This window comes from Pseudonocardia adelaidensis (assembly GCF_039543345.1).
GTDB lineage: Bacteria > Actinomycetota > Actinomycetes > Mycobacteriales > Pseudonocardiaceae > Pseudonocardia > Pseudonocardia adelaidensis.
In genome coordinates this window covers 1-55,197 of sequence record NZ_BAABJO010000021.1, presented here as the reverse complement: position 1 = coordinate 55,197, position 55,197 = coordinate 1, and the positions used below count along the sequence as shown (strand labels likewise).

General features: G+C 70.6%; 61 protein-coding genes and 1 pseudogene (1 of these 62 only partly in view). 51 read left to right on the top strand and 11 right to left on the bottom strand.

Features of this window, described 5'->3' with window-relative positions; genetic code table 11:
- A protein-coding gene (locus ABEA81_RS25420; RefSeq protein ID WP_345607840.1) for a long-chain-fatty-acid--CoA ligase crosses the window boundary here: on the bottom strand, window positions 1-1,487 show its 5' portion. Its footprint begins 181 nt before the window's first position; the window shows 1,487 of its 1,668 coding nt (coding positions 1-1,487); it begins with the start codon at window positions 1,485-1,487; its stop codon lies beyond the left edge, outside the window.
- A gap of 625 nt (window positions 1,488-2,112) precedes the next feature.
- Between ABEA81_RS25420 and rpoB the strand changes: the two genes are divergently transcribed.
- Together rpoB and ABEA81_RS25410 are read left to right on the top strand one after the other, a co-directional pair.
- Entirely contained in the window at window positions 2,113-5,622 is a 3,510-nt protein-coding gene (gene rpoB, locus ABEA81_RS25415) for a DNA-directed RNA polymerase subunit beta (RefSeq protein ID WP_345607839.1), read from the top strand.
- A gap of 36 nt (window positions 5,623-5,658) precedes the next feature.
- Window positions 5,659-9,582 (top strand): DNA-directed RNA polymerase subunit beta', encoded by a 3,924-nt coding sequence (locus ABEA81_RS25410; RefSeq protein WP_345607838.1) that lies wholly within the window; start codon window positions 5,659-5,661, stop codon window positions 9,580-9,582.
- 170 nt (window positions 9,583-9,752) lie between these two features.
- Here the strand turns inward: ABEA81_RS25410 and ABEA81_RS25405 are convergent, their stop codons facing one another.
- Window positions 9,753-10,934 carry an FAD-dependent monooxygenase gene (locus ABEA81_RS25405; protein WP_345607837.1) on the bottom strand — a complete coding sequence of 394 codons (1,182 nt, stop codon included), beginning with the start codon at window positions 10,932-10,934 and terminating at the stop codon, window positions 9,753-9,755.
- A gap of 110 nt (window positions 10,935-11,044) precedes the next feature.
- On the opposite strand from ABEA81_RS25405, the gene ABEA81_RS25400 reads away from it, so the two are divergent.
- Window positions 11,045-11,668, top strand: coding sequence for a TetR/AcrR family transcriptional regulator (locus ABEA81_RS25400; protein ID WP_345607836.1), 624 nt, complete (start codon window positions 11,045-11,047; stop codon window positions 11,666-11,668).
- Window positions 11,669-11,715: 47 nt separating this feature from the next.
- On the opposite strand, the gene ABEA81_RS25395 is transcribed toward ABEA81_RS25400, so the two are convergent.
- The 3 genes and pseudogenes from ABEA81_RS25395 to ABEA81_RS25385 all read right to left on the bottom strand — a co-directional run.
- Window positions 11,716-12,129: an NAD(P)/FAD-dependent oxidoreductase gene (locus tag ABEA81_RS25395; RefSeq protein ID WP_345607835.1), complete on the bottom strand. Its 414-nt coding sequence runs from the start codon at window positions 12,127-12,129 to the stop codon at window positions 11,716-11,718.
- On the bottom strand, window positions 12,126-13,094 hold the full coding sequence (locus ABEA81_RS25390) for a flavin-containing monooxygenase (protein WP_345607971.1): 969 nt from the start codon (window positions 13,092-13,094) through the stop codon (window positions 12,126-12,128). Before ABEA81_RS25390 ends, ABEA81_RS25395 begins: the two co-directional genes overlap by 4 nt.
- Before the next feature lie 198 nt (window positions 13,095-13,292).
- Window positions 13,293-13,834, bottom strand: a pseudogene (locus ABEA81_RS25385) (alpha/beta hydrolase fold domain-containing protein); the annotation flags it as partial.
- Between the two features lie 644 nt (window positions 13,835-14,478).
- Between ABEA81_RS25385 and rpsL the strand changes: the two are divergent.
- From rpsL to ABEA81_RS25230, 31 genes are all read left to right on the top strand, one after another.
- Window positions 14,479-14,853, top strand: coding sequence for a 30S ribosomal protein S12 (rpsL, locus tag ABEA81_RS25380; RefSeq protein ID WP_142051261.1), 375 nt, complete (start codon window positions 14,479-14,481; stop codon window positions 14,851-14,853).
- Entirely contained in the window at window positions 14,853-15,323 is a 471-nt protein-coding gene (gene rpsG / locus ABEA81_RS25375; protein ID WP_345607833.1) for a 30S ribosomal protein S7, read from the top strand. The genes rpsL and rpsG overlap by 1 nt, the downstream gene beginning before the upstream one ends.
- A gap of 39 nt (window positions 15,324-15,362) precedes the next feature.
- Window positions 15,363-17,462 (top strand): elongation factor G, encoded by a 2,100-nt coding sequence (fusA, locus tag ABEA81_RS25370; protein WP_345607831.1) that lies wholly within the window; start codon window positions 15,363-15,365, stop codon window positions 17,460-17,462.
- Between the two features lie 109 nt (window positions 17,463-17,571).
- Complete coding sequence (gene tuf, locus ABEA81_RS25365; protein ID WP_345607830.1) at window positions 17,572-18,765, top strand: elongation factor Tu; 1,194 nt, start codon at window positions 17,572-17,574, stop codon at window positions 18,763-18,765.
- A 295-nt stretch (window positions 18,766-19,060) separates the two neighbouring features.
- Window positions 19,061-19,366 carry a 30S ribosomal protein S10 gene (gene rpsJ / locus ABEA81_RS25360; RefSeq protein ID WP_040804197.1) on the top strand — a complete coding sequence of 102 codons (306 nt, stop codon included), beginning with the start codon at window positions 19,061-19,063 and terminating at the stop codon, window positions 19,364-19,366.
- 11 nt (window positions 19,367-19,377) lie between these two features.
- On the top strand, window positions 19,378-20,031 hold the full coding sequence (gene rplC, locus ABEA81_RS25355; RefSeq protein WP_345607829.1) for a 50S ribosomal protein L3: 654 nt from the start codon (window positions 19,378-19,380) through the stop codon (window positions 20,029-20,031).
- Entirely contained in the window at window positions 20,028-20,951 is a 924-nt protein-coding gene (rplD, locus tag ABEA81_RS25350) for a 50S ribosomal protein L4, sunset domain variant (protein WP_459077160.1), read from the top strand. The genes rplC and rplD overlap by 4 nt, the downstream gene beginning before the upstream one ends.
- On the top strand, window positions 20,948-21,247 hold the full coding sequence (rplW, locus tag ABEA81_RS25345) for a 50S ribosomal protein L23 (RefSeq protein ID WP_345607828.1): 300 nt from the start codon (window positions 20,948-20,950) through the stop codon (window positions 21,245-21,247). The genes rplD and rplW overlap by 4 nt, the downstream gene beginning before the upstream one ends.
- Before the next feature lie 16 nt (window positions 21,248-21,263).
- Entirely contained in the window at window positions 21,264-22,097 is an 834-nt protein-coding gene (rplB, locus tag ABEA81_RS25340; RefSeq protein ID WP_345607827.1) for a 50S ribosomal protein L2, read from the top strand.
- Between the two features lie 15 nt (window positions 22,098-22,112).
- The gene (gene rpsS, locus ABEA81_RS25335) at window positions 22,113-22,394 is read left to right on the top strand and encodes a 30S ribosomal protein S19 (RefSeq protein ID WP_020622935.1); all 282 of its coding nucleotides are present in this window, start codon (window positions 22,113-22,115) and stop codon (window positions 22,392-22,394) included.
- Between the two features lie 103 nt (window positions 22,395-22,497).
- A complete protein-coding gene (gene rplV / locus ABEA81_RS25330) occupies window positions 22,498-22,914 on the top strand; it encodes a 50S ribosomal protein L22 (protein ID WP_345607826.1) in 417 nt (138 codons plus the stop codon).
- The gene (gene rpsC, locus ABEA81_RS25325; RefSeq protein WP_345607824.1) at window positions 22,914-23,738 is read left to right on the top strand and encodes a 30S ribosomal protein S3; all 825 of its coding nucleotides are present in this window, start codon (window positions 22,914-22,916) and stop codon (window positions 23,736-23,738) included. The genes rplV and rpsC overlap by 1 nt, the downstream gene beginning before the upstream one ends.
- 3 nt (window positions 23,739-23,741) lie before the next feature.
- Window positions 23,742-24,161, top strand: coding sequence for a 50S ribosomal protein L16 (gene rplP / locus ABEA81_RS25320; RefSeq protein ID WP_345607823.1), 420 nt, complete (start codon window positions 23,742-23,744; stop codon window positions 24,159-24,161).
- Entirely contained in the window at window positions 24,161-24,406 is a 246-nt protein-coding gene (rpmC, locus tag ABEA81_RS25315; protein ID WP_345607822.1) for a 50S ribosomal protein L29, read from the top strand. Before rplP ends, rpmC begins: the two co-directional genes overlap by 1 nt.
- Window positions 24,403-24,690: a 30S ribosomal protein S17 gene (rpsQ, locus tag ABEA81_RS25310; RefSeq protein WP_345607821.1), complete on the top strand. Its 288-nt coding sequence runs from the start codon at window positions 24,403-24,405 to the stop codon at window positions 24,688-24,690. The genes rpmC and rpsQ overlap by 4 nt, the downstream gene beginning before the upstream one ends.
- Entirely contained in the window at window positions 24,687-25,055 is a 369-nt protein-coding gene (rplN, locus tag ABEA81_RS25305) for a 50S ribosomal protein L14 (protein ID WP_075952026.1), read from the top strand. The genes rpsQ and rplN overlap by 4 nt, the downstream gene beginning before the upstream one ends.
- 1 nt (window position 25,056) lies before the next feature.
- On the top strand, window positions 25,057-25,371 hold the full coding sequence (gene rplX / locus ABEA81_RS25300) for a 50S ribosomal protein L24 (RefSeq protein WP_345607820.1): 315 nt from the start codon (window positions 25,057-25,059) through the stop codon (window positions 25,369-25,371).
- Between the two features lies 1 nt (window position 25,372).
- A complete protein-coding gene (gene rplE / locus ABEA81_RS25295; protein ID WP_345607819.1) occupies window positions 25,373-25,936 on the top strand; it encodes a 50S ribosomal protein L5 in 564 nt (187 codons plus the stop codon).
- 53 nt (window positions 25,937-25,989) lie between these two features.
- Window positions 25,990-26,175 carry a type Z 30S ribosomal protein S14 gene (locus tag ABEA81_RS25290; protein ID WP_147257363.1) on the top strand — a complete coding sequence of 62 codons (186 nt, stop codon included), beginning with the start codon at window positions 25,990-25,992 and terminating at the stop codon, window positions 26,173-26,175.
- 58 nt (window positions 26,176-26,233) lie between these two features.
- Window positions 26,234-26,632 carry a 30S ribosomal protein S8 gene (gene rpsH / locus ABEA81_RS25285; protein WP_345607818.1) on the top strand — a complete coding sequence of 133 codons (399 nt, stop codon included), beginning with the start codon at window positions 26,234-26,236 and terminating at the stop codon, window positions 26,630-26,632.
- A gap of 13 nt (window positions 26,633-26,645) precedes the next feature.
- Complete coding sequence (gene rplF, locus ABEA81_RS25280; protein WP_345607817.1) at window positions 26,646-27,185, top strand: 50S ribosomal protein L6; 540 nt, start codon at window positions 26,646-26,648, stop codon at window positions 27,183-27,185.
- Window positions 27,185-27,604 carry a 50S ribosomal protein L18 gene (gene rplR, locus ABEA81_RS25275; RefSeq protein ID WP_345607816.1) on the top strand — a complete coding sequence of 140 codons (420 nt, stop codon included), beginning with the start codon at window positions 27,185-27,187 and terminating at the stop codon, window positions 27,602-27,604. Before rplF ends, rplR begins: the two co-directional genes overlap by 1 nt.
- Window positions 27,605-27,635: 31 nt before the next feature.
- The gene (rpsE, locus tag ABEA81_RS25270) at window positions 27,636-28,265 is read left to right on the top strand and encodes a 30S ribosomal protein S5 (RefSeq protein ID WP_147257367.1); all 630 of its coding nucleotides are present in this window, start codon (window positions 27,636-27,638) and stop codon (window positions 28,263-28,265) included.
- Window positions 28,265-28,453: a 50S ribosomal protein L30 gene (gene rpmD / locus ABEA81_RS25265; protein ID WP_345607968.1), complete on the top strand. Its 189-nt coding sequence runs from the start codon at window positions 28,265-28,267 to the stop codon at window positions 28,451-28,453. The genes rpsE and rpmD overlap by 1 nt, the downstream gene beginning before the upstream one ends.
- Complete coding sequence (rplO, locus tag ABEA81_RS25260) at window positions 28,453-28,899, top strand: 50S ribosomal protein L15 (RefSeq protein ID WP_345607815.1); 447 nt, start codon at window positions 28,453-28,455, stop codon at window positions 28,897-28,899. Before rpmD ends, rplO begins: the two co-directional genes overlap by 1 nt.
- Window positions 28,900-29,091: 192 nt before the next feature.
- Window positions 29,092-30,399 carry a preprotein translocase subunit SecY gene (gene secY, locus ABEA81_RS25255; RefSeq protein WP_345607814.1) on the top strand — a complete coding sequence of 436 codons (1,308 nt, stop codon included), beginning with the start codon at window positions 29,092-29,094 and terminating at the stop codon, window positions 30,397-30,399.
- A gap of 55 nt (window positions 30,400-30,454) precedes the next feature.
- Window positions 30,455-31,024 carry an adenylate kinase gene (locus ABEA81_RS25250; protein WP_345607813.1) on the top strand — a complete coding sequence of 190 codons (570 nt, stop codon included), beginning with the start codon at window positions 30,455-30,457 and terminating at the stop codon, window positions 31,022-31,024.
- Window positions 31,021-31,842 (top strand): type I methionyl aminopeptidase, encoded by an 822-nt coding sequence (gene map / locus ABEA81_RS25245; protein WP_345607812.1) that lies wholly within the window; start codon window positions 31,021-31,023, stop codon window positions 31,840-31,842. Before ABEA81_RS25250 ends, map begins: the two co-directional genes overlap by 4 nt.
- A 173-nt stretch (window positions 31,843-32,015) precedes the next feature.
- Window positions 32,016-33,080, top strand: a complete 1,065-nt coding sequence (locus ABEA81_RS25240; RefSeq protein WP_345607811.1) for an NAD(P) transhydrogenase subunit alpha — start codon at window positions 32,016-32,018, stop codon at window positions 33,078-33,080.
- Window positions 33,080-33,418: an NAD(P) transhydrogenase subunit alpha part 2 gene (locus ABEA81_RS25235; RefSeq protein ID WP_345607810.1), complete on the top strand. Its 339-nt coding sequence runs from the start codon at window positions 33,080-33,082 to the stop codon at window positions 33,416-33,418. The genes ABEA81_RS25240 and ABEA81_RS25235 overlap by 1 nt, the downstream gene beginning before the upstream one ends.
- Window positions 33,418-34,800 carry an NAD(P)(+) transhydrogenase (Re/Si-specific) subunit beta gene (locus ABEA81_RS25230; RefSeq protein ID WP_345607809.1) on the top strand — a complete coding sequence of 461 codons (1,383 nt, stop codon included), beginning with the start codon at window positions 33,418-33,420 and terminating at the stop codon, window positions 34,798-34,800. Before ABEA81_RS25235 ends, ABEA81_RS25230 begins: the two co-directional genes overlap by 1 nt.
- An 83-nt stretch (window positions 34,801-34,883) precedes the next feature.
- Here the strand turns inward: ABEA81_RS25230 and ABEA81_RS25225 are convergent, their stop codons facing one another.
- Both ABEA81_RS25225 and ABEA81_RS25220 read right to left on the bottom strand, forming a co-directional pair.
- The gene (locus ABEA81_RS25225; protein ID WP_345607808.1) at window positions 34,884-35,075 is read right to left on the bottom strand and encodes a YbdD/YjiX family protein; all 192 of its coding nucleotides are present in this window, start codon (window positions 35,073-35,075) and stop codon (window positions 34,884-34,886) included.
- On the bottom strand, window positions 35,072-37,222 hold the full coding sequence (locus tag ABEA81_RS25220; RefSeq protein WP_345607807.1) for a carbon starvation CstA family protein: 2,151 nt from the start codon (window positions 37,220-37,222) through the stop codon (window positions 35,072-35,074). The genes ABEA81_RS25225 and ABEA81_RS25220 overlap by 4 nt, the downstream gene beginning before the upstream one ends.
- 196 nt (window positions 37,223-37,418) lie before the next feature.
- Here ABEA81_RS25220 and ABEA81_RS25215 point away from each other — a divergent pair, with 196 nt between their 5' ends.
- The 3 genes from ABEA81_RS25215 to ABEA81_RS25205 are packed head-to-tail and all read left to right on the top strand — an operon-like array spanning window position 37,419 to window position 39,729.
- Complete coding sequence (locus tag ABEA81_RS25215) at window positions 37,419-38,900, top strand: sodium:solute symporter family protein (RefSeq protein WP_345607806.1); 1,482 nt, start codon at window positions 37,419-37,421, stop codon at window positions 38,898-38,900.
- Window positions 38,897-39,445 (top strand): RNA polymerase sigma factor, encoded by a 549-nt coding sequence (locus ABEA81_RS25210; protein ID WP_345607805.1) that lies wholly within the window; start codon window positions 38,897-38,899, stop codon window positions 39,443-39,445. Before ABEA81_RS25215 ends, ABEA81_RS25210 begins: the two co-directional genes overlap by 4 nt.
- A complete protein-coding gene (locus ABEA81_RS25205) occupies window positions 39,442-39,729 on the top strand; it encodes a hypothetical protein (RefSeq protein WP_345607803.1) in 288 nt (95 codons plus the stop codon). Before ABEA81_RS25210 ends, ABEA81_RS25205 begins: the two co-directional genes overlap by 4 nt.
- Window positions 39,730-39,987: 258 nt before the next feature.
- Here ABEA81_RS25205 and ABEA81_RS25200 read toward each other — a convergent pair whose 3' ends face one another.
- Window positions 39,988-41,307 carry an MFS transporter gene (locus ABEA81_RS25200; protein WP_345607802.1) on the bottom strand — a complete coding sequence of 440 codons (1,320 nt, stop codon included), beginning with the start codon at window positions 41,305-41,307 and terminating at the stop codon, window positions 39,988-39,990.
- Window positions 41,308-41,449: 142 nt separating this feature from the next.
- Here ABEA81_RS25200 and ABEA81_RS25195 point away from each other — a divergent pair, with 142 nt between their 5' ends.
- On the top strand, window positions 41,450-42,607 hold the full coding sequence (locus ABEA81_RS25195; RefSeq protein WP_345607801.1) for a PucR family transcriptional regulator: 1,158 nt from the start codon (window positions 41,450-41,452) through the stop codon (window positions 42,605-42,607).
- Between the two features lie 77 nt (window positions 42,608-42,684).
- On the opposite strand, the gene ABEA81_RS25190 is transcribed toward ABEA81_RS25195, so the two are convergent.
- Window positions 42,685-43,617, bottom strand: a complete 933-nt coding sequence (locus ABEA81_RS25190; protein WP_345607799.1) for an RNA polymerase sigma-70 factor — start codon at window positions 43,615-43,617, stop codon at window positions 42,685-42,687.
- Complete coding sequence (locus ABEA81_RS25185) at window positions 43,614-44,570, bottom strand: NAD-dependent epimerase/dehydratase family protein (protein ID WP_345607798.1); 957 nt, start codon at window positions 44,568-44,570, stop codon at window positions 43,614-43,616. The genes ABEA81_RS25190 and ABEA81_RS25185 overlap by 4 nt, the downstream gene beginning before the upstream one ends.
- A gap of 183 nt (window positions 44,571-44,753) precedes the next feature.
- Here ABEA81_RS25185 and ABEA81_RS25180 point away from each other — a divergent pair, with 183 nt between their 5' ends.
- Entirely contained in the window at window positions 44,754-45,050 is a 297-nt protein-coding gene (locus ABEA81_RS25180) for a putative quinol monooxygenase (RefSeq protein WP_345607797.1), read from the top strand.
- Between the two features lie 436 nt (window positions 45,051-45,486).
- Here the strand turns inward: ABEA81_RS25180 and ABEA81_RS25175 are convergent, their stop codons facing one another.
- Window positions 45,487-46,782 (bottom strand): MFS transporter, encoded by a 1,296-nt coding sequence (locus tag ABEA81_RS25175; protein WP_345607796.1) that lies wholly within the window; start codon window positions 46,780-46,782, stop codon window positions 45,487-45,489.
- Between the two features lie 264 nt (window positions 46,783-47,046).
- On the opposite strand from ABEA81_RS25175, the gene infA reads away from it, so the two are divergent.
- From infA to ABEA81_RS25115, 12 genes are all read left to right on the top strand, one after another.
- Complete coding sequence (gene infA, locus ABEA81_RS25170) at window positions 47,047-47,268, top strand: translation initiation factor IF-1 (protein ID WP_028929190.1); 222 nt, start codon at window positions 47,047-47,049, stop codon at window positions 47,266-47,268.
- A gap of 28 nt (window positions 47,269-47,296) precedes the next feature.
- Window positions 47,297-47,410, top strand: a complete 114-nt coding sequence (rpmJ, locus tag ABEA81_RS25165) for a 50S ribosomal protein L36 (RefSeq protein ID WP_010148647.1) — start codon at window positions 47,297-47,299, stop codon at window positions 47,408-47,410.
- A gap of 184 nt (window positions 47,411-47,594) precedes the next feature.
- A complete protein-coding gene (gene rpsM / locus ABEA81_RS25160) occupies window positions 47,595-47,975 on the top strand; it encodes a 30S ribosomal protein S13 (protein WP_345607795.1) in 381 nt (126 codons plus the stop codon).
- Entirely contained in the window at window positions 47,975-48,382 is a 408-nt protein-coding gene (gene rpsK, locus ABEA81_RS25155) for a 30S ribosomal protein S11 (protein WP_343941341.1), read from the top strand. The genes rpsM and rpsK overlap by 1 nt, the downstream gene beginning before the upstream one ends.
- Window positions 48,383-48,399: 17 nt before the next feature.
- A complete protein-coding gene (rpsD, locus tag ABEA81_RS25150) occupies window positions 48,400-49,005 on the top strand; it encodes a 30S ribosomal protein S4 (RefSeq protein WP_345607793.1) in 606 nt (201 codons plus the stop codon).
- Window positions 49,006-49,099: 94 nt separating this feature from the next.
- On the top strand, window positions 49,100-50,143 hold the full coding sequence (locus tag ABEA81_RS25145; protein WP_345607791.1) for a DNA-directed RNA polymerase subunit alpha: 1,044 nt from the start codon (window positions 49,100-49,102) through the stop codon (window positions 50,141-50,143).
- Window positions 50,144-50,145: 2 nt separating this feature from the next.
- Entirely contained in the window at window positions 50,146-50,880 is a 735-nt protein-coding gene (rplQ, locus tag ABEA81_RS25140) for a 50S ribosomal protein L17, sunset domain variant (RefSeq protein ID WP_459077159.1), read from the top strand.
- Window positions 50,881-50,914: 34 nt separating this feature from the next.
- Window positions 50,915-51,766 (top strand): tRNA pseudouridine(38-40) synthase TruA, encoded by an 852-nt coding sequence (gene truA / locus ABEA81_RS25135; RefSeq protein ID WP_345607966.1) that lies wholly within the window; start codon window positions 50,915-50,917, stop codon window positions 51,764-51,766.
- A gap of 166 nt (window positions 51,767-51,932) precedes the next feature.
- A complete protein-coding gene (locus ABEA81_RS25130) occupies window positions 51,933-52,175 on the top strand; it encodes a hypothetical protein (RefSeq protein ID WP_345607789.1) in 243 nt (80 codons plus the stop codon).
- A 51-nt stretch (window positions 52,176-52,226) separates the two neighbouring features.
- Window positions 52,227-53,645, top strand: a complete 1,419-nt coding sequence (locus ABEA81_RS25125; RefSeq protein WP_345607787.1) for a purine-cytosine permease family protein — start codon at window positions 52,227-52,229, stop codon at window positions 53,643-53,645.
- A gap of 5 nt (window positions 53,646-53,650) precedes the next feature.
- Window positions 53,651-54,103 carry a nucleoside deaminase gene (locus tag ABEA81_RS25120; RefSeq protein ID WP_345607785.1) on the top strand — a complete coding sequence of 151 codons (453 nt, stop codon included), beginning with the start codon at window positions 53,651-53,653 and terminating at the stop codon, window positions 54,101-54,103.
- A complete protein-coding gene (locus ABEA81_RS25115) occupies window positions 54,100-55,044 on the top strand; it encodes an isopenicillin N synthase family dioxygenase (protein WP_345607784.1) in 945 nt (314 codons plus the stop codon). Before ABEA81_RS25120 ends, ABEA81_RS25115 begins: the two co-directional genes overlap by 4 nt.
- Window positions 55,045-55,197: the final 153 nt, after the last annotated feature.

Here is a 55,197-nt window from a genome sequence, read left to right as displayed (position 1 = left end):
TCGCCGCGGTACTCGTCGGGCACGCCCACCACCGCGGCCTCGCGCACGGCCTCGTGCTCGTAGAGCACGTCCTCCACCTCGCGCGGCCACACCTTGTAGCCACCGGCGTTGATCTGGTCCTTCTTCCGGTCGACGATGTAGAACCAGCCCTCGGCGTCCATGTAGCCCACGTCGCCGGTGTGCAGCGCCCCGCCCGGGATGGCCCGCTCGGTCTCCTCGGGCTTGTTCCAGTAGCCGGACACGACCTGGGGGCCGCTCGTCACGATCTCGCCGATCTCGCCGGGCGGGAGCTCCTCGCCCTCGTCGCCGAGGATGCGCACGACGGTGTTGTAGATCGGCACGCCGACCGACAACGCCCCCGACGCGTCGTCGACCGGCGCCTCGGCCCCGGCGGGCACGCCGTGCGACGGCGACGTGGTCTCGGTGAGCCCGTAGATGTTGTGGATGTACTGCCCGAACGCCGCGGAGAACGCCTTCACCGTCGACGGCGGGATCGGCGCCCCGCCCGACCAGATCTTCTCCAGGGACGCCAGTGCGTCGCGCTCGGCGTTCGGCGCGTTCATCAGCGCGATGAACACCGTGATGGACCCGACGGTGAAGGTGGGGCGCTCCTCGCGGATCACGTCGATCGCGAGCGAGGGCTCGAACCGGTGGAACAGCACGAGCGGCGCCCCCAGCAGCAGCGCGGTGGTGACGCCCGCGATGAGCCCCGTGATGTGGAAGAGCGGCGCCACCCCGAGCACGACGTCGTCGCCGCCGAGGCTGCACCACTCGCGGTAGGCCTGGCTGTTGAACACCACGTTCCCGTGGGTGTTCATGGCGCCCTTGGGCGGGCCGGTGGTACCCGACGTGTAGGTGAGGCACGCGGTGTCGTCCGGGGTGAACGACACCGGGGGAGGGACCTGGCCGCGGAACCGGGCCGTCAGCTCGACCATGTCGACCGTGCCGGGGACGTCGATGCGTGCCGACCCGCCGAACGCACGCGGGTCGTCCAGGCTCTGGTGGTCCAGCTCGGACGTCGTGACCACCGTCCGCACCCCGGTGCGCCCCACCACCTCGGCCGCGACGTCGCGGTAGAGGCTCTGCAGGCACACCAGCACCCGCGCGTCCGAGTCGGTGAGCAGGAGCTCGAGCTCGCGCTGCCGGTTCATCGGGTTGATCGGCACCGCGATGCCGCCCGCCTTCCACGTGCCGAGGAGCCCGATGACGAACTGCGGCACGTTCTGCAGGTACAGCGCCACCCGGTCGCCCGCCGCGAGGCCGGAGTCGAGGAGGCCGACGGCGAACGCGTCGGACAGCTCGTCCAGCTCGCGCAGCGTGATCCGGCCGTCGAAGTACCGCACGGCGTCGCCGTCCGGGTTGCGCCTCACCGCGGCGCGGAACATCGCCAGCGCGTCGCTGTGCTCCAGCTCGATGTCGTGCGGTTGCCCCGCGTCGTAGCGCGCCAGCCACGGCCGCTCGTCGTACGTCTTCGCTGCGGACACCATCGTCCCTCCCAGCCTCGGCCCGGTGCACGATCGTCAGCCGCCCCGTGAGACGGTGTCAAGGAGCGTCGTGGGCACCGTCCCCGGGGCGAGCCCGCGAACGGAGGTGACGGTGGCGACACGGTCCGGCGACAGGCGGATGACGGGAACGCGCGGCCGCACCCGGCGGATCCGCCCGTTCGGCGGTCCCCTGAACGGGCCGAAGCCGGTCGACGAAAGGCCCCTCAGGCCCAGGAGCTGCGGCTCCCTGCCGCTCGTCCCGCGAAAAGGACCACTTACCGGCGCGTAGAGTCTTGACGGGATGCGCCCGTCAGGTCACTCTTAGGTCTCGATGGTTGTCTCGGCGACCTGTCTCGACAGCGGCTGCATTTGCAGCTAGACTGCCTCTTTGCGCTGCCCTCGTCCAGCTGCGCGCGCGCTCAGAGGAGTCCTCCCGCTCCAGGGTGTCCCTTCCGGGCTCACGTGCGTGCCGGCGATGGCTGCGCCATGACAACAGACGGCGTGCGTCGGATCCCACCATCCGCGAGCCCGCTCGGCCCGGACCTCCCGCCCGGGGCGGACGAGCAGACGGTATCGCGTGGAGCCGGTGCCCGCCAGAACGAGAGCGCAGTTCTCGGAAGGACGCATCTTGGCTTCGTCCCGCGCCACCAGCCCCCTCGCGACCCCCGCGCCCGCTGCCGTCTCGGCCAACCCGAATTTCCCCGGTGCACCCACCCGGGTCACCTTCGCGAAGATCCGTGAGCCGCTCGAGGTGCCCGACCTCCTCGACCTGCAGATCCAGTCCTTCCAGTGGCTGGTCGGCGACGAGGCCTGGTTCCAGCGCCGGATCGACGCCGGGGACGACAACCCGGTCGGAGGGCTCGAGGAGATCCTGCAGGAGATCTCCCCGATCGAGGACTTCTCCGGCTCGATGTCCCTGTCGTTCTCCGACCCTCGCTTCGACGAGGTCAAGGCCTCCGTCGAGGAGTGCCGCGACAAGGACATGACCTACGCCGCCCCGCTGTTCGTCACGGCGGAGTTCACCAACAACACCACCGGCGAGATCAAGAGCCAGACGGTGTTCATGGGTGACTTCCCGGTGATGACGGACAAGGGCACCTTCATCATCAACGGCACCGAGCGCGTCGTCGTCTCGCAGCTCGTGCGGTCGCCCGGCGTCTACTTCGACCACACGATCGACAAGACCACCGAGAAGGACGTCTACTCGGTCAAGATCATCCCGAGCCGGGGTGCGTGGCTGGAGTTCGACGTCGACAAGCGCGACACCGTCGGCGTCCGCATCGACCGCAAGCGCCGCCAGCCCGTCACCGTGCTGCTCAAGGCGCTGGGCTGGACCAGCGAGCAGATCCGGGAGCGTTTCGGGTTCTCCGAGACGATCCTCGCCACGCTCGAGAAGGACCACACCGCGGGCCAGGACGAGGCGCTGCTCGACATCTACCGCAAGCTGCGCCCGGGCGAGCCGCCCACGCGTGAGAGCGCCCAGACGCTGCTCGAGAACCTGTTCTTCAAGGACAAGCGCTACGACCTGGCCAAGGTCGGCCGGTACAAGGCCAACAAGAAGCTCGGCCTGGACATCGACATGCCGGTGGGCACGCTCACCGAAGAGGACATCGCCACCACCATCGAGTACCTCGTCCGGCTGCACGCGGGCGAGACCACGATGACCAGCAGCGCGGGTGTCGAGATCCCGGTCGAGGTCGACGACATCGACCACTTCGGCAACCGGCGCATCCGCACGGTCGGCGAGCTGATCCAGAACCAGGTCCGCGTCGGCCTGTCGCGCATGGAGCGCGTCGTCCGCGAGCGCATGACCACGCAGGACGTCGAGGCCATCACGCCGCAGACCCTGATCAACATCCGCCCGGTCGTGGCGGCGATCAAGGAGTTCTTCGGCACCTCGCAGCTGTCGCAGTTCATGGACCAGCACAACCCCCTCGCCGGGCTGACGCACAAGCGCCGGCTCAACGCGCTGGGCCCGGGCGGGCTGTCCCGGGAGCGGGCCGGCATGGAGGTGCGCGACGTGCACCCCAGCCACTACGGCCGCATGTGCCCGATCGAGACCCCTGAGGGCCCGAACATCGGCCTGATCGGGTCGCTGTCCACGTACGCGCAGGTCAACCCGTTCGGCTTCATCCAGACGCCGTACCGCAAGGTGGAGAACGGCCGGGTCACCGACCAGATCGACTACCTCACCGCCGACGAGGAGGACCGCTTCGTCGTCGCGCAGGCCAACGCCCCGCTCGACGACGACGGCAACTTCCAGGAGGACCGGGTCCTCGTCCGCCGCAAGGGCGGCGAGCTCGACTACATCTCCCCGGACGGCGTCGACTACATCGACGTCTCGCCGCGGCAGATGGTGTCGGTGGCCACCGCGCTGATCCCGTTCCTCGAGCACGACGACGCCAACCGCGCGCTGATGGGCGCCAACATGCAGCGCCAGGCGGTGCCGCTGCTGCGCAGCGAGGCCCCGCTCGTCGGCACGGGCATGGAGCTGCGCGCCGCGGTCGACGCGGGCGACGTGCTGGTGGCCGACAAGGCCGGTGTGGTCGAGGAGCTCTGCGCCGACTACATCACGGTGATGGCCGACGACGGCACGCGCACCACGTACCGGCTCAACAAGTTCCGCCGGTCCAACCAGGGCACGTGCAACAACCAGAAGCCGATCGTCGACGAGGGCGACCGCGTCGAGGCCGGCCAGGTCATCGCCGACGGGCCGTGCACCGAGGACGGCGAGATGGCCCTCGGCAAGAACCTGCTCGTGGCGATCATGCCGTGGGAGGGCCACAACTACGAGGACGCGATCATCCTCTCGCAGCGTCTCGTGCAGGACGACGTGCTCACGTCGATCCACATCGAGGAGCACGAGATCGACGCCCGCGACACCAAGCTGGGCGCCGAGGAGATCACCCGGGACATCCCGAACGTCTCCGAGGAGGTCCTGGCCGACCTCGACGAGCGCGGCATCATCCGCATCGGTGCCGAGGTGCAGCCGGGCGACATCCTGGTCGGCAAGGTCACGCCGAAGGGCGAGACCGAGCTCACCCCGGAGGAGCGCCTGCTGCGCGCGATCTTCGGTGAGAAGGCCCGCGAGGTGCGCGACACCTCGCTCAAGGTGCCGCACGGCGAGAACGGCAAGGTCATCGGCATCCGCGTCTTCTCCCGCGACGACGAGGACGAGCTGGCGCCCGGCGTCAACGAGCTGGTCCGCGTGTACGTGGCGCAGAAGCGCAAGATCCAGGACGGCGACAAGCTCGCCGGCCGCCACGGCAACAAGGGCGTGATCGGCAAGATCCTGCCCGCCGAGGACATGCCGTTCCTCCCGGACGGCACCCCGGTCGACATCATCCTCAACACCCACGGCGTGCCGCGCCGCATGAACATCGGCCAGATCCTGGAGACCCACCTCGGGTGGATCGCCAAGTCGGGCTGGGAGGTCGAGGGCGAGCCGGAGTGGGCGTCGAAGATGCCCGAGGAGCTCTACTCGGTGCCGCCGGGCACGAGGACCGCCACCCCGGTCTTCGACGGCGCGCGCGAGCACGAGATCACCGGGCTGCTCGGCTCCACCCGGCCCAACCGCGACGGGGAGCGCATGGTCGGCCCCGACGGGAAGGCCACGCTGCTCGACGGGCGTTCCGGCGAGCCGTTCCCGTTCCCGGTGGCCGTCGGCTACATGTACATCCTGAAGCTGGCCCACCTGGTGGACGACAAGATCCACGCACGGTCCACCGGCCCGTACTCGATGATCACGCAGCAGCCGCTGGGCGGTAAGGCCCAGTTCGGCGGCCAGCGGTTCGGCGAGATGGAGTGCTGGGCCATGCAGGCGTACGGCGCCGCATACACCCTGCAGGAGCTGCTCACCATCAAGTCCGACGACGTGGTGGGCCGCGTGAAGGTGTACGAGGCCATCGTCAAGGGCGAGAACATCCCCGAGCCGGGCATCCCGGAGTCGTTCAAGGTGCTCCTCAAGGAGCTCCAGTCGCTGTGCCTGAACGTCGAGGTGCTCTCCAGCGACGGTGCGGCGATCGAGATGCGCGACACCGACGACGAGGACCTCGAGCGGGCCGCGGCGAACCTGGGCATCAACCTGTCCAGCCGTCCCGGCTCCGACTCGATGACCGTCGACGACGTCGTCAACTGACCGCCCAGAGCCGAGATACGAACGAAGGACACGATTTTGCTCGACGTCAACTTCTTCGACGAGCTGCGCATCGGCCTGGCCACCGCCGAGGACATCCGCCAGTGGTCGCACGGCGAGGTCAAGAAGCCGGAGACCATCAACTACCGCACCCTCAAGCCGGAGAAGGACGGGCTCTTCTGCGAGAAGATCTTCGGTCCCACCCGCGACTGGGAGTGCTACTGCGGCAAGTACAAGCGCGTCCGGTTCAAGGGCATCATCTGTGAGCGCTGCGGCGTGGAGGTCACCCGCGCCAAGGTGCGCCGCGAGCGGATGGGCCACATCGAGCTGGCCGCCCCGGTCACGCACATCTGGTACTTCAAGGGCGTCCCGAGCCGGCTGGGCTACCTGCTCGACCTGGCTCCCAAGGACCTCGAGAAGATCATTTACTTCGCCGCGTACGTGATCACCTCGGTGAACACGGAGCTGCGCCACCAGGACCTCTCCACGCTCGAGAACGAGATGAACGTGGAGCGCAAGCGGGTGGAGCAGCGCCGCGACTCCGACCTGGAGGCCCGGGCCCAGAAGCTCGAGACCGACCTGGCCGAGCTGGAGGCGGAGGGCGCCAAGAGCGACGTCCGCCGCAAGGTCAAGGAGGGTGGCGAGCGCGAGATGCGCCAGCTCCGCGACCGCGCCCAGCGCGAGCTGGACCGGCTCGACGAGATCTGGACCACCTTCACCAAGCTCGACGTCCAGCAGCTGATCGCCGACGAGGGGCTCTACCGCGAGCTCTACGACCGCTACGGCGACTACTTCACGGGGGCGATGGGCGCCGAGGCGATCCAGACCCTGCTGCAGAACTTCGACATCGAGGCCGAGGCCGAGAACCTGCGGGAGACCATCCGCAGCGGCAAGGGGCAGAAGAAGCTCCGCGCGCTGAAGCGGCTCAAGGTCGTCGCGGCGTTCCAGTCCACGGGCAACAGCCCGATGGGCATGGTGCTCGACTGCGTCCCGGTCATCCCGCCGGACCTGCGCCCCATGGTGCAGCTCGACGGTGGCCGGTTCGCCACCTCGGACCTCAACGACCTGTACCGCCGGGTCATCAACCGCAACAACCGCCTCAAGAGGCTGATCGACCTCGGCGCGCCCGAGATCATCGTCAACAACGAGAAGCGGATGCTGCAGGAGGCCGTCGACGCGCTGTTCGACAACGGCCGCCGCGGCCGGCCGGTCACGGGTCCGGGCAACCGCCCGCTCAAGTCGCTGTCCGACCTGCTCAAGGGCAAGCAGGGCCGGTTCCGCCAGAACCTGCTCGGCAAGCGCGTCGACTACTCGGGCCGTTCGGTCATCGTGGTCGGCCCGCAGCTCAAGCTGCACCAGTGCGGGCTGCCCAAGGGCATGGCGCTGGAGCTGTTCAAGCCGTTCGTGATGAAGCGGCTGGTCGACCTCAACCACGCGCAGAACATCAAGTCCGCGAAGCGCATGGTGGAGCGCGGCCGCTCGCAGGTGTGGGACGTGCTCGAGGAGGTCATCTCCGAGCACCCGGTGCTGCTCAACCGCGCACCCACGCTGCACCGCCTCGGCATCCAGGCCTTCGAGCCGCAGCTGGTGGAGGGCAAGGCCATCCAGCTGCACCCGCTGGTCTGCGAGGCGTTCAACGCCGACTTCGACGGCGACCAGATGGCGGTGCACCTGCCGCTGTCGGCCGAGGCGCAGTCCGAGGCCAGGGTGCTGATGCTCTCGAGCAACAACATCCTGTCGCCCGCGTCGGGCCGGCCGCTGGCCATGCCCCGCCTGGACATGGTCACGGGGCTGTACCACCTGTCCCGGGAGCGCGAGGGCGCTCCGGGCGCGGGCCAGGTGTTCTCCTCGCCCGCCGAGGCGATCATGGCCTACGACCGCAAGGTGCTGCACCTGCAGGCGCCGGTCAAGATCCGCCTCACCGGGGTGGTCCCGCCGGCCGACGTCGTCGCCACGCTCGAGGCCGACGGCTGGCAGCCCGGCGACCCGTGGCTCGCCGAGACCACTCTCGGCCGGGTCATGTTCAACGAGCTCCTGCCGGCGGACTACCCGTACGTCAACGAGCCGCTGCCCAAGAAGCGCCAGGCCACGATCATCAACGACCTGGCCGAGCGGTACTCGATGACCGAGGTCGCGCAGGTCCTCGACCGGCTCAAGGAGGCGGGCTTCTACTGGGCCACGCGCTCCGGCGTCACCCTCGCCATCTCCGACGTCATCGTGCCTGCCAACAAGCAGGAGATCCTCGACGGCTACGAGGCCAAGGCCGACCAGATCAACAAGCGCTACCAGCGCGGTGCCCTGTCGCACCAGGAGCGCAACGACGAGATGGTCAAGATCTGGACCCAGGCGACCGAGGAGGTCGCCAAGGCCATGGAGGAGAACTTCCCCGAGGACAACCCGATCCCGACGATCGTGAAGTCGGGAGCGGCGGGCAACATGACCCAGGTCCGGCAGCTCGCCGGGATGCGTGGTCTGGTGGCCAACCCGAAGGGCGAGTACATCCCCCGTCCGATCAAGTCCAACTTCCGCGAGGGCCTGTCGGTGGGTGAGTACTTCATCTCCACCCACGGCACCCGCAAGGGTCTGGCCGACACGGCGCTGCGCACCGCCGACTCGGGCTACCTCACCCGGCGCCTGGTGGACGTGTCGCAGGACGTCATCGTCCGCGAGGTCGACTGCGGCACCGAGCGCAGCATCACGATGCCGGTCACCGAGGAGCTGTCGGACGGGCGCCTGATCCCGCACCGCTACCTGCGCACCTCGGTGTACGCCCGGTCGTCCGCCGAGGACGTCACGGGGCCCGACGGGCAGATCATCGTGCACCGCGGCGACGACCTCGGCGACCCGGCGCTCGACGCGCTGGTCGCGGCGGGCGTCCGGCAGATCAAGGTGCGCAGCGCGCTCACCTGCGCGTCGGCCACCGGGATCTGCGGGATGTGCTACGGCCGCTCGATGGCCACCGGCAAGCTGGTGGACGTCGGCGAGGCCGTCGGCATCGTGGCGGCGCAGTCGATCGGTGAGCCCGGCACGCAGCTGACGATGCGCACGTTCCACCAGGGCGGCGTCGCCGGTGACGACATCACCACCGGTCTGCCCCGTGTCACCGAGCTGTTCGAGGCTCGCGTGCCGAAGGGCAAGGCGCCGATCGCCGACGTCGACGGCCGGATCTCGATCGAGGACGGCGACCGGTTCTGGAAGATCACCCTCACGCCGGACGACGGCGGCGAGGAGATCGTCTACGACAAGCTGTCGAAGCGGCAGTGGCTCGCGATGACCGTCGTCGACGGTGCGGAGCGGCCGCTGTCCGACGGCGACCACGTGCACGTGGGCCAGCTGCTGCTCGAGGGCACGGCCGACCCGCACGAGGTGCTGCGCGTCATGGGCCCGCGCGAGGTGCAGCTGCACCTGGTGCGTGAGGTGCAGAAGGTGTACCGCACGCAGAGCGTGGACATCCACGACAAGCACATCGAGGTCATCGTCCGGCAGATGCTCCGCCGCGTCACGATCATCGACTCGGGTTCCACGGAGTTCCTGCCGGGTGCGCTGGCGGAGCGGTCGGAGTTCGAGACCGCCAACCGCCAGGCGGTGGCCGAGGGCGGCGAGCCGGCCTCGGGTCGTCCGGTGCTGATGGGGATCACGAAGGCCTCGCTGGCCACGGAGTCGTGGCTGTCCGCGGCTTCGTTCCAGGAGACCACGAAGATCCTCACCGATGCCGCGATCAACGGAAAGCGCGACAAGCTCGTCGGGCTCAAGGAGAACGTGATCATCGGGAAGCTGATCCCGGCTGGCACCGGCATCAACCGGTACCGCAACATCCAGGTCCAGCCCACGGAGGAGGCCCGCGCGGCCGCCTACGCGCTGCCGAGCTACGACGACGGCTACTACAGCCCCGACGTGTTCGGCACCGGCACCGGTGCCGCGGTGCCCCTGGACGACTACGACTTCGGGCGCGACTACCGGTAGGTAGTGCGGTCCGGCACGGGGGCGACGGCCCCCGGGCCGGATGCCCGATGCCCATGAACGGGGCCGGACACCTCTCTCCCGTGGAGGTGACCGGCCCCGTTCGTGCTTTCTCGGTACGAGCGGCTCTCTTGTCCGAGAGAGCGGTACGAACGTCCAGTTGGTACGAGCCGCTATCGCGCCAACGTGCCTTCGACCGGGTAGCCGTCCAGGCGCACCACGTTCGCCGCGCCCTCGGTGAGCCGGATGAACAGGGGGAGCAGCAGGCGGCTCGACAGCGCCCGGTACGTGCGGTTGCGGCTGCGGATCTTCGCCGCGGTCGGCGGGGCGAGGAAGGGCCCTGCGTTCCTCGCCTGCTTCTGGCCCGCGGTGGCGCCCTTGCGCAGCGCGGCCTCGTACCGGGCGAGGGCCGTGGCGTGGTCGCCGTTCGCGAGCTCGGCAGCCAGGACGTACGCGCCCGTCATCGCCAGCCCGGTGCCACCGCCGCCGGGCCCCGCGGCCCACGCCGCGTCGCCGACCAGCGCGATGCGCCCCCGCGACCAGCGATCGAGGCGGATCTGGGCGAACCGGTCGAACCACAGGTCGGGGGCCGATGCGAGGTCGGTGAGGATCCGCGGCACCTCCCACCCGGCGCAGGCGAACCGCTCGGTCACGATTCCGACGATCCGCTCGCGGTCACGGCGGTCGTACCCCAGTGGCGGGGCGGAGAACACCAGCCCGACGCCCGCCGTCGCGCGGTCGCGGCCGCTCGACACCATCACCCCCAGGCCCGGCTCGTTGTAGAACAGCCCGGAGTGGTCGAGGCCCCAGTGGTTGGGGCCGCTGAAGCCCGCCTGGTAGAAGCCGAGGAACGTCGAGTGCCGCTCCTCGGGGCCCCAGGCGAGGGAGCGCACCCCGGAGTGCGTGCCGTCCGCCCCGACCACGAGGTCGAAGCGGCGCGTCCCGCCGCTCTCGAAGGTGACGTCGACGCCGCCCGCGTCCTGCGCGAGCCCGGTGATCGAGTCGCCGAACACGTACTCGGCGTCCTCGCGGGTGCGCTCGTACAGGATGCACGCGAGGTCGCCGCGCTGGATCTCCACCTCGCCGCTCATGAACGCGGCTGGCAGCGTCGCGAGCGCCCGCCCTGATCCGTCGACGACGACCTGCTCGCCCATCCCGGTCTCCGCGGCCCGCACGGCGTCGACCAGGTCCATCCGGCGCAGCAGGTCCATCTGGGCGCCGCGGAAGTCGACGCCGTGGCCGCCGGTCCGCAGCCGGGGCGCCTGCTCGACGACCGTGACGTCGACGCCACGGCGGAGCAGCCAGTACGCCAGCGTCGGCCCCGCCACGCTCGCGCCGGAGATCAGGACGTGCATGTCGTTCTCCCTCGTTGTGGTGTCGGAGCCGGACGGTACGCACGTCTTGCCCAGTTGGTCAATCCAGATGGTCAAACCAGTTGGGCAAGGGCTGCGCTAGCCTTCCGCCCATGGGGAACCGCGAGGACCTCCTCGCCGGCGCGATCACGTGCCTCAAGGAGAAGGGCTGGGCCCGCACGACGGTCCGGGACATCGCCGCGGCGGCAGGCGTCAGCCACGCCGCGATCGGCTACCACTTCGGGTCCCGGGAAGCGCTGCTGACCACCGCGCTCATCCAGGCGATCGACGAGTGGGGCAGCGAGATCGACAGTGCGCTCTCCGCGCGCGGGTCAGCGGGGTACGAGGCGTTCTGGGACGAGGCCGTGCGGTCGTACGCCACCCACCGCCCGATGTGGCGCGCCACCATCGACGCGCTCCTGCAGACCGAGCACAACCCGGCCCTGCGGACGCAGCTGTCCGACGGGCAGCGGCAGGGCCGGGAGGGGATCGCGGCGCAGCTGCTCGGCATCGAGGAGGCGCATGTCAGCGAGGAGCAGGCGCGCACGATCGGCGCCGTGCAGTCGGCGCTGATCTCGGGGGTGCTGATGCAGCACCTGCTCGACCCGGCGACAGCTCCGACGGGCGCCGAGGTCGTGGCCGGCCTGCGCGCGCTCGGGGCCCTGGCCGCCCCGGACCCCGGCGCCGACGAGCCCTCACGCACCCCCTCGCCGCCGGCGGGACCCGTCGACGCGTAGCGCGACCGGCGACCGGGAGGGGGAGCCGCGTCGGGCTGCGTGGGCGGCTACCGGCCTGCCTCGTACTCCGCCGGGTCGAAGTGGCGGGTGCGGAGGGCGTACTCGCGCATCGTCCCGGGCCAGTTGTTGACCACCCGTCCCGTCGCGGTGCGGTACCAGTTGCGGCAGCCGGTCCACACCGACCGGGCGAGGCGCCGCTGGATCTCGGCGTCGTAGCGCGCGGCGACCTCCGGGCGCACGGCGAGGGTGCGCACCCCGGAGCGCAGCAGCTCGAGGGCCTGGCGCACGTAGCCGATCTGGCACTCCAGCATGTGCACGATCGAGCCGGAACCGAGGTTGGTGTTCGGGCCGTACAGCAGGAAGAGGTTGGGGAACCCGGGCACGGCGATTCCGAGGTGGGCGGCAGCGCCGTCGCGCCACCGCTCGGAGAGCTCCTGCCCGCCGGTGCCGAACACCTTCATCGGGCCAGGAAGTCGGTGGCGGCGAAGCCGGTGCCCAGGATGATCACATCCGCCGGGTGCTCGGCGCCGTCGGCCGTGCGCACGCCGGTGGCGGTGACGCGGGCGATCGGCTCGGTGACGACGTCGGCGTGCGGGCGGGCCAGCGCCGGGTAGTAGTCCGACGAGATCAGGATGCGTTTGCACCCGATCGGGTGGTCCGGGGTGAGCCGGGCGCGCAGTGCGGGGTCGCGCACCTGGCCCCGCCGCAGCGCTGCCGAGGCGAGCCGGAACGGCAGCGCGGCGGCGCGCACCGAGGTGAGGCCGAGCGCGCCCATCTCGAAGAACGCGGACCAGAAGGCGCGGGCGCAGGCACGGTTGCCCGGCCGCGGGGCGCCGTACGCGCGGTCCGGTTTCGGGATCACGTGCGGCGCGGAGCGCTGGAACACCGTCAGGGCCGCCACCCGGTCGACGATCGCGGGCACGAACTGGATCGCGCTCGCGCCCGTGCCGATCACGGCGACCCGCTTGCCGTCGAGCTCGACGCCGTGGTCCCACTCGGCCGAGTGGAAGACGGACCCGGCGAACCGGTCGAGGCCGGGGATCGCCGGGCGGGCCGGCCGGGAGAGCTGGCCGCAGGCCGGCACCAGCACGTCGGCCTCGATCGGGTCGTCGCCTGCCGGCGCGAGCCGCCAGACGGAGCGGGCCTCGTCCCAGCGGGCCTCGGTGACCTCGGTGCCGAGGCGCAGGTGCTCGGTGAGCCCGTGCTCGCGCGTGAGCCGCTTCAGGTAGGCGAGGATGTCCGCCTGGGGGGAGAACCGGCGGGTCCACTCGCTGCCGGGCGCGCCGGAGAACGAGTAGAGGTGCGACGGGACGTCGCAGGCCGCGCCCGGGTACGTGTTGGCCCGCCAGACGCCCCCGACGTCGTCGGCGCGGTCGAGGATCGTGAGCTCGCCGGGATCCGTCCACCCGGCGGCACGCAGGGTCATGCCCAGCCCGATCCCGCCGAACCCCGCCCCGACGACGGCCACCCGCGGGTTGCGCCCGCCACCGCAGTCCCGCCGGATCGCTGCGCCGAGCGCGGCCACCGCCTCGTCGGCCTCGCGGAGCATGCCCGCGAACACGGGGTAGGCGTGCCACATCCCGGCGGTCCGCAGGTGGTCCACCGCCCCGCCCGCGTCCCGGATCCGCGCCACCAGCGCGTCCGAGTCGCCGAGCAGGATCTCCTCGGTGCCGGCGACCACGTGGACGGGCGGGAGGCCGGCGAGGTCCGCCTCGAGCGGCCGCAGCTCCGGCGAGTCGGCGGCGCCGCGGTAGCGGGCGGCGGTGTCGGGGAGCCATGCGGGGTCGAGCATCGCGTCGGTGGCGGCGTTGGCCCGGAGCAGGGGCGAGCCGAGGTCCAGGTCGAGCCACGGGGAGATCAGCCCGATCGATCCCGGCAGCTCCTCACCCGCCGCGCGCAGCCGCAGCACGAGCGCCATGACGATGCCCCCGCCCGCGGAATCACCGGCCACCGCGATGCGTTGTGCTGGATGCGTTGTGCTGGATGGCCTGCGTCGCGCAGGGCGCGGTAGGCCGCGGCCACGTCGTCCACGGCGGCGGGGTAGGGATGCTCCGGTGCCAGCCGGTAGTCCGGCAGGTGCACGGGGGCGCAAGCGGCCCGGCTCAGGTGCGCGGCGAGCGCCCGGTGCGAGGTCGGTGACCCGACCTGGTAGCCGCCGCCGTGCACGTACAGCACCTGGTGCGGGCCGGTGGCCCCGCGGGCGGCCACGCGCTCGGTGGGCACCCCGCCGAGCGCTCCACGGCTGCGCCGGGTGCCGCGCGGGAGGGGGCGACACGACCGGTGACGTCCAGCAGGGGGCGTCGCACGGAGAGCGGGAGACGAGGGGAGAGCAGTGGACGCACGACGCCGCGGGTGAGCTGCCGGACGACGCGACGGGGCAACCGCATACCGGACGGTAACTTGTGTCGGGGGACAGCGGAACGCCCCAGCAGGATGGCCGTCACCTGCGACGAGCGGGGGTTGTCGCGCGGCGAGCGGGCGCGTCCCCTTGCGGAGGCCGCCTCCTTCAGGCACCCTGCGGGTACCGACAGGCGCTGACCAGGACCCGTTTTGACCCCTGTTCGACGGGGCGGGTAACCTGTTGTCTTGCGCTCGGCCACGGTCGGGCCGATCTGCGTGCCCGTCGGTCGCCCGACCTCGGGGGCGCGGGCCCTGGCCCCCGTGAGGTCCCAGATCTCATCGTTCGGTGCCCGGGTGGCAGTACGCCCGACCTCGGGGACACGCCCGACCTCGGGGGCCGGGCAGCCCGCACAGCACCAGAACCACACGACGAAGCTCAAGAACCACCGACGGGAAGAAGTAGACGGTTCATGCCCACGATCCAGCAGCTGGTCCGCAAGGGCCGTCAGGACAAGGTCGGCAAGACCAAGACCGCAGCGCTCAAGGGGAGCCCGCAGCGGCGCGGCGTGTGCACCCGCGTGTACACCACCACGCCCAAGAAGCCCAACTCCGCGCTGCGCAAGGTCGCACGCGTGCGGCTCTCCAGCGACATCGAGGTCACCGCCTACATCCCGGGTGAGGGGCACAACCTCCAGGAGCACTCGATCGTGCTGGTGCGCGGCGGCCGGGTGAAGGACCTGCCCGGCGTCCGCTACAAGATCATTCGCGGCTCGCTGGACACCCAGGGGGTCCGCAACCGCAAGCAGTCCCGCAGCCGATACGGCGCGAAGAAGGAGAAGAGCTGATGCCGCGCAAGGGAGCGGCGCCGAAGCGCCCGCTGGTCTCCGACCCGGTCTACGGCTCGCCGCTGGTCACCCAGCTGGTGAACAAGGTCCTCAAGGACGGCAAGCGGTCGCTCGCAGAGCGCATCGTGTACGCCGCCCTGGAGGGCACCCGGGAGAAGACGGGCACCGACCCGGTCGTCACGCTCAAGCGCGCCATGGACAACGTGAAGCCGGCTCTCGAGGTCAAGAGTCGCCGCGTGGGTGGCGCCACCTACCAGGTCCCCGTCGAGGTGCGCGCCGTCCGGCAGACCACCCTCGCCCTGCGCTGGATCGTCTCGTACGCAGGCCAGCGCCGCGAGAAGACGATGGTCGACCGGTTGATGAACGAGCTGCTCGACGCGAGCAACGGGCTGGGCGCCAGCGTGAAGCGGCGCGAGGACATGCACAAGATGGCGGAGTCCAACAAGGCCTTCGCCCACTACCGCTGGTGACGGGCCGATCGTCCGCGCCAATCCGAGGGAGAATCTGAAGTGGCACGGGACGTGCTGACGGACCTGGGCAAGGTCCGCAACATCGGCATCATGGCGCACATCGACGCCGGCAAGACCACCACCACCGAGCGGATCCTGTTCTACACCGGGATCAACTACAAGATCGGTGAGGTCCACGACGGCGCGGCCACCATGGACTGGATGGAGGAGGAGCAGAAGCGCGGCATCACGATCACGTCCGCCGCGACGACCTGCTTCTGGAAAGACCACCAAATCAACTTGATCGACACCCCGGGGCACGTCGACTTCACCGTCGAGGTGGAGCGCAACCTGCGGGTGCTCGACGGGGCCGTCGCCGTCTTCGACGGCAAGGAGGGCGTCGAGCCGCAGTCCGAGCAGGTCTGGCGGCAGGCCACCAAGTACGACGTCCCGCGCATCTGCTTCGTCAACAAGATGGACAAGCTGGGCGCGGACTTCTACTTCACGGTCGGCACCATCCAGGACCGCCTGGCTGCCAAGCCGCTCCCGATCCAGCTGCCCATCGGCTCGGAGAACGACTTCATCGGCGTCATCGACCTGGTCCAGATGCGCGCGCTCACCTGGCGCGGCGAGGTCCAGAAGGGCGAGGACTACGCCGTCGAGGAGATCCCGGCCGACCTGCGCGAGCGCGCGGAGGAGTACCGCACCGCGCTCGTGGAGGCCGTTGCCGAGACCGACGACGAGCTCATGGAGCTCTACCTCGGCGGCGAGGAGCTCACGGTCGAGCAGATCAAGCACGGCATCCGGCGGATCGTGAACCAGCGCAGCGCCTACCCGGTGCTGTGCGGCTCCGCGTTCAAGAACAAGGGCGTGCAGCCCCTGCTCGACGCGGTGATCGACTACCTGCCGTCGCCGATCGACCTGCCCCCCGTCGAGGGCGTGCTGCAGGACGGGGAGACCCCGGCCAGCCGCAAGCCCGAGAAGGACGAGCCGTTCTCGGCGCTGGCCTTCAAGATCTCCGCGCACCCGTTCTTCGGCAAGCTGACCTACATCCGGGTCTACTCGGGCCGGGTCGCCGCCGGTTCGCAGGTCATCAACTCGACCAAGGACCGCAAGGAGCGCATCGGGAAGATCTTCCAGATGCACGCCAACAAGGAGAACCCGGTCGACGAGGCCCTTGTCGGTCACATCTACGCGGTCATCGGGCTGAAGGACACCACCACGGGCGACACGCTCAGCGACCCGCAGTCGCCGATCGTGCTCGAGTCGATGACGTTCCCGGACCCGGTCATCCAGGTCGCGGTGGAGCCGAAGACGAAGGCCGACCAGGAGAAGCTCTCCACGGCCATCCAGAAGCTGGCCGAGGAGGACCCGACGTTCCAGGTCTCCACGGACGACGACTCGGGCCAGACGATCCTCGCCGGCATGGGTGAGCTGCACCTCGAGGTGCTGGTCAACCGGATGAAGAGCGACTTCAAGGTCGAGGCCAACATCGGCAAGCCGCAGGTCGCCTACCGCGAGACCATCCGCCGGACGGTGGAGAAGTACGAGTACACGCACAAGAAGCAGACCGGTGGTTCGGGTCAGTTCGCCCGCGTCATCATCAAGCTGGAGCCGCTCGACACGGCCGACGGTGCGCTGTACGAGTTCGACAACAAGGTCACCGGCGGGCGCATCCCGCGGGAGTACATCCCGTCGGTCGACGCCGGTGCCCAGGACGCCATGCAGTACGGCGTGCTGGCGGGCTACCCGCTGGTCGGCATCAAGCTCACGCTGCTCGACGGTCAGTACCACGAGGTCGACTCGTCCGAGATGGCGTTCAAGGTCGCAGGCTCGATGGCGCTCAAGGAGGCTGCGCGCAAGGCCGACCCGGCCCTGCTCGAGCCGATGATGGCCGTCGAGGTCACCACGCCCGAGGACTACATGGGCGACGTGATCGGCGACCTCAACTCCCGCCGTGGTCACATCCAGGCCATGGAGGAGCGGGCCGGCGCCCGCGTCGTCAAGGCGCTGGTGCCGCTCTCGGAGATGTTCGGCTACGTCGGCGACCTGCGGTCGCGGACCCAGGGCCGGGCGAACTACACCATGGTCTTCGACTCCTACGCGGAGGTCCCGACCAACGTGGCCAAGGAGATCATCGCCAAGGCCACGGGCGAGTAAATGGGGTGTGCCGCGGGCCGGTAAGGTCCGCGGCCCATTCCGAGCACCACCACCAAGACCTGCCGTCAGCACGGCGGACAAGAAGAAACCAGTCCAGGAGGACCCTGCAGTGGCGAAGGCGAAGTTCGAGCGGACCAAGCCGCACGTCAACATCGGCACGATCGGTCACATCGACCACGGCAAGACCACGCTGACGGCGGCTATCACCAAGGTTCTGCACGACAAGTACCCCACCCTCAACGAGGCGTCGGCGTTCGACCAGATCGACAAGGCTCCCGAGGAGCGTCAGCGCGGTATCACCATCTCGATCGCGCACGTCGAGTACCAGACCGAGAAGCGGCACTACGCGCACGTCGACTGCCCCGGTCACGCCGACTACATCAAGAACATGATCACCGGTGCCGCCCAGATGGACGGCGCGATCCTGGTGGTCGCCGCCACCGACGGCCCGATGCCGCAGACGCGTGAGCACGTGCTGCTCGCCCGCCAGGTCGGCGTGCCGTACATCGTGGTGGCGCTGAACAAGGCCGACATGGTCGACGACGAGGAGATCCTCGAGCTCGTCGAGCTGGAGGTCCGGGAGCTGCTGTCCTCGCAGGAGTACCCGGGCGACGACCTGCCGATCGTCCGCGTCTCGGCGCTGAAGGCGCTCGAGGGCGACGCCGAGTGGGCCGACAAGCTCATGGAGCTCATGAACGCCGTCGACGAGGCGATCCCGGAGCCGGTGCGCGACACCGAGAAGCCGTTCCTCATGCCCGTCGAGGACGTCTTCACCATCACCGGTCGCGGCACCGTGGTCACCGGCCGCATCGAGCGCGGCATCGTGAAGGTGAACGAGACCGTCGAGATCGTGGGCATCCGCGAGAAGTCGACCTCGACCACCGTCACCGGTGTCGAGATGTTCCGCAAGATCCTCGACGAGGGTCGTGCGGGCGAGAACGTCGGCCTGCTGCTCCGCGGCGTCAAGCGCGAGGACGTCGAGCGCGGCCAGGTCGTCGTGAAGCCGGGCTCGATCACCCCGCACACCGAGTTCGAGGGCCAGGTCTACATCCTGTCCAAGGACGAGGGCGGCCGGCACACGCCGTTCTTCAACAACTACCGCCCGCAGTTCTACTTCCGCACCACGGACGTGACGGGCGTCGTGACCCTGCCGAGTGGCACCGAGATGGTCATGCCCGGCGACAACACCTCGATGAGCGTTCAGCTGATCCAGCCGATCGCCATGGAGGAGGGCCTGCAGTTCGCCATCCGCGAGGGTGGCCGGACCGTCGGCGCGGGCCAGGTCACGAAGATCAACAAGTAAGACCCCCCGGTCGAGGGCGCCACGCTCACGTGTGGCATCCTTGACGGGTTGCGCGTAGGGCCGCGGCGCGCCCGGACTCTGGTCCGAGTGCGCCGCGCTCACGCTCAGCCCCTGAGCACGGCTACCCCCCAGGGGGACGCAAGTGACCGGGGGACCGGTATGAGGTCAGGGCGCGACACACCCGACCTCGTGGACCGGAGCCACCACGAGTGAGACCTGAAAAGGGCTCCTCGTGCGTGCACCGCCCCGGAGCACGCGTACATGAGCGGCAGGAAGAAGAGGACGACCGACGACCATGGCGGGACAAAAGATCCGCATCAGGCTGAAGGCCTATGACCACGAGGCCATCGACGCCTCCGCGCGCAAGATCGTCGAGACGGTCACGCGCACGGGCGCTCGGGTCGTCGGGCCGGTGCCACTGCCGACGGAGAAGAACATCTACTGCGTCATCCGCTCGCCGCACAAGTACAAGGACTCGCGCGAGCACTTCGAGATGCGCACCCACAAGCGGCTGATCGACATCCTCGACCCGACGCCGAAGACGGTCGACGCGCTCATGCGCATCGACCTTCCCGCAAGCGTCGACGTCAACATCCAGTAGGGCTTGGACCGATGACCGAACGAAAGATCACCGGGATCCTGGGCACGAAGCTCGGGATGACCCAGGTCTTCGACGAGAACAACCGGGTGGTCCCGGTCACCGTGGTCCAGGCGGGCCCGAACGTGGTGACGCAGGTCCGCACGCCGGAGACCGACGGCTACACGGCCGTGCAGCTCGCCTACGGCGCGATCGACCCGCGCAAGGTGAACAAGCCGCGCACCGGCCACTTCGCCAAGGCGGGCGTCACGCCGCGCCGGCACCTGGTCGAGCTCCGCACGGCCGACGCGGGTGAGTACACGGTCGGCCAGGAGATCACGGCCGAGGTGTTCGACGCCGGCGCGACGGTCGACGTCGTGGGCACGAGCAAGGGCAAGGGCACCGCGGGCGTCATGAAGCGCCACGGCTTCGGCGGCCTCGGCGCGAGCCACGGCACCCAGCGCAAGCACCGGTCGCCGGGCTCCATCGGCGGGTGCGCCACGCCGGGCCGGGTCTTCAAGGGCCTGCGGATGGCCGGTCGCATGGGCAACGTGCGCACCACCACGCAGAGCCTCACGGTCCACCGCGTGGACACCGAGAACGGCCTGCTGCTGATCAAGGGTGCGATCCCCGGTCCGCGCGGCGGCCTCGTCCTCGTCAAGACGGCTTCGAAGGGTGGTGTGCAGTGACCTCCGTCGACGTCCTGTCCCCCGAGGGCAAGAAGGGCGGCACCGTCGAGCTGCCGGACCACGTCTTCGACGTCACGGCCAACGTGCCGCTGATGCACCAGGTCGTGGTGGCGCAGCAGGCGGCCGCCCGGCAGGGCACGCACGACACGAAGACCCGCGGCGAGGTGCGTGGCGGCGGCAAGAAGCCGTACCGCCAGAAGGGCACCGGCCGCGCCCGCCAGGGCTCCACGCGTGCGCCGCAGTTCGCGGGTGGTGGCACCGTCCACGGCCCCACGCCGCGCGACTACACCCAGCGGACGCCCAAGAAGATGAAGGCCGCCGCTCTCCGCGGTGCCCTCTCGGACCGGGCCCGCGCCGGGCTGGTGCACGTGGTGTCCTCGGTGGTCACGGGTGACACCCCGTCCACCAAGTCGGCCCGCAAGGCGATCGAGGCCGTCACCGGCGACGCCGCGCAGCGCGTGCTCGTGGTGCTCGGCCGCGAGGACGAGACGGCCTGGCTGTCGCTGCGCAACCTGCCCACGGTGCACCTGATCGCGCCCGACCAGCTCAACACCTACGACGTGCTGGTCAACGAGGCCGTGGTGTTCACGCAGGAGGCGCTCGACGCGTTCCTCGCCGGCCCGGTCGCCACGTCGAAGAAGGCGTCGGTGCGGGCGGCCGCGCGGGAGAGCGAGACCGTCGAGCCCGCGCCGGGCACCGAGGAGGGCCCCTACGGCCCGCAGAGCCACGCGCCGCTGGCCGACGGCTCGCAGCCGGAGGGCTTCCCGGTGAAGGGCAACGCCGACTCGATGCTCTACCACGTGCCGGGCAGCTCGTTCTACGCCCGCACCGAGGCGGAGGTCTGGTTCGCCTCGGCCGATGCGGCGGAGGCGGCGGGGTTCGCGGCGCCGCCGTCGCAGCGCAAGGAGGCTGACAAGTGATCCCCGATCCGCGGGACATCCTGCTCGCGCCGGTGGTGTCGGAGAAGAGCTACGGGCTGCTCGACGAGCGCCAGTACACCTTCGTCGTCGCCCCGGACGCGAACAAGACCGAGATCAAGATCGCCGTCGAGAAGGTGTTCGGGGTCAAGGTGCTCAGCGTCAACACGCTGAACCGCCCGGGCAAGCGCAAGCGCACCCGCACCGGCTACGGCAAGCGCAAGGACACCAAGCGCGCCATCGTCACGCTCTCCGAGGAGAGCCGGGCGATCGACGTGTTCGGCGGCCGGGCGAGCTGAGGGGCTGACGACACACATGGGCATCCGTAAGTACAAGCCGACGACCCCGGGTCGCCGCGGGTCGAGCGTCTCGGACTTCGCCGAGATCACGCGCTCGACGCCCGAGAAGTCGCTGATCCGTCCGCTGCACAGCAAGGGCGGCCGCAACGTGCACGGGCGGGTCACCACCCGGCACCAGGGCGGTGGCCACAAGCGCGCCTACCGGCTGATCGACTTCCGGCGCAACGACAAGGACGGCGTCCCGGCCAAGGTCGCGCACATCGAGTACGACCCGAACCGCACCAGCCGCATCGCGCTGCTGCACTACGCCGACGGCGAGAAGCGCTACATCGTCGCGCCGGCGAAGCTCAAGCAGGGCGACACCGTCGAGGCCGGCCCCAGGGCCGACATCAAGGTGGGCAACAACCTGCCGCTGCGCAACATCCCGACCGGCACCGTGATCCACGCGATCGAGCTCCGCCCCGGCGGCGGCGCGAAGATCGCGCGGTCGGCCGGCTCGAGCGTGCAGCTGGTGGCGAAGGACGGCCCCTATGCGCAGCTGCGCATGCCGTCCGGGGAGATCCGCAACGTCGACGTGCGCTGCCGCGCCACCGTCGGCGAGGTGGGCAACTCCGAGCACTCCAACATCAACTGGGGCAAGGCGGGCCGCATGCGGTGGAAGGGCAAGCGCCCCACCGTCCGCGGTGTCGCGATGAACCCGGTCGACCACCCACACGGCGGTGGTGAGGGCAAGACCTCGGGTGGTCGCCACCCGGTCAACCCCGCGGGCAAGCCGGAAGGCCGCACCCGCCGCACCAAGCCGTCCGACAAGATGATCGTCCGCCGGCGCCGTACCGGCAAGAAGCGCTGAGCAGGGAGGTAAGAGATGCCGCGCAGCCTGAAGAAGGGCCCGTTCGTGGATGACCACCTGCTCAAGAAGGTGGACGCCCTCAACGAGTCGGGCAAGAAGACGGTGATCAGGACCTGGTCCCGCCGTTCCACCATCATCCCGGACATGATCGGCCACACGATCGCGGTGCACGACGGCCGCAAGCACGTGCCGGTCTTCGTCTCGGACTCGATGGTGGGTCACAAGCTCGGGGAGTTCGCGCCCACGCGCACCTTCCGGGGCCACATCAAGGACGACCGCAAGGCGCGCAGGCGATGAGCGAGCTTGCGAGCGAATCATCGAACGCAGCGCCTGCGCGCAGCGCCCGCCCGAGCCCGGCGAGGGCGTGCGGGGCGCGGGCTGACGGAGCAGAGGAGTAGACGTGGCTGAGACCACAGAGACCCCTGCCGCCGCGCCCGCACGGGCGCGCGCGGTGGCGCGGTACGTGCACATGTCGCCCACCAAGGTGCGGCGGGTCGTCGCGCTGATCAAGGACCGCCCGGTCCAGGAGGCACTCGACATCCTGCGGTTCTCGCCGCAGGCGGCGGCCCAGCCGCTGTTCAAGGTCGTGGCGAGCGCCGCGGCCAACGCCGAGAACAACCTCGACCTGGACCCCGACACCCTCGTGGTGGCGGCGGCCTTTGCCGACGAGGGCCCGACGCTCAAGCGCATCCGGCCGCGGGCCCAGGGCCGCGCCTACCGGATCCGCAAGCGCACGAGCCACATCACCGTCGAGGTCGAGTCCCAGCCGGCGAAGTCCGGCCGGGGTGCCCGCGGTGCGAAGGGGAGGGCCCGCTGATGGGTCAGAAGATCAACCCGCACGGGTTCCGGCTCGGCATCACCACCGACTGGAAGTCGCGCTGGTATGCCGACAAGCAGTACGCCGAGTACGTCAAGGAGGATGTCGAGATCCGCCGCATGCTCTCCAAGGGCATGGAGCGGGCCGGCATCTCGAAGGTCGAGATCGAGCGCACCCGGGACCGCGTGCGGGTGGACATCCACACCGCGCGCCCGGGCATCGTGATCGGCCGCCGTGGCGCCGAGGCCGACCGCATCCGCGGCCAGCTCGAGAAGCTGACCAAGAAGCAGGTCCAGCTGAACATCCTCGAGGTGAAGAACTCGGAGTCGGACGCCCAGCTCGTCGCCCAGGCGGTGGCCGAGCAGCTGTCCAACCGCGTGGCGTTCCGCCGCGCGATGCGCAAGGGCATCCAGTCCGCCATGCGCAGCCCGGTAGTGAAGGGCATCCGGATCCAGTGCTCCGGTCGGCTCGGCGGCGCGGAGATGTCGCGCTCGGAGTTCTACCGCGAGGGTCGGGTGCCGCTGCACACGCTGCGCGCCGACATCGACTACGGCCTGTTCGAGGCCCGCACCACGTTCGGCCGGATCGGCGTCAAGGTGTGGATCTACAAGGGTGACGTGGTCGGAGGCCGCCGCGAGGCCGCCGCCGCTGCGGCCGCCCCGGAGCGTCCGCGCCGCGAGCGCCCGCAGCGTCGCCGTTCGGGTGCGTCCGGCACCACCGGCTCGGGCACCGAGGCCGGGCGGGCCGCCGCCGAGCAGTCCGCGGGTGGCGGTGCCACCGCGACCGCCACCGCCACCGCTGAGAACGAACAGGGTGGGAGCTGAGCCATGCTGATCCCACGCAAGGTCAAGCACCGCAAGCAGCACCGGCCGCACCGCACCGGTATGGCCACCGGCGGCACGCGGGTCACCTTCGGCGACTACGGCATCCAGGCGCTCGAGCCGGCGTACGTCACGAACCGGCAGATCGAGTCGGCCCGTATCGCCATCAACCGGCACATCCGCCGTGGCGGCAAGGTCTGGATCAACGTGTTCCCGGACCGCCCGCTCACCAAGAAGCCCGCCGAGACCCGCATGGGTTCCGGCAAGGGTTCGCCGGAGAAGTGGGTCGCCAACGTCAAGCCCGGCCGGGTCGTGTTCGAGATGAGCTTCCCGAACGAGCAGACCGCTCGTGAGGCGCTGCGTCGCGCGATCCACAAGCTGCCCATGAAGTGCCGGATCGTGACCCGTGAAGGTGGTGACATCTGATGGCCGCAGGCTCGACCGCCGCTGCCGAGCTGCGCGAGCTCTCCGACGAGGAACTCGTGCTGCGGGTGCGGGAGGCCAAGGAGGAGCTGTTCAACCTCCGCTTCCAGATGGCAACCGGGCAGCTGGACAACAACCGGCGGCTGCGTACCGTCCGGCACGACATCGCGCGGATCTACACGATCATGCGTGAGCGCGAGCTGGGCCTGTCGGCCGCCCCCGATGAGAGTGGCGAGGGCGCGGCATGAGCGAGACAGGCAACACGCCGCCGAAGTCGGTGGAGCGTGCGGAGCGGAAGGTCCGTGAGGGCCTCGTCGTCTCCGACAAGATGGACAAGACGATCGTGGTCTCGCTCGAGGACCGCGTGAAGCACCGCATGTACGGCAAGGTCATCCGCCGGACCAGCAAGGTGAAGGCGCACGACGAGGCCAACACGGCCGGCGTCGGCGACCGCGTCCGGCTGATGGAGACCCGCCCGCTGTCGGCCACGAAGCGCTGGCGGCTGGTGGAGATCCTGGAGAAGGCGAAGTGATCCAGCAGGAGTCGCGGCTGCGCGTCGCCGACAACACCGGTGCCAAGGAGATCCTGTGCATCCGGGTGCTGGGCGGCTCCGGGCGCCGGTACGCAGGCATCGGCGACGTCATCGTCGCCACGGTGAAGGACGCCATCCCGGCCGCCGGGGTGAAGCGCGGTGACGTCGTCAAGGCCGTGATCGTGCGCACGGTCAAGGAGCGGCGGCGCCCGGACGGCAGCTACATCCGGTTCGACGAGAACGCGGCGGTGCTGATCCGGGACAACAACGAGCCGCGAGGGACCCGCATCTTCGGCCCGGTGGGGCGCGAGCTGCGCGACAAGCGGTTCATGAAGATCATCTCCCTCGCCCCGGAGGTGCTCTGACATGAAGATCAAGAAGGGCGACACCGTGCAGGTGATCGCCGGCAAGGACAAGGGCGCGAAGGGCAAGGTCATCCAGGCCTACCCGGACACGCAGCGCGTGCTCGTCGAGGGTGTCAACCGGATCAAGAAGCACACCCGGATCACCCAGAACCAGCGTGGCGCGCAGTCCGGCGGGATCATCACCACCGAGGCGGCCATCCACGTCTCGAACGTGATGCTGGTCGACGGTGACGGCAAGCCCACCCGCGTCGGCAAGAAGGTCACCGACGAGGGCAAGCGCGTCCGGATCTCCCGGCGTTCCGGGAAGGAGATCTGAGATGACCACCGCAGAGCGCGTGGCGCCGCGCCTCAAGCAGCGCTACCGCGACGAGATCGCAGGCGAGCTGCGCGAGCAGTTCTCCTACGCCAACGTCATGCAGATCCCCGGCGTCGTGAAGGTCGTCGTCAACATGGGTGTCGGCGACGCCGCCCGCGACGCGAAGCTGATCGACGGCGCGGTCCGCGACCTGGCCACCATCACCGGCCAGAAGCCGCAGATCCGCCGGGCCACCAAGTCGATCGCGCAGTTCAAGCTGCGCGAGGGCATGCCGATCGGCGCGAAGGTCACCCTGCGCGGCGACCGGATGTGGGAGTTCCTCGACCGCCTGCTCACGATCGCGCTGCCGCGCATCCGCGACTTCCGCGGCCTCTCGGGCACGCAGTTCGACGGGCGGGGCAACTACACGTTCGGGCTCACCGAGCAGTCGATGTTCCACGAGATCGACCCGGACACGATCGACCGGCCGCGCGGCATGGACATCACGGTCGTCACCACGGCCACGACCGACGAGGAAGGCCGAGCGCTCCTGCGCAAGCTCGGTTTCCCCTTCAAGGAGGCGTGAGATGGTCGCGACGCTAGCTCGGCTTCCCCTACTGCCTTTCTGGGAGGCGTGAGATGGCCAAGAAGGCTCTCATCATCAAGGCCGCGCGCAAGCCGAAGTTCAAGGTGCGGGGCTACACCCGCTGCCAGAAGTGCGGCCGGCCGCGTGCCGTGCTGCGCAAGTTCGGCCTCTGCCGCGTCTGCGTCCGGGACATGGCACACGCGGGCGAGCTGCCCGGCGTGAACAAGTCCTCCTGGTAACCCCTTTCGCCGCAGGCCCCCGGGAGGGGAACCACGGTGGGAAAGTGACTCTCGATCCATGACGATGACCGACCCCATCGCAGACATGCTCACGCGTCTGCGCAACGCCAACTCGGCCTACCACGACCGCGTGGTCATGCCGCACTCGAAGCTCAAGGTCGCGATCGCGGAGATCCTCCAGAAGGAGGGCTACATCGCCTCCCACGACGTGGAGGACGCCGAGGTCGGCAAGAACCTGGTCATCGAGCTCAAGTACGGGCGCAACCGGGAGCGCAGCATCGCCGGCCTGCGGCGCGTGTCGAAGCCCGGCCTGCGGGTGTACGCCAAGCACACGAACCTGCCCCGGGTCCTCGGCGGCCTCGGCGTCGCGATCATCTCGACGTCCAGCGGCCTGCAGACCGACCAGCAGGCGAAGAAGAACGGCGTGGGCGGGGAAGTCCTCGCCTACGTCTGGTGAGGGGGTAGAAGACATGTCCCGTATCGGGAAGCTGCCCGTCGCCGTGCCTGCCGGGGTGGACGTCACCATCGACGGCCGCACGGTGACCGTGAAGGGCCCCAAGGGCACCCTGTCGCACACCGTGATCGAGCCGATCACGGTCGAGCGCGGCGACGACGGCGCCATCCTCGTGAAGCGCCCTGACGACGAGCGCAAGAGCAGGGCGTACCACGGCCTCACCCGCTCTCTGGTCAACAACCTGGTCGTCGGCGTCACCTCCGGCTACGAGAAGAAGCTGGAGATCGTCGGCGTCGGTTACCGCGTGGCGCTGAAGGGCTCCAACCTGGAGTTCGCACTCGGTTTCAGCCACCCCGTCGTGGTCGAGCCGCCGGAGGGCATCACCTTCGCGGTGGAGGCGCCCACCCGGTTCTCGGTCAGCGGCATCGACAAGCAGCTGGTCGGCGAGACCGCCGCCAACATCCGCAAGATCCGCAAGCCCGAGCCGTACAAGGGCAAGGGTGTGCGGTACGCGGGCGAGAACGTCCGCCGCAAGGTCGGAAAGACGGGTAAGTGATGGCTGAGACGACATCAGGAGCGACTCTTTCTGCGAACGCCCGCAAGCGCACCGCCTCCCAGGTGGCGGCGAAGCGGCGCACCGCGATCGGCCGTCGGCACGCCCGCCTGCGGAAGAAGGTCATCGGCAGCGCCGAGCGCCCGCGCCTCGCCGTCAAGCGCAGCTCGCGGCACATCGTCGTGCAGCTGATCGACGACGTCGCCGGCCACACGCTCGCCTCCGCGTCCTCGCTCGAGACCGACGTCCGCGCGCTGGACGGCGACAAGAAGGCCCGCGCGGCGAAGGTCGGCGAGCTGGTGGCAGCCCGGGCCCGCGAGGCCGGCATCACCGCCGTCGTCTTCGACCGGGGCGGCTACGACTACCACGGTCGGATCGCTGCGCTGGCCGATGCGGCCCGCGAGGGCGGGCTGGAGTTCTGATGATGTACACGAAGATGGAAGGGAACGTCTGATGCCGGGACGCACACGGCGTGACGGCGGGGGCCCTGGGGGCGGCGACAACCGCGACCGCCGGGACCGCCGGGACGGAGGCCGTGGCGGGGCGGCCCAGGACAAGACCCCGTACATCGAGCGCCTGGTCACGATCAACCGCGTGGCCAAGGTGGTCAAGGGCGGCCGGCGCTTCAGCTTCACCGCCCTGATGATCGTGGGTGACGGCGACGGCATGGTCGGCGTCGGCTACGGCAAGGCCAAGGAGGTGCCGGCGGCGATCGCCAAGGGCGTGGAGGAGGCGAAGAAGAACTTCTTCCGCGTCCCGCGCATCGGCGGCACGATCGTGCACCGCGTGCAGGGCGAGGCCGCAGCAGGCGTCGTCATGCTCCGGCCGGCGAGCCCCGGTACCGGTGTCATCGCCGGTGGCCCGGTGCGTGCCGTGCTGGAGTGCGCCGGCATCCACGACGTCCTCTCGAAGTCGCTCGGCAGCGACAACGCGATCAACATCGTGCACGCCACGGTCGACGCGTTGAAGCAGATCCAGCGGCCGGAGGAGGTCGCGGCGCGCCGCGGCCTGCCGCTCGAGGACGTCGCCCCCGCCGAGATGCTGCGGGCCCGTGCGGCCGCCGCGCAGGGTGCGAGGTCGTGATGGCCGGGAAGCTCGTGATCACCCAGGTGCGCAGCACCATCGGTCGCAAGCAGAACCAGCGCGACACCCTCAAGTCGCTGGGCCTGCGCAAGATCCGCCAGACGGTCGAGCGGGACGACACCCCGCAGATCCGCGGCATGATCCACACCGTCCGTCACCTCGTGACGGTCGAGGAGGTCGGCTCCTGATGACCACCATCAAGATCCACCACCTCCGCCCCGCCCCGGGGGCCAAGACCGACAAGACCCGGGTCGGGCGCGGCGAGGGCAGCAAGGGCAAGACGGCGGGCCGCGGTACCAAGGGCACCAAGGCGCGCAAGACCGTCTCCCCCGCCTTCGAGGGTGGCCAGATGCCGCTGCACATGCGGCTGCCGAAGCTCAAGGGCTTCAAGAACCGGTTCCGCGTCGAGTACCAGGTGGTGAACGTGGGCGACCTCGCCCAGCTGTTCCCCGAGGGCGGCACCGTCGGCCCCGACGAGCTCGTCGCGGCCGGCGCCGTGCGGCGCAACCAGCCGGTGAAGGTCCTCGGCAACGGCGACATCGACGGCGTCGCGCTCACGGTGAGCGCACACGCGTTCTCCGGCAGCGCCCGCGACAAGATCACGGCGGCCGGCGGCAGCGTCACGGAGCTCTGAGGAGCTCCCGCCTGTTCGGTGCGGACCGGGGCACAGCCGCCCCGGTCCGTGCCGAACCGGTGGAGCGCCCGCTGTTAGAGTCGTTCCCGCCCGGGTTCGTCGAAGGCCACCGGTAACCCGGACGGCGTCGCATCCCTCGCGACGGATCGGGTCCGCCGTCGAGCGGGCCACCCAGTACAGGAGGATCACCGAGTGCTCAGCGCTTTTCGGTCGGCACTGACCACGCCTGACCTGCGGAAGAAGATCCTCTTCACGCTGATGATCGTCGCGGTGTACCGCCTCGGCTGTTCGATCCCGTCGCCCGGGGTGTCCTACCCGAACATCCAGGAGTGCCTCGAGCAGGTCCAGGAGAGCGACAACGCGAGCATCTACTCGCTGATCAACCTGTTCTCCGGCGGCGCGCTGCTGCAGCTGTCGATCTTCGCGCTCGGCATCATGCCGTACATCACCGCGAGCATCATCATCCAGCTGCTCACGGTGGTCATCCCGCGCTTCGAGCAGCTCAAGAAGGAAGGGCAGTCGGGTCAGAACAAGCTGACCCAGTACACCCGCTACCTCACGATCGCGCTCGCCATCCTGCAGGCCACCGGCATCGTCGCCCTGGCCGACCGCGGGCAGCTGTTCACCAACTGCTCCCTCCCGGTGATCCCCCAGTCCGACATCTTCACGCTGTCGGTGATCGTGGTCGTGATGACAGCGGGCACCGCGGTCATCATGTGGCTCGGCGAGCAGGCCACCGAGCGCGGCATCGGCAATGGCATGTCGCTGCTGATCTTCACCTCGATCGCGGCCCGGATCCCGGGCGAGGGCGCCAACATCATGCAGAACGGCGGCCTCGTCTTCGCCGGCGTCTGCGTCTTCGGCCTGGCCATCATCGCGAGCGTGGTCTTCATCGAGCAGGGCCAGCGCCGCATCCCGGTGCAGTACGCCAAGCGCATGGTGGGACGCCGCATGTACGGCGGCACGTCCACCTACCTGCCGCTGAAGGTCAACCAGGCCGGTGTCATCCCGGTCATCTTCGGTTCGTCGCTGCTGTACCTGCCGGACCTGGTCTCCCGGCTGGCCGGCAGCACCGGCGGCTGGTTCCAGCAGTTCGTGCAGACCTATCTCGTCGACCAGTCGAGCTGGGTGCACATCACGCTCTACCTCGCACTGATCATCTTCTTCACCTACTTCTACGTCGGCATCACGTTCAACCCCGAGGAACGGGCCGACGAGATGAAGAAGTTCGGCGGGTTCATCCCCGGGATCCGCCCGGGCAGGCCCACTGCGGAGTACCTGCAGTACGTCCTGTCCCGCATCACCCTGCCCGGCTCGCTGTACCTCGGCATCATCGCCGTACTGCCGAACTTCTTCCTCGGCATCACCGGCTCGGGCCAGAACCAGAACTTCCCCTTCGGGGGTACCGCTGTGCTGATCATGGTCGGAGTGGGCCTCGACACCGTCAAGCAGATCGAGAGCCAGCTCATGCAACGCAGGTACGACGGTTTCCTGCGTTAACGTCGACTGGTCGGTCGGGTTCGGTTCGTCGTCGAGTTCAGGAGGTCGGTGTCGCGTGCGTCTTCTTCTGGTCGGTCCACCAGGCGCGGGCAAGGGCACCCAGGCGGTGCGTCTCGCGGAGCGTCTGGACGTGCCGCACATCTCCAGCGGGGACCTGTTCCGCGCCAACCTGCAGCCCGGGGCGGAGACCCCCATCGGGCTCGAGGCCAAGCGCTACATCGACGCGGGCGACCTCGTGCCCGACAGCGTCACGATCGCGATGATGCGGGAACGCCTCGCCGAGGACGATGCCGCCAAGGGCTTCCTCCTCGACGGCTTCCCGCGCAACCTGAGCCAGGCCAACTCGCTCGAGCAGCTGCTCGCCGAGCGCGGCGAGGACATCGACCAGGTCGTCGAGCTCCAGGTGCCGGAGGAGGAGCTGGTGCAGCGCCTGCTGAGCCGGGGCCGCACCGACGACACCGAGGACGTCATCCGCCGCCGCCAGCAGGTCTACCGCGAGGAGACGGCGCCGCTGCTGGAGCACTACCGCGACCGGCTCGTGACGATCGACGCCGTCGGCGCCGTCGAGGAGATCACCGACCGGCTGTCCGACGCGCTGCGGGACCGGGTGCAGGGGAACCGGTGAACGGGGGGCGCCGCGGCGTCCGCGGGTTCCTCGCGCGCTGGCGGGGCCGGGACATCGAGCTGAAGACCCCGGGTGAGCTGGACGCAATGCGCTCCGCGGGTGCTCTCGTCGCCCGCACGCTCGCCGCGGTCGTCGAGGCGGCGAAGGCGGGGGTGAGCACCGGCGAGCTGGACGCGCTCGCCGAGCAGACCATCCGGGACGGCGGCGCCGTCCCGTCGTTCCTGGGCTACCACGGCTACCCGGCATCCATCTGCGCGTCGGTGAACGAGCAGATCGTGCACGGCATCCCGGCCGCCACCCAGGTGCTCGCGGACGGCGACCTGATCTCCGTCGACTGCGGGGCGATCCTCGACGGCTGGCATGGTGACGCCGCCGTGACGATCCCGATCGGCGCGGTGTCGGCCGCCGACCTCGCGTTGTCGGCGGCCTGCGAGGAGTCGTTGCACGCCGGGATCGCCGCCGTGCTGCCCGGCGGGCGCCTCACCGACATCTCGCACGCCGTGCAGGTGGCGGCCGAGGCAGCGGGCGAGCGCGACGGCGTGCGCTACGGCATCGTCGCCGAGTACGGCGGGCACGGTATCGGCACGTCGATGCACATGGACCCGTTCCTGCCCAACTACGGCGACCCCGGCCAGGGCCCGCAGCTCGTGCCCGGCATGGCCCTCGCGGTGGAGCCGATGCTCACCGCGGGCGACCCGGAGACCCGGGAGCTCGACGACGGCTGGACGGTGGTGACCGCCGACGGCAGCCGGGCGGTCCACTGGGAGCACAGCGTCGCCATCACCGACGACGGCCCGAGGATCCTCACCCTGCCCTGATCCGCACGTTGGAGCCGCACTGCTGATCCGGCGCGTCCAGGCCGGCACCGTGGCTCCAAGGTGCGCGTTCCGGGCCGCACACGTCACACTCCTCCCCTGATCGGGCGCGCACTGGGCTAGGCTCCGGTCTTGTGAATACAGAATCCACAGTACCGCGGCGGACCACCGTCGGGGTGCCGCGCGAGTCTGCCGCCGGGGAGCGCCGGGTCGCCCTGGTGCCCAAGGTCGTCGAGAAGCTCCGCACGCGTGGTGTGGACGTCGTGGTCGAGGCCGGCGCCGGACTCGGCGCGCTCATCCCCGACGAGCTGTTCACGCAGGCAGGCGCCACCGTCGGGGACCCGTGGTCGTGCGACGTCGTGGCGAAGGTGAACCCGCCCACCACCGAGGAGATCGGCAGGCTGGCCAGCGGCAGCACGTTGATCGGGTTCCTCGCGCCGCTCACGTCACCGGAGACGGCCGACGCGCTGGCGACGGCGGGCGTGCAGGCGTTCGCCATGGAGGCCATCCCGCGCATCTCCCGGGCGCAGTCGATGGACGCGCTGTCGTCGCAGGCGAACGTCACCGGCTACAAGGCCGTGCTGCTCGCCGCGGAGCACAGCACCCGCTTCTTCCCGATGCTGACCACCGCGGCCGGCACCGTCAAGCCGGCCACCGCGCTCGTGCTCGGCGTGGGCGTCGCGGGGCTGCAGGCGCTCGCCACCGCGAAGCGGCTGGGCGCGCGCACCACGGGCTACGACGTGCGGCCCGAGGTGGCCGACCAGGTGCGCTCGCTCGGTGCGCAGTGGCTCGACCTCGGCATCGAGGCCGCGGGCGAGGGCGGGTACGCCCGCGAGCTCACCGATGACGAGCGCGCGGAGCAGCAGCGGCGCCTCGAGGAGGCCATCACCGGATTCGACGTCGTCATCACCACGGCGAACGTGCCCGGCCGCAAGGCGCCCACGCTGGTCACGGGCGCGGCCGTGAAGGGCATGCGCCCCGGCAGCGTGGTCGTGGACCTGGCAGGGGAGAGCGGCGGCAACTGCGAGCTCACCGAGCCCGGCAAGGTGGTCGTCAAGCACGACGTCACGATCGCGGCGCCGCTCAACCTGGCGGCCACGATGCCCGAGCACGCGTCGGAGCTGTACGCGCGCAACGTCTCGGCGCTCCTCGAACTGATGCTGGACGACTCCGGCGCCGTCGCGCCGAACTGGGACGACGAGGTGCTCGCGAAGTCCTGCGTCACCCGAGGGAGGGACTGATGGAAACCGGGCTTCTCGCGAACCTCGCCATCCTGGTGCTGGCGGGCTTCGTCGGCTTCGCCGTGATCTCGAAGGTGCCCAACACGCTGCACACGCCCCTGATGTCGGGCACCAACGCGATCCACGGCATCGTGCTGCTCGGCGGCCTCATCGTGCTCGGGCACCTGGAGAACCCGTCGGTGGTCGACGCGATCCTGCTCGTCGTCGCCATCGCGTTCGGCGCGATCAACGTGATCGGTGGCTTCCTCGTGACCGACCGGATGCTCGGCATGTTCAAGACCAAGCCGCAGGCACCGGCCGCCGACAAGATCGCGTCGAACGGGAAGGGCGACTCCTGATGGGCGCTCTCGTCGCGGTCCTCTACATCATCGCCTTCGCGCTCTTCATCTACGGCCTGATGGGCCTCACCGGCCCGAAGACGGCGGTGCGCGGCAACTGGATCGCCGCCGTGGGCATGGGCATCGCGGTGGTCGCCACGCTGCTGCAGGTGCGGCACAACTGGATCCTGATCGTCGTCGGCCTCGTGATCGGTGCGGCCCTGGGCGTGCCCTCCGCGCGGCAGGTGAAGATGACCGCGATGCCGCAGATGGTGGCGCTGTTCAACGGCGTCGGCGGCGGGGCGGTCGCGCTGATCGCCTGGTCCGAGTTCCGCACCACCGAGGGCTTCTCGGCGGAGCCCGGCCACGTCGTCGTCGCCTCGTTGTTCGCGGCGATCATCGGGTCCATCTCGTTCTGGGGCTCGCTGATCGCCTTCGGCAAGCTGCAGGAGATCCTGCCCGGCCGCCCGATCGGGCTGGGGAAGGCCCAGCAGCTGGTGAACGGCCTGCTGCTGGTGGGCGCGGTGGCCTGCGCCGTGGTGGCGGGTCTCGGCGGGGCGCCGCAGATCTGGATCGTCCTGTTGCTCGTGCTCGCCGCCGTGCTCGGCGTGCTCGTCGTGCTGCCCATCGGCGGGGCCGACATGCCGGTGGTCATCTCGCTGCTCAACGCGCTCACGGGCCTCTCGGCCGCGGCAGCCGGTCTCGCGCTGGACAACACCGCGATGATCGTCGCGGGCATGATCGTGGGTGCGTCCGGTTCGATCCTCACCAACCTGATGGCCAAGGCGATGAACCGGTCGATCCCGGCGATCGTCGCGGGCGGGTTCGGCGGCACGTCGGCCCTGCCGGGCGCCGACGACGGCGTGGAGCGCACCGTGAAGTCGACGTCCGCGGCCGACGCGGCGATCCAGATGGCCTACGCGGCGCAGGTGATCGTCGTGCCGGGCTACGGGATGGCGGTGGCCCAGGCCCAGCACGCCGTCAAGGAGATGGCCGACCTGCTCGAGGCCAAGGGCGTGGAGGTCAAGTACGCGATCCACCCCGTGGCCGGCCGGATGCCGGGGCACATGAACGTGCTGCTCGCCGAGGCGGACGTCTCCTACGACGCGCTCAAGGAGATGGACGACATCAACGGCGAGTTCAGCCGCACCGACGTCACGTTGGTGATCGGGGCGAACGACGTCACGAACCCGGCGGCCCGCACCGACCCGAGCTCGCCGATCCACGGCATGCCGATCCTCAACGTCGACGAGTCGAGGTCGGTGATCGTGCTCAAGCGCTCGATGAGCAGCGGCTTCGCCGGCATCGACAACCCGCTGTTCTACGCCGAGAACACCTCGATGCTCTTCGGGGATGCGAAGAAGAGCGTGGCCGAGGTGACGGAGGAGCTCAAGGCCCTCTGACCTAGCTCAACGCCCTCTGACCCTATGCCGTGAGTGGATACGAGTGCTCCAGCACTCGTATCCACTCACGGCTCGTCGTGGGCTCAGCAGCAGCGGCTGCCCGGCTTCACGTCCGCCCCCGCCATGCGGCGGCGTTCGAACTCGCGGCGCGAGAGCGGGGGAGCGTCCCCGTGCTCGCGCGCGTGCCGCTCGAGGTAGCGCTCGTACTGCGTCTCGCCGGTGAGCTCGCGCAGGTACCAGCGCACGCCCCGCCATGCCCTCGCGAGCGTGGTCACGACCGTTCCCCGGCCGCCGCGAGCGCCCGCTTCTCCGCCGCCGTGGCGATGAGCCCGGACGGTGCCACGATGTTCGACGGAACGGCGGGCACCTCGGAGTCGGGCAGCGGTTCGGACGAGGTGAGCGCCCGGTACCACACCCACAGGGCGTTCACGATCACGATGATGATCAGGACCGCGAACAGGATCGACAGCACGCCGTCGACCGTGGAGTTCACGACCACGGTGTGCATCTCGTCGATGTTCTTCGCGGGCCCGAGCACCTGGCCCTGCTCCAGCGCCGCCGCGTACTTGTCGCGTTGCGCGAAGAAGCCGAGCTTCGGGTCGGGCGAGAACACCTTCTGCCAGCTCGCCACGAGCGTGACGGCGGCGTCCCACGCGAGCGGGATCAGCGTCACCCAGGCGTACTTCCCGCGACCCGTCTTGATCAGGATCGTGGTCGCCACCGTGAGCGCGACCGCCGCGAGCAGCTGGTTGGCGATGCCGAACAGCGGGAAGAGCTGGTTGATCCCGCCCAGCGGGTCGGTGACACCCGCGTAGAGGAAGTACCCCCACGCGAGCACGACGACCGCGCTGGTGATCCACTGGCCGGGCTTCCAGTTCGCGTTCGCGAACGGCTTGTAGACGTTGCCGATCGTGTCCTGCAGCATGTAGCGCCCGACACGGGTGCCCGCGTCCACCGTGGTGAGGATGAACAGGGCCTCGAACATGATCGCGAAGTGGTACCAGAACGCCTTTAGCGCATCGCCGCCGAACGCGCCGGAGAAGATCTCCGACATGCCGACCGCCAAGGTGGGTGCCCCGCCGGTGCGGGCCACGAGGGTGCTCTCCTGGACCGCGGCCGCCGCTGCGGACAGATCCTGCGGCGTGATCGTGAACCCGAGGTTGTTCACGGCCTCGGACGCGGACTCCACCGTGGTGCCGAGCAGGCCGGCGGGTGCGTTCATCGCGAAGTAGAGCCCTGGGTCCAGGACGCAGGCGGCGATCAGGGCCATCACCGCGACGAAGGACTCCATGAGCATCGCGCCGTAGCCGATGAGCCGGACCTGCGACTCCTTCTGGATCAGCTTCGGCGTCGTTCCCGACGAGACGAGCGCGTGGAAGCCGGAGAGCGCGCCACAGGCGATCGTGATGAACACGAACGGGAAGAGCGACCCGGCGAACACCGGGCCGGTGCCGGTGAAGGCGAACTGGGTGAACGCCTGCGTGTTCATCACCGGCGCCGTGACGATGACCCCGAGCGCGAGCAGGGCGATCGTGCCGACCTTCATGAACGTCGACAGGTAGTCGCGCGGCGCGAGCAGCATCCAGACCGGCAGCACCGACGCCGCGAAGCCGTAGATCACCAGCCAGATCACCAGCGTGCGCGGGTCGAGGGTGAAGGCGTTTGCCCAGCTCGAGTTCTGCACCCACCCGCCCGCGATGATCGCGAGCAGCAGCAGCGCCACGCCGATGACGCTCGTCTCGATGACGCGTCCCGGGCGGATGCTGCGCAGGTAGAAGCCCATGAACAGGGCGATCGGGATCGTCATCGCGATGGAGAACGTGCCCCACGGTGAGTGCGCGAGCGCGTTCACGACGACGAGCGCGAGCACCGCGAGCAGGATGATCATGATCGCGAACACGGCGACGAGGGCCGCGACACCACCGACCACGCCGATCTCGTCGCGCGCCATCTGGCCGAGGCTGCGGCCGTCGCGGCGCATCGAGAAGAACAGCACGACCATGTCCTGCACGGCGCCGGCGAAGATGACGCCGAAGATGATCCAGATCGTGCCCGGCAGGTAGCCCATCTGCGCGGCGAGCACCGGGCCGACGAGGGGACCGGCGCCCGCGATCGCGGCGAAGTGGTGGCCGAACAGGACGCGGCGGTCCATCGGCTGGAAGTCGGTGCCGTTGTCCAGGCGTTCGGCGGGGGTCGCGCGGTTGTCGTCGGCCTGCAGCACCCGTTTGACGATGAACCGCGCGTAGAAGCGGTAGGCGATCGCGTACGACCCGAGCGCGGCCACCACCAGCCAGATCGCGGAGACGTTCTCCCCGCGCGAGATGGCGAGCACACCCCACGCCACCGCGCCGATGACGGCAACGGCGGTCCAGATCAGCACGGAGCGCGGGTTCATCCGCGACCGTGCCTCGGTGAGCGTCATGCCGTGCCTCCCGGAACCAGCCGGGGTTCCAGCCTCTCCAACATCACATCTCCTCGCCCTCCGCGGCGCCCTCGCCGCGGTCCGAGCAGTAGTTGCCGACGCCCGTCATCCGGTTGACAGCCTGGGCCGACTTTCCCGGGTTCCCGGTCGGGGAGGCATGGACACGGGACGAACCGCCTGATGAGGTGTGGGGGCCATGGACGAGCCGCTGGCCACTGTCGCCTTCATCGCCGTGCTCGGCGTGACGTCGATGCTGGCGTTCTCCGCCCGCTGGTTCCACCGCCGGGACGTGCTACCGCACCTGGAGGGCTGGGCGCTGGCGGACCGGCGGTTCGGCACGGGCGTCACCTGGTTCCTGCTCGGCGGCTCGATCTTCACCGCGTACACGTTCGCCGCCGTGCCCGGCCTCGCCTACGGCACCGGAGCGCTGGGCTTCTTCCCGCTCGCCTACACGGTGATCCTCTGCCCGATCCTGTTCGTGCTGCTTCCCCGGCTGTGGACGGCGGCGCGGCAGACCGGCGCGGTGACGGTGGCCGACTACGTGCGTGCGCGCTACGACTCGCCCGCGCTCATGCTCGTGGTCGCGCTCACCGGCGTGCTGGCGACGATGCCCTACATCGCGCTGCAGCTGCTCGGCGTGCGGGCGGTGCTCGCGGCGGGAGGGCTGTACCCGGAGGGCCTGGTGGGCGACCTCGCCCTCACGGCCGTCTTCGCCGTGCTGGCCGGCGCTACCTTCCGCAGCGGGCTGCGGGCGCCCGCGGTGATCTCGCTGGTCAAGGGCGTGCTCGTGTTCGGGGCGGCGTTCGGCGTGGTCGGGGTGGCCGTCGGGCGCCTCGGCGGCTTCGCGGCGGTGTTCGACGGCGCCGAGCGGGAGCTGGGCCCCGGCGGCGGGCTGCTGCTGGACCCCGCACTGCACCCGGCCTTCGCCACGCTCGCGCTGGGCTCCGCCCTCGCCCTCCCGATGTACCCGCACGTGCTCACCGCGGCGTTCGCCGCCGACAGCCCCGACACGCTGCGCCGCAGCACCGTCGCCATGCCCGCGTGGACGTTCGTGCTCGGCCTCTTCGGGCTGCTCGGCATCGCCGCGCTGGCGGCCGGCATCACGGCGCCGGTGGGCAACGCCGAGGTGGCCGTCCCGCTGCTGGTCAGGGACCTGCTCCCGGAACTGGCGAGCGGAGCGGTGTTCGGGGCGCTGGCCGTCGGTGCGCTGGTGCCGGCGGCGGTCATGTCGGTGGCCGTCGCCGCGCTCTTCACGCGCAACGTCTACGTCGAGTTCTTCCTGCCGCGCGCCACGCCGAAGCACGAGGTGAAGGTGGCGCGCTGGGTGTCGCTGGTCGCCAAGGTGGCGGCGCTCGCCTTCGTGTTCGGGCTGCGCGAGCAGGACGCCATCAACCTGCAGCTGCTCGGCGGGATCTGGATCCTGCAGACGTTCCCGGCCGTGGCGTTCGGGCTGTTCACCGGGTGGTGGCACCGCTCGGCGCTGCTCGGCGGGTGGGCGGCGGGCATGGTCGTCGGCACCGTGCTCGCGGTGGCGGGAGGGTTCACCTCCGTGGTCGCGATCGGGCCGGTCCTGGTCTACGTCGCCGTGATCGCCCTCGCGGTGAACCTCGCCGTGTCCGCGGTGCTCACCCCCGTGTTCTCCGGGCGCGGCACACCGCGGGCGGGGGTGGCGACGTGAAGGACATCCACACGGTCGTGCGGGGCGCCGAGGCACGGCCCGATCCGGATCGCGACCGCGAGGAGGCGATCGCGGAGCTGTTCGAGATCCACCACCTGCCGCTCGTGCGGCTGGCGGTGCTGCTCGGCGCCGACGACGCCGAGGACGTCGTCGCGGAGGCGTTCTACCAGCTCTACCGCCGCTGGCGACGGCTGCGCAGCCCCGAGGCGGCGGCGACGTACCTGCGCTCCGTGGTGGTGAACCTGACGCGGATGCGCATCCGCCACCTGCAGGTGGTGCGCAGGCACGCGGCCCGGGACGGCGCCGAACCGGTGCACGCCGCATCCGGTGAGGAGCGCGCGGTGTTGCGGGACGACCAGAAAGCGCTGGTGGACGCGGTGCGCGCGTTGCCGGCCCGGCAGCGGGAGGCGTTGGTGTTACGGTTCTGGCTCGACCTGCGCGAGAGCGAGATCGCAGACGCGATGGGCATCACCGTGGGTTCGGTCAAGGTGCACGTCTCCCGCGGGATGGCCGCGTTGTCCCGCGTGCTCGAGGAGCGCAGATGACCACACCTGGCGCCGACGAGCGGCTGCGCGAGGCGTTCGACGCCCTCGCCTCGGGTGTGCGGGCCGACCCGGGGGCGTACCGGCGGGCGAGCGCCGGCTGGCGGCGCCGGCACCGGCGCAGGCGGCTCCTGCTCGCGATCCTCGCCGCGCTGGTGTTCACCGCGGCCGACGCCGTCGGGCTCTGGGCGCTCAGCCAGGCCGATCCGAACACCCACGTGATCTTCTCCGGCCCGGTGAACCGGCCGGTGGCGCCGGACCAGGTGGACCGCATCGGCCAGCCCTGACCGGCCGACACCCGGCCGCCGAGCACCGTCCGCGCCCGTGCCGGCCGCCACCTCCCGGGCCCTCCGGGTGAGCTCGACCGGCACGTGCAACCGCGCCTCCGGCAACAGGCCGACCACCCGGTCCCCGAGCACACCACGAGCGCGCGGCCGGCCACGGGGCGGCGACCTCGTCCGGCAGCCGGACGCGGACGCCGCCGGCGCCGAGCAGCACCCGCATCGGCAGTGCCTGGTAGGTGTGCCACCGGTTGCGGGACCGCGCTACGGCTGCCGGTTCAGCGAGGTCGCCCGCCCCGCCTGCTCGGCGAGCTGGTCATGGGTGCGCACGGCGACGACGCAGACGATGCTGACGACAGCGGCGAGCGCCACGTACAGCGTGACCGGGAGCGACGAACCCGCGCGGTCGAACAGCGCCGTGGCGATGAACGGGGCGATGCCGCCGCCGATGATGCCGGAGAACTGGAAGCTGAACGAGGTGCCGGTGTAGCGCGTCTCCGGCGGGAACACCGTGGAGACGAGCCCGGCGTACGGCGCCCAGATGGCCATTCCGGCGATGCTGAAACTCAGCACCATCGCCACCGACGCCAACGCCGGGCTCCCCGTGTCCAGCAGGGGGAAGAAGGCGAACGCGCTGACGACGAGTCCGACGAGTCCCCAGACGAGCACTCTCCGGGTCCCGACGCGATCGGCGAGTGCGCCGAACAGCGGGGTGGTGACCAGCGCCAGGCCGGCCGCCACCATCGTGGCCACCAGAACGGCTCCGCTCGACATCACGCCCGAGGTCGTCACGTAGGTGATCGAGAAGACGGTGAAGACGTAGAACCCGACATCCACGCCGAGCCGGCATCCGACCGACAGCACGAAGTTCCCGGGCTGGCTGCGCAGCACCGAGACCAGTGGCGCCCGCTCGGGCCGGGCGTCCTTTATGCTCTCGACGAACTCGGGCGTCTCGGTGATCCGCAGCCGCAGCCAGAGCCCCACGACCAGGATCGAGGCGCCGAGCAGGAAGGGAACCCGCCAGCCCCACGCCAGGAACGCGTCCTTGTGGACCAGGGTTGTCGCGAGCGTGAACGAGCCGCCCGCGAGCAGGAGCCCGAGCGGATCTCCGGCCTGCGGGATGCTGCCCAGCAGCCCCTTGCGCTTCCCGCCGGGCAGCTGCTCGATGGCCAGCAGGACCGATCCGCCCCATTCCCCGCCGAGCGCGAGCCCCTGCGCGATCCGGCACAACGCCAGCAGGATCGGCGCCCACACACCGATCTGGGCGTAGGTGGGCAGCAACCCGATCGCGCAGGTGGCCACGCCCATCGTGACGAGGGTGGCCAGCAGCACGCGACGACGGCCGATCCGGTCGCCGAAGTGGCCCGCGATGACCGCGCCGATGGGTCGCGCCACGAAACCGACCGCGAACGTCGCGAACGAGCTGAGGAGGCCGGCGATCGGCGAGCTGTGGGGGAAGAACAGCTGCGGGAACACGAGCGCGGCCGCCTGGCCGAAGATCATGTAGTCGTACCACTCCAGGGTGCTGCCGGCCAGGCTCGCTCCCAGCGCGCGTCGCCTGAGCCTGTCCCGGCTCGGTGTCATGGCTGGCCTTCCAGTGCCGTCTCGGATACCGCCTTCAGCGATCGACACAGGATGCTCGGCGACCGTCACCGGGTACATGGGGCAACGAACCAGGCTTCATTAGCATGCTTTTGTGTCGTTGTCACAAATCCATCGCTCACTCGTGGAATCGGCCGCGGAGATCAGCGAGGAGGTCCTCGACAGCGTCTGGGGAATCCCCGGCTACGACACGACCCACATGCCCCGCGAAGATCTGTCGCGGCGGATACCCGTCTCCATCCAGGCGCTGCTGGACTCCCTCCGGGACGAACGGCTCACCGATCCGGCTCGCGAGGTCGCACGGGAGATCGGTTACAGCCGAGCGCTGTCGGGCGTGCCCATCGAGGCCATGCTCCAGTCCTGGAGCACGTCCGAACGGATCTGCGTGCAGCACGTGCTGCGCCACGCCGAGGAGTTCGCCGGCCCGGACGTGCGGCGCGCCATCGCAGTGCTCAACGTGGTCTTCGCCGAGGTGGCCCGGCATTCGGCCGACTCGTACCGCCGCACCCAGGCCGAGGTCACCGCCTACTACGACCGGCTCACCACCGACCTCGTCGCCCGCCTGGTCGGCGAGCAGCAAGCGACGCCGGACGAGATCCGCAAGCAGGCGCAGGCCATCGGCAGCGATCCCACCCGCCCCCACGCCGCGGTCGTCGTGGTGGTCGCCGCTCCCGACGCAGGCCTCGACCTGCGCGTGGAACGGCATCTGCTCGCCGTGCTGGCCGGGCACACCGCGGGCCGCATCCTCGTCGGCCGGCTCGACCAGCACCTCGTCCTGCTCTGCCCCCTGCCCGGCGACGATCACCGGGCGCTGCACGCGCTGCTGCACCGCGCGGTCACCGATCCCCACCGACCGGGCTCGTTCCTCCTCGGCACCAGCGGCGACGGGGCGCCCCTGGACGCGATCACCGACGTGTGCGTGAAGGCCAGGCAAGCAGCGCAGGTCGGCACGAAACGCGGCTGGACGGACTGCGTGGTGACCTTCGAAGACGTCGGCCTCGACGTCATGCTGACCCGCAGCCCGGACACGACCGCCGCGATCATCGCAGCGCTGGACCCGCTGCGCGGGCGCCCCGAGCTCCTCGCCACCCTGCGGGAGTACCTGCGCAACGGCATGTCGGCGCGCGCGACCGCGCGCGCCCTCTACCTCCACCCCAATACCGTCCCCTACCGGCTGCGCAGCATCGAACAGCTCCTCGGCCGCCCGCTGACCGACGTCACCGGCCTCACGGACATCCTCATCGCCCTGCACGAACTCGAGCTCAACCAGCGCGCGGTGTGAGGCGCGCCGGGTGCGTGGAACGCCCCCGGGGGCAGGCGAGTGCGCGCCTGACGTCGCGGGTCCGGGACGATCGCCGCTCAGCCCGGCGCCTGCCGCCCCCGGTGCCGGCGCATGAGCTCGCGCACGTCGGCGACGGGCCCGAGGTGGCGGAGCTTGTCCGGGTTGATGACCGACCGGATGGTCTGGACGGCGCCGTCGGCCACGTCGAGCACGAACACGTTCGTGATCTTCCCGTCCGGGTCGAGCACCAGCGCCCCCGGGCGCCCGTTGATCTCGCGCAGCCGCATCGTGATGCCCATCTCGCGCATCTGGCGCCCGACGTTGGCGAACAGGCGCGACACCTTGTCGACCCCCACGATCGGCTCCATCCACTGCGGCGCCTTGCCGCCGCCGTCCCCGTGGACGACGACGTCGGCGGCCAGCATGCCGACCAGCTGGTCCACGTCGCCGTCGGTGACCGCGGCGAAGAACCGCTGGGCGAGCTCCTGCTGCTCCTGGCGGGAGGCGTCGAACCGCCGCCTGCTCTCCTCGAGGTGCCTGCGGGCGCGCGTGGCGAGCTGGCGGCTGTTCGCCTCGCTCTTGCCGACGATCCGGGCCACCTCGTCGTAGCCGTAGCCGAACACGTCGTGGAGCAGGAAGACGGCCCGTTCCACCGGGTTGAGCCGCTCCAGCACGAGGAGGAAGGCCATCGACAGCGAGTCGGCCTGTTCGGCGTGCCCCGCCGGGTCCTCGGTGTCGTCGGTGAGCAGCGGCTCGGGGAGCCACTGCCCGACGTACGACTCGCGCCGCACCCGGGCCGAGCGCAGGTGGTCGATCGCCAGCCGGGTGGTCACCGCGGAGAGGTAGGCCCGCGTCGACTCGATGCGGGTGCCCTCCGCGAGCGCCCGCTGGTGGCGGAGGTAGGTCTCCTGGACGATGTCCTCGGCGTCGCTGACGGTGCCGAGCATCCGGTAGGCGATCGAGAACAACAGCGGACGCAGCGCCTCGGCCGGTTCGTCCAGCTCGGTCATCCGCGCGCCTCCCGGGGGGCCACCGGGTCGGTCAGCCCGTGGCGGAAGCCGTCCCGCCAGCTGGCCCACGCCGGTCGCCAGTCCAGCTCGCGCTTCGCCTTCTCGTTGGACGCGCCCCTGCCCTCGGTCATCCAGCGGACCACGACCTCCCCCGCCAGCGGCCGGGCGAGCCACACCGGCAACCGCATCGGCGGCTTCGCGCCCACCGCGTCGGCGAGGTGGGGCAGCCACTCCGCCACCGGCGCCGGGTCGTCGTCGACGATGTTGTAGACGCCCGCCCCGCCCCGCTCCACAGCGGCGACCGTAGCGGCTGCGGCGTCGTCGAGGTGGATGAACGACCACACCCCCGTGCCCGCGCCGACGATCGGCATCTTGCGTGCGCGGACCAGCTCGACCATCGACTCCGACGCCCCCGGGCCGTAGAAGTTGCCGTAGCGCAGGACGATCCCGGTGAGGGGCGCCTCGGTGACGGCGCGCTCCAGGAACCGGATGGCCGCCATGCTCTCGCGCTGCGCCGTCGCGGGCTCGGGGTCGAGGGGGTCGTCCTCGGACTTCACCGGTCCGCCGGTGCGGCTGTTGTTCCACCCGGTGTAGCTCTGCGCGACGACCTTCCCGACGCCGCTCGCCTTCGCCGCGGCGAGCAGGTGCCGTGTCCCGGCCGTCCGCAGCGCGTTGGTCGTGGCGAACCAACGGTCGAACCGGCGGAGGTCCGCCGCGGCGGCCAGCGCGGTCATCTGGTGCACGATCACGTCCGGCTGCGCCTCGGCCACCGCCTGCCCGACCGCGGCCCCGTCCAAACCGTCCACCACCACCGGACGGGCACCGAGGGCCCGCAGCTCGCCGGTCCTGCCTGCGCTCCGGGTCGTCGCGGTCACCTCGTGCCCGCTCGCCACCAGCCGCGGCACCAGCCGCCGGCCCAACGCACCCGTCCCACCTGCGACGAAGATCCGCATCGCGGCTTCCTCCCACTCCCTCGACTCTTGCCACCGGAGACGAAGCACCGCGCGAACCGGTGACAGTGGCGTGCGTCGCAGCCGGGCACGGGGCGTGCCGAATCACGTCGTTGACGCCGGTCGTCGCGGCAAGGAGCGTTCTGGCGAGCCCGTCGACGGGCATTCAACGGAAGGGACAGGCCGGTGGCCATCCGCCATGTCATCACGATCCGCGTCGCTCCGGGCAAGGCGGCGGAGTTCGCCGCCATCTTCACGGCCGTCCGGGAGACCGCACTCCAGGAGGACGGCTGCGAGCAGTACGAGCTCTTACAGAGCCTCGACGACCCGGACACCTTCGTGCTCCTCGAACGCTGGGCGAGCCAGGAGCTGCTGGAACGGCACATGGAGGCGGAGCGTGCGCGCGACTCCTCCGCCATGGATGCTCTCGTGGCCCTCTGGGCGCCCGGGGTGACGCCGACGATCGAGCGGTTCGAGGTCTGACCGAGCGAGCGGCACCATCGCCGGCCGGCATCTCCGGCTGTAGACGGGTTCCACCCCTGGCCGCAGGCACGACGATGGCAAGATCGGCAGAATCGTGACACCAGCCACACGTAGGGAGTGCTGCCGAATCACCGCATCGGCTGGGCGATCACGAGGTGGCGATCCGCTGCGGTGGGCGCACCGTGCCCGACCGGTCGCGGCCTGCCTCCTGCCTCGTCCTGGCCCGGCGCGCATTCGCCCCGATTGATCACGACGCGACCGTTGGATGAGTGGCTGGGTGGGTGCACCAGCCACCAAGGCCCCTGACGATCGTTCGGTGCGTTCCGCGGAACGCCGGGGGTGTCCGCAGCCGCCGGATCGCCCGGTCGATCGCGAACGCCCGATCTTGATCGGCCGGATCGGGGCGACAGCTGCTTACTCCTACCTGCCCGCCGCCTCAGCGCGTCGCCAGGGCGTCGGCCTCCGCCGGGTCCGCCGGCGCGTCGAGCGGGTGGGCGATCTCGTCGGCGGGCAGCCGCCAGCCGAGGATCGCGGCGACGGCGAGGAACACCGGCACGAGCCCGGCCAGCACGAACGTCATCGGGATGCCCAGCAGCTCGCCTGCGGGCCCGGCCACGGCCATCGAGACCGGCATGAGGGCGAGCGAGACGAAGAAGTCGAGGCTGGAGACCCGCCCGAGCAGGTGGGGTGGGACGCGCCGCTGCAGCAGCGTGCCCCAGATGACCATCGCGGCCGAGCCGGTGAACCCGACGACGAAGGCGGCGACCGCCATGACCCACAGGTGCGTGGTGAGGCCGATCAGCGCGAGCGGGGCGGCGCCCGCTCCCCACAGGAGGTTCATCACCGTGAGGTAGCGGCGGGGGAGCCGCCACGACGACACGACGAGCGACCCGACCGCACCGCCGATCCCGAACGCGCCCAGCACGAGCGCGAAGCTGCTGGCTCCGCCCCCGGTCTGGTCGCGCACCGCGAAGGGCAGCAGCACCTCGAGCGGGCCGAGCAGCACGAGCACGTAGAGCGTGGCGAAGGCCAGCGTGGCGAACAGCCAGCCGGTGCGGAACAGGTAGCGGAAGCCCTCGGCCAGGTCGCCGAGCACGGAGGTGCGCCCGGCCGTCGGCGCGACGGCCACCCGGCGCATGGCCACCAGCGTGACCGCGGCGATCGCGTAGATCCCGCCCGCGAGCAGCAGCGCGCTGCTCGGGGCGAAGGCGCCGACCAGCACGCCCGCGAGCGCCGGACCGAGCGCCTGCTGGGCCACCGGGCGCAGCGTGCCCTCGACGCCGTTGGCCGCGAGCAGCTCGTCGGCGGGGAGCAGGGTGGGCAGGATCGCCGAGTACGCGGGGAAGAAGAAGGCCTCCGCGGCGCCGAGCACGAACGCGATCACGGCGAGGTGCCACAGCTGCATCACGCCCGTGGCCGCCAGCAGCCCCGCCGCGGCGGCGGCGGCGACCCGGACGCCCTCGACGCCGAGCAGGACGGCCCGCTTGGGCAGCCGGTCGGCGGCGACACCGCCCCCGAGCGCGCTCACCAGCAGGCCGACGGCGGTGGCCGTGGCCACCAGCGAGAGCTCGGCCGGGCCGCCACCGAGCGCGATGACCTGGTACACGCCGGCGACGAGCCACAGCCCGCTCGCGAACAGCGACGCCGCCATGGAGGTGACCAGCAGCCGGTACTCGCGGTGGCGGAACGGGCGCAACGGCCGGGGCAGGCGGGTGTCGGGGCGTAGGGTCATCACCGATCCACGGGACTATGTGAAGGCGGGTCGAGGTCAAGGGACGGTAACGGCCCACACCGACAGGATCATCCCGTTTCGGACACGGCCGCCGGGTCGGCCCAACCCCGGGAGCGTGCCCGCGAGCAACGGTCGTACACTGGTCTTTCGGCGCGCCTACTGGCGCCGGTTCCGTCGTGCCTCCCGCACCTCACGGTCCCGGAGCAGCGACGTGCCCATGCACGGAACGAAGAGTACGTCCACCTGTCACGAATCGCGGAGGACATGGCCAAGAAGGACGGGGCGATCGAGGTCGAAGGCCGGGTCGTCGAGCCCCTGCCGAACGCGATGTTCCGCGTGGAGCTGGAGAACGGACACCGGGTCCTCGCACACATCAGCGGCAAGATGCGTCAGCACTACATCCGGATCCTCCCCGAGGACCGGGTCGTGGTGGAGCTGTCGCCGTACGACCTGACCCGCGGCCGCATCGTCTACCGCTACAAGTGACGACCGAACAACCGAGAGAGCGACGGACGTGAAGGTCCAGCCGAGCGTCAAGAAGATCTGCGACAAGTGCAAGGTGATCCGCCGTCACGGCCGGGTCATGGTGATCTGCGAGAACCTGCGCCACAAGCAGCGCCAGGGCTGATCACCCCTCGTCGCACCACATAGAGGAACCCAGCGCACCTACCGCGCCACACGGGCGCCACCACCCCCGGAACCAGGCCGGGGCCCGGCAGTGCTGATGGCCGACCCTGCAAGCAGGTCGGCTGTGAGTCACCCGGGGCGGGCGCTGGGAAGACCTGGCGAACACGACAGGAGAACCCCGCCGCATGGCACGACTCAGCGGCGTCGACCTCCCCCGCGAGAAGCGGATGGAGATCGCGCTGACCTACATCTACGGGATCGGGCGCACCCGCTCCAAGGAGATCCTGGACGCCACGGGCATCAGCCCGGACCTGCGTTCCCGGGACCTCTCGGACGAGGACGTCGCCGCCCTCCGCGAGTACATCGAGACCAACTACCGCGTCGAGGGCGACCTGCGCCGTGAGGTGCAGGCCGACATCCGGCGCAAGATCGAGATCGGCGCCTACCAGGGGATCCGGCACCGCCGGGGCCTGCCGGTGCGCGGCCAGCGGACCAAGACCAACGCCCGCAGCCGCAAGGGTCCGAAGAAGACCGTCGCCGGCAAGAAGAAGGCAGGTAAGAAGTAATGCCGCCCCGCAGCCGTGCCGCGGCCGGGCCCAAGAAGGTCCGCCGCAAGGAGAAGAAGAACGTCGCCGTGGGCCAGGCCCACATCAAGAGCACGTTCAACAACACGATCGTCTCGATCACCGACCCCGCCGGTGCCGTGATCGCGTGGGCCTCCGCGGGCCACGTCGGCTTCAAGGGCTCGCGCAAGTCCACGCCGTTCGCGGCGCAGATGGCCGCCGAGAACGCCGCCCGCAAGGCCGCCGAGCACGGCATGAAGAAGGTCGACGTGTTCGTGAAGGGCCCCGGCTCCGGCCGGGAGACCGCGATCCGTTCGCTGCAGGCCGCCGGCCTCGAGGTCGGCACGATCTCCGACGTCACCCCGCAGCCCCACAACGGCTGCCGTCCGCCCAAGCGGCGCCGGGTCTAGGGGAAGGGAGTAACAAGATGGCTCGTTACACCGGCCCCATGACCCGCAAGTCCCGCCGGCTGAAGGTCGACCTCGTCGGCGGCGACCAGGCGTTCGAGCGCCGTCCCTACCCGCCCGGCCAGCACGGCCGGATCCGGATCAAGGAGACGGAGTTCCTCCTGCAGTCGCAGGAGAAGCAGAAGGCCAAGTTCGCCTACGGCGTGCTCGAGAAGCAGTTCAGCCGCTACTACGTGGAGGCGAACCGTCGCCAGGGCAAGACCGGCGACAACCTGCTGCAGATCCTGGAGTCCCGGCTCGACAACGTCGTGTACCGGGCGGGTCTCGCCCGCACCCGGCGGATGGCGCGCCAGCTGGTGGCTCACGGCCACTTCCTCGTCAACGGCGAGAAGGTGAACATCCCCAGCTACCGGGTGTCGAAGTTCGACATCATCGACGTGCGGCCCAAGTCGCTCGGCACCGACCCGTTCATCATCGCCAAGGAGCTGCTCGGCGACCGCCCGGTCCCGGCGTGGCTCCAGGTGGTCCCCTCGAACCTGCGCATCCTGGTGCACCAGCTCCCCGAGCGGGCCCAGATCGACACGCAGGTCAACGAGCAGCTGATCGTCGAGCTCTACAGCAAGTAGCGCTCGAGCTCCCCCGGCCCCGCAGGGTGGGGCCGGGGGCCTCACTGCGGCATCAAATAGCGGTTGCCGCAGGGTGTTAGGAGGCACCACACCCATGCTGATCTCTCAGCGCCCCACCCTCGCCGAGGAAACGGTCGTCGACACCCGCTCCCGGTTCGTCATCGAGCCGCTGGAGCCGGGCTTCGGCTACACGCTGGGCAACTCGCTCCGGCGCACGCTGCTCTCCTCGATCCCCGGCGCCGCCGTCACGAGCATCCGCATCGACGGCGTCCTGCACGAGTTCACCACCGTGCCCGGGGTCAAGGAGGACGTCACCGACATCATCCTGAACCTCAAGGAGCTCGTGGTCAGCTCCGAGGAGGACGAGCCGGTCACGATGTACCTGCGCAAGCAGGGCCCCGGCACCGTCACCGCGGGCGACATCGTGCCGCCCGCCGGTGTCACCGTGCACAACCCGGACCTGCACATCGCCACCCTGAACGACAAGGGCCGCCTCGAGGTGGAGCTCGTCGTCGAGCGGGGCCGCGGCTACGTGCCGGCCATGCAGAACAAGGCCACCGGCGCCGAGATCGGCCGCATCCCGGTCGACTCGATCTACTCGCCGGTCATGAAGGTCACCTACAAGGTCGAGGCCACCCGCGTCGAGCAGCGCACCGACTTCGACAAGCTGGTGCTCGACGTCGAGACCAAGCCCTCGATCACCCCGCGAGACGCGCTGGCCTCGGCCGGCAAGACCCTCGTGGAGCTGTTCGGGCTCGCGCGCGAGCTCAACGTCGACGCCGAGGGCATCGAGATCGGGCCGTCGCCGCAGGAGGCCGACACCATCGCGGCCTTCGCGATGCCGATCGAGGAGCTGGACCTCACCGTCCGCTCCTACAACTGCCTCAAGCGCGAGGGCATCCACACCGTGGGCGAGCTGGTGGGCCGCAGCGAGGCCGACCTGCTCGACATCCGCAACTTCGGCGCCAAGTCCATCGACGAGGTCAAGATGAAGCTCGTCGGCCTCGGCCTGTCGCTGAAGGACAGCCCGCCCGGATTCGACCCGTCGGCCGCCGCCGTCGAGTACGGGTCCGAGGCGTTCGACCCCGACCGCTTCGGGGACGACGGCCAGGACTACGCAGAAACGGAGCAGCTGTAGCCATGCCTCAGCCCACCAAGGGGCCCCGCCTCGGCGGGTCGCCCGCGCACCAGCGGCTGATCCTGGCCAACCTGGCCACGGCGCTCTTCGAGCACGGTCGGATCACCACGACCGAGGCGAAGGCGCGCCGGCTGCGTCCGTACGCGGAGCGGCTGATCACGAAGGCCAAGCGGGGCGACCTGCACAACCGCCGCGAGATCCTCAAGCTGATCCGGCGCAAGGACGTCGTGCACCGGCTCATCGAGGAGATCGGCCCGTTCTTCTCCGATCGCAACGGCGGATACACGCGGATCACCAAGACGCTGCCGCGCAAGGGCGACAACGCCCCCATGGCGGTGATCGAGCTGGTCTCGCAGAAGACCGTCACCGACGAGGCCGACCGGGCCCGCCGGGTCGCGGCGTCGCAGCAGCGCCAGGAGACGGCGGCCGCCCCGGCACCCGCCGAGGAGACCGCGCCCGCGGAGGAGACGGCCACCGAGGCCGTCGAGGAGAGCGCCTCCACCGAGGACGCGCCCTACGGCGAGGGCAGCCACGCCCCGCTGGAGGACCCGGCCGAGGCCCCGGAGGGCTTCCCGATCAAGGGCAACGAGGACTCGAAGCTGTACCACGTGCCCGGGTCGTCGCACTACGACCGCACCGTGGCCGAGGTCTGGTTCGCCACTCCGGAGGCCGCCGAGGCCGCCGGTTTCCAGCTGCCCGCCGCCCAGCGTGAGGACTCCGACTCCGAGGAGTCCTGACATCACGCAGTCCCCGATCGAGCCCGCCGCCCACCTGGACGGCGGGCTCGACGGCGTTCCGGGGGCGGCCTCCGGCGCGCGCTTCCGGCTCGACGTCGCCTACGACGGCACCGACTTCTCCGGGTGGGCGCGCCAGCCCGCCCGCCGCACCGTGTGCGGGGTGCTCGAGGACGCGCTGGGCGTCGTGCTGCGCGAGCCGGTGGCGCTCACCGTGGCCGGCCGCACCGACGCCGGCGTCCACGCCACCGGCCAGGTCGCCCATGCCGACCTCCCCGCGGGGCTGGATCCGGGCCGGCTGGTGCGCAGGCTCGCCCGGCTCCTGCCGCCGGACGTGCGCGTGCGTGCCGTCACGCCCGTGCCCGATGCGTTCGACGCCCGCTTCTCCGCGCTGCGCCGCCACTACCGCTACCGGGTGGCGACGGCGCCGTACGGCGCGGAGCCGCTGCGCGCCCGGGACACGCTCTCCTGGCCCCACCCGCTCGACCTCGACGCCGTCCGTGCCGCCTCGGCGGGGCTGCTGGGCGAACACGACTTCGCCGCGTTCTGCAAGCGGCGGGAGGGCGCGACGACCGTGCGGGCGCTGCAGGAGCTCACCTGGGCCCGCGATGCCGACGGCGTCGTGCAGGCCGCCGTCGCCGCCGACGCCTTCTGCCACTCGATGGTGCGCAGCCTCGTCGGCGCGCTGCTGGACGTGGGGCGGGGCAGGCGGGCGGCGGACTGGCCGGCCGGCCTGCTGCGGCGCTCGGAGCGGGCCAGCGAGGTGACGGTGGCGCCTGCCCACGGGCTCACGCTGGTGGCCGTCGACTACCCGCCTGCGGCCGAGCTCGCCGCCCGCGCGCACACCACCCGGCGGCTGCGCGTGCCCCCGGACCTGAGAGCTGATTAGGCCGAACGGGTTACGTTCGTCCGCTCCGCCCACGTGTCACCTGGAGTTTCCCCAACGGGCAATTCCCCCGAAGAGGGAGGACACGTACGGTGACGCCGACTCGATCGTTTCACCCGATGGATCGAGCCTCACCTGTTGCGCCCCTGGGAACGGAGACGCCTTGACGATGACGCCTGAGGTCCGGCTTGGGGAGTCGGGTCGCGCCACCGCCGCCTGTGGAAGCGTCTCCCTGGACGTCGGCCGCAACCCGGTACCCCACATCGCCCCGCGCACGGTCACATCGGCGCAGCTCGACCATGCCGTGCGCCAGCTGCGGGAGCGCCGCGGGCGGCCCGCGGCGGAACAGATGCAGGCCGTCCTGCGGGCGCTCGACCTCACCGTCGTCCCCGACAACGAACATCGGCGTTAACCCTCGCGCCGAGGCGTTGCCTCGGGCCGTCGCCTGGTCGAGAGTGATCCGGTGACTGTCGAGCCCTCACCCGCTGCCACCGCCGAGGACCGCAAGTACGGCGATCGGGTGACCGCCGTCGAGCCCGGTGGGAACGAGCCGATCCCCGCCGCCGAGCGGCACGGCAGGCCGCGCCAGCTGTTCTGGACGTGGACGTCGCCGAACCTCGAGTTCGCGACGGTCTTCGTCGGTGTGCTGTCCGTCTCGGCGTTCGGGCTGACGTTCCCGCAGGCCGTCGCGGCCATCCTGCTCGGCAACGCGCTCTCCGCGCTGGCCCACGGCGCGCTCTCGGCGCGAGCCCCGTCGATCGGGGTGCCGCAGATGGTCCTCGGCCGGGCGGCCTTCGGCTACCGGGGGAATGCCGTGCCGTCCGCGCTGATGACGATCACGTCCGGCTTCGGGTGGTTCGCGGTGAACAGCGTGAGCGCCGCGTTCGCGCTGGAGTCCCTCACGGGCATGCCGGCGGCGGCATGGCTGGTGGTCGTCGTGCTGGTGCAGATCGCGATCGCCTTCTTCGGCCACAACCTCGTCCAGGCGTTCGAGCGGTTCGCGTTCCCGGTGCTCGCGATCGTGTTCGCGGTCGGCGCGGTGATCGTGCTCGCGCGGTCCGACCCGTCCTTCGTGCCGCCGGACGGCGGCACCGGGGGGCTCGGCGGGTTCCTGCTGACGGTCGGGGCGGTCGTCGGCTACACCGCGGGCTGGACCCCCTACGCGGCCGACTACGCGCGCTACCTGCCCGCCGACTCCTCGCGGTCGCGCACCGGCCTCGCGGCCGGGCTGGGCCTCTTCGGGTCCACGACCGTGCTGATGATCGTGGGCGCGGCGTCGGTCAGCGCCACCGCGGCCGCGGGCGTGGGGTCGGACAACCCGGCCACCGCGTTCGTCGGCGTGCTGCCGGGCGCGCTCGCGGCGCTCACCCTGCTGGCGATCGCGCTCGGTGCGGTGGCCGCGAACGTGCTGAACGTGTACTCGGGCGCGATGGCGTTCCTCAGCCTGGGCGTGAACGTGCCGCTGCGCTGGGCCCGTGCCGTGGTGGCGCTCGCGTTCGGGGTGGTCGGGTTCGTGATCGCGCTGGTCGCGCTCGCCGACGCCGCGCACAGCTACGAGGCGTTCCTGCTCGTCATCGTCTACTGGATCGGGCCGTGGCTCGGCGTGGTGCTCACCGACCAGTACCTGCGCCGGCGCGGGGTGCGGGTCGGGATGCTCTACGACCGCGGCTACCGCAACCACGTGGGCGTCGTCGCGCTGCTGGTGGGCATCGTGGTCTCGGTGCCGCTGTTCTCCAACCAGGCGCTGTTCACCGGCCTGGTGCCCGCGGTCGTGCCCGGGGTGGGGGACGTGACGTTCATCGTCGGGTTCGTACTGGCGGCCGCGGTGTACGCGCTGTTGTTCCCGCGGCTTGCGGGCCGGCCCGCCGGGACCGCAGAGTGACCGCCGTGGCCATCGATCCCGCTGCCCTGCTCGACGTCGCGCTCGACGAGGCGAAGGCCGGCCTCGACGAGGGCGGCATCCCGATCGGGGCGGCCCTGTTCGCCGCCGACGGCACCCTGCTGGGCCGCGGGCACAACCGGCGCGTGCAGGACGACGACCCGTCGATGCACGCCGAAACGGCGGCCTTCCGCGCCGCGGGCCGACAGCGGGACTACCGCAGCACGATGATGGTCACCACGCTCTCGCCCTGCTGGTACTGCTCGGGGCTCGTGCGCCAGTTCGGGATCGGTGCCGTGGTGGTCGGCGAGGCGCGCACGTTCTCCGGCGGGCACGACTGGCTCGCCGAGCACGGGGTGGCGGTCACCGTGCTCGACGACGAGCGCTGCGTCGCCCTCATGACCGACTTCATCGACGCCCGCCCCGAGCTGTGGTACGAGGACATCGGAGAGGTCCCATGATCCCCACGATCGACCTGGCCGCCTGGCGCGCCGGGGACCCGGCGATCGGCCCCACCGTCGACGACGCGCTGCAACGGGCCGGCTTCCTGCTGGCGGCGGGGCACGGCGTGGACGACGCCCTCCGCGCGGAGGTGCGGGCCGCCGCGCGGCAGTTCTTCGCGCTCCCCTCCGAGGTCAAGCAGAAGTACTCCGTGCGGATCGGTGGCCGGGGCTGGCTCGCGCCCGGAGTGGAGGCCAACGGCAACGTCGAGGGTGTGCAGACCCCGCCGGATCTCAAGGAGTCGTTCGCGGTGGGGCCGGAGACCCCCACCGGTGACCCGGCGGTCGACCCGGTGTGGTTCCCGCCGAACGTGTGGCCGGCCGAGGTGCCGGAGCTGCGTGCCGCCGTGGGCCGCTACGTCGCGGCGATGACCGCTGTGTCCCGCGAGCTGCTGGAGCTGTGCGCCACCGCGCTCGGCCTGCCGCGGGACGCGCTGACCGCGCTCGCGCGGCATCCCACCTGGACGTTCAACATCAACCGCTACCCGCCGCTCACCGAGGTCGGCGAGCCCGCTCCGGGCCAGTTCCGGATCGGCGCCCACACCGACTTCGGCACGGTCACCGTGCTCGACCGCGAGCCGGGCGCAGGCGGGCTCCAGGTCGACGTCGACGGTGCCGGCTGGGCCGACGCCCCGTACGACCCGGCGGCGTTCACCGTCAACATCGGAGACCTGCTCGCGCACTGGACCGGGCTGCGCTGGCGTTCGGGCCGGCACCGGGTGCTCCCGCCCCAGCCGGACGCGCCGAACGAGGAGCTCGTCTCGCTGGTGTTCTTCTTCGAGCTCGACCACGACGCGCTGGTCACCCCGCTCCGACCGCCGCTGGGGCGGCGAGCGGACCTCGACCCGGTGGTGTCCGCCCCGTTCCTCCGCGAGCGGTTGGACGCGATCTCCGTGGGCTAGTGTCCCGAGTCGAAAGTCCACCACGCATCTCGACGGCCCAGCTCCACGCTGAGCGCACCGGCGAACCGGCCGAGTACGCCCGGTACGAGGCCGGCTCGCCGGCGCACTCAGCGAGAACCTGGATCCGCCGATATACGCACCGAACTTCCGACT

Bases quoted from the DNA above. Each gene is read 5' to 3' on its own strand.
- ABEA81_RS25405 (WP_345607837.1), bottom strand. From the start codon at position 10,934: ATGCACGTCCTGATCTCCGGCGCGAGCGTGGCGGGGCCGACGCTGGCG.
- ABEA81_RS25400 (WP_345607836.1), top strand. From the start codon at position 11,045: ATGGGGAACCGCGAGGACCTCCTCGCCGGCGCGATCACGTGCCTCAAG.
- ABEA81_RS25395 (WP_345607835.1), bottom strand. From the start codon at position 12,129: ATGAAGGTGTTCGGCACCGGCGGGCAGGAGCTCTCCGAGCGGTGGCGC.
- ABEA81_RS25390 (WP_345607971.1), bottom strand. From the start codon at position 13,094: ATGACCCTGCGTGCCGCCGGGTGGACGGATCCCGGCGAGCTCACGATC.
- rpsL (WP_142051261.1), top strand. From the start codon at position 14,479: ATGCCCACGATCCAGCAGCTGGTCCGCAAGGGCCGTCAGGACAAGGTC.
- rpsG (WP_345607833.1), top strand. From the start codon at position 14,853: ATGCCGCGCAAGGGAGCGGCGCCGAAGCGCCCGCTGGTCTCCGACCCG.
- rpsJ (WP_040804197.1), top strand. From the start codon at position 19,061: ATGGCGGGACAAAAGATCCGCATCAGGCTGAAGGCCTATGACCACGAG.
- rplC (WP_345607829.1), top strand. From the start codon at position 19,378: ATGACCGAACGAAAGATCACCGGGATCCTGGGCACGAAGCTCGGGATG.
- rplB (WP_345607827.1), top strand. From the start codon at position 21,264: ATGGGCATCCGTAAGTACAAGCCGACGACCCCGGGTCGCCGCGGGTCG.
- rpsS (WP_020622935.1), top strand. From the start codon at position 22,113: ATGCCGCGCAGCCTGAAGAAGGGCCCGTTCGTGGATGACCACCTGCTC.
- rpsC (WP_345607824.1), top strand. From the start codon at position 22,914: ATGGGTCAGAAGATCAACCCGCACGGGTTCCGGCTCGGCATCACCACC.
- rplP (WP_345607823.1), top strand. From the start codon at position 23,742: ATGCTGATCCCACGCAAGGTCAAGCACCGCAAGCAGCACCGGCCGCAC.
- rpmC (WP_345607822.1), top strand. From the start codon at position 24,161: ATGGCCGCAGGCTCGACCGCCGCTGCCGAGCTGCGCGAGCTCTCCGAC.
- rpsQ (WP_345607821.1), top strand. From the start codon at position 24,403: ATGAGCGAGACAGGCAACACGCCGCCGAAGTCGGTGGAGCGTGCGGAG.
- rplX (WP_345607820.1), top strand. From the start codon at position 25,057: ATGAAGATCAAGAAGGGCGACACCGTGCAGGTGATCGCCGGCAAGGAC.
- rplE (WP_345607819.1), top strand. From the start codon at position 25,373: ATGACCACCGCAGAGCGCGTGGCGCCGCGCCTCAAGCAGCGCTACCGC.
- ABEA81_RS25290 (WP_147257363.1), top strand. From the start codon at position 25,990: ATGGCCAAGAAGGCTCTCATCATCAAGGCCGCGCGCAAGCCGAAGTTC.
- rpsH (WP_345607818.1), top strand. From the start codon at position 26,234: ATGACGATGACCGACCCCATCGCAGACATGCTCACGCGTCTGCGCAAC.
- rplF (WP_345607817.1), top strand. From the start codon at position 26,646: ATGTCCCGTATCGGGAAGCTGCCCGTCGCCGTGCCTGCCGGGGTGGAC.
- rplR (WP_345607816.1), top strand. From the start codon at position 27,185: ATGGCTGAGACGACATCAGGAGCGACTCTTTCTGCGAACGCCCGCAAG.
- rpsE (WP_147257367.1), top strand. From the start codon at position 27,636: ATGCCGGGACGCACACGGCGTGACGGCGGGGGCCCTGGGGGCGGCGAC.
- rpmD (WP_345607968.1), top strand. From the start codon at position 28,265: ATGGCCGGGAAGCTCGTGATCACCCAGGTGCGCAGCACCATCGGTCGC.
- rplO (WP_345607815.1), top strand. From the start codon at position 28,453: ATGACCACCATCAAGATCCACCACCTCCGCCCCGCCCCGGGGGCCAAG.
- ABEA81_RS25235 (WP_345607810.1), top strand. From the start codon at position 33,080: ATGGAAACCGGGCTTCTCGCGAACCTCGCCATCCTGGTGCTGGCGGGC.
- ABEA81_RS25230 (WP_345607809.1), top strand. From the start codon at position 33,418: ATGGGCGCTCTCGTCGCGGTCCTCTACATCATCGCCTTCGCGCTCTTC.
- ABEA81_RS25220 (WP_345607807.1), bottom strand. From the start codon at position 37,222: ATGACGCTCACCGAGGCACGGTCGCGGATGAACCCGCGCTCCGTGCTG.
- ABEA81_RS25215 (WP_345607806.1), top strand. From the start codon at position 37,419: ATGGACGAGCCGCTGGCCACTGTCGCCTTCATCGCCGTGCTCGGCGTG.
- ABEA81_RS25205 (WP_345607803.1), top strand. From the start codon at position 39,442: ATGACCACACCTGGCGCCGACGAGCGGCTGCGCGAGGCGTTCGACGCC.
- ABEA81_RS25200 (WP_345607802.1), bottom strand. From the start codon at position 41,307: ATGACACCGAGCCGGGACAGGCTCAGGCGACGCGCGCTGGGAGCGAGC.
- ABEA81_RS25190 (WP_345607799.1), bottom strand. From the start codon at position 43,617: ATGACCGAGCTGGACGAACCGGCCGAGGCGCTGCGTCCGCTGTTGTTC.
- ABEA81_RS25185 (WP_345607798.1), bottom strand. From the start codon at position 44,570: ATGCGGATCTTCGTCGCAGGTGGGACGGGTGCGTTGGGCCGGCGGCTG.
- ABEA81_RS25175 (WP_345607796.1), bottom strand. From the start codon at position 46,782: ATGACCCTACGCCCCGACACCCGCCTGCCCCGGCCGTTGCGCCCGTTC.
- infA (WP_028929190.1), top strand. From the start codon at position 47,047: ATGGCCAAGAAGGACGGGGCGATCGAGGTCGAAGGCCGGGTCGTCGAG.
- rpsM (WP_345607795.1), top strand. From the start codon at position 47,595: ATGGCACGACTCAGCGGCGTCGACCTCCCCCGCGAGAAGCGGATGGAG.
- rpsK (WP_343941341.1), top strand. From the start codon at position 47,975: ATGCCGCCCCGCAGCCGTGCCGCGGCCGGGCCCAAGAAGGTCCGCCGC.
- rpsD (WP_345607793.1), top strand. From the start codon at position 48,400: ATGGCTCGTTACACCGGCCCCATGACCCGCAAGTCCCGCCGGCTGAAG.
- ABEA81_RS25145 (WP_345607791.1), top strand. From the start codon at position 49,100: ATGCTGATCTCTCAGCGCCCCACCCTCGCCGAGGAAACGGTCGTCGAC.
- rplQ (WP_459077159.1), top strand. From the start codon at position 50,146: ATGCCTCAGCCCACCAAGGGGCCCCGCCTCGGCGGGTCGCCCGCGCAC.
- ABEA81_RS25130 (WP_345607789.1), top strand. From the start codon at position 51,933: ATGACGCCTGAGGTCCGGCTTGGGGAGTCGGGTCGCGCCACCGCCGCC.
- ABEA81_RS25115 (WP_345607784.1), top strand. From the start codon at position 54,100: ATGATCCCCACGATCGACCTGGCCGCCTGGCGCGCCGGGGACCCGGCG.